Annotated in this window: 52 protein-coding genes, 6 tRNA genes and 2 pseudogenes (1 of these 60 running past the window's edge); 40 read left to right on the top strand and 20 right to left on the bottom strand. The window is 62.6% G+C overall.

Features of this window, described 5'->3' with window-relative positions; genetic code table 11:
- On the bottom strand, positions 1-1,564 hold the 5' portion of the coding sequence (locus ACO6VM_RS17350) for a hybrid sensor histidine kinase/response regulator (RefSeq protein ID WP_401057829.1). It extends 788 nt beyond the left edge of the window; 1,564 of the gene's 2,352 nt are visible here — the first part of the coding sequence; it begins with the start codon at positions 1,562-1,564; the stop codon falls past the left edge of the window.
- Between the two features lie 97 nt (positions 1,565-1,661).
- Between ACO6VM_RS17350 and ACO6VM_RS17345 the strand changes: the two genes are divergently transcribed.
- Both ACO6VM_RS17345 and ACO6VM_RS17340 read left to right on the top strand, forming a co-directional pair.
- Positions 1,662-2,549: an ATP-binding protein gene (locus tag ACO6VM_RS17345; RefSeq protein WP_401057831.1), complete on the top strand. Its 888-nt coding sequence runs from the start codon at positions 1,662-1,664 to the stop codon at positions 2,547-2,549.
- Positions 2,550-3,032, top strand: a complete 483-nt coding sequence (locus ACO6VM_RS17340) for a GAF domain-containing protein (protein ID WP_347149164.1) — start codon at positions 2,550-2,552, stop codon at positions 3,030-3,032.
- A gap of 79 nt (positions 3,033-3,111) precedes the next feature.
- Here the strand turns inward: ACO6VM_RS17340 and ACO6VM_RS17335 are convergent, their stop codons facing one another.
- Positions 3,112-3,879 carry a hypothetical protein gene (locus tag ACO6VM_RS17335; protein ID WP_125463203.1) on the bottom strand — a complete coding sequence of 256 codons (768 nt, stop codon included), beginning with the start codon at positions 3,877-3,879 and terminating at the stop codon, positions 3,112-3,114.
- A gap of 372 nt (positions 3,880-4,251) precedes the next feature.
- On the opposite strand from ACO6VM_RS17335, the gene ACO6VM_RS17330 reads away from it, so the two are divergent.
- The 5 genes from ACO6VM_RS17330 (at position 4,252) to ACO6VM_RS17310 (ending at position 4,811) form a co-directional block, all read left to right on the top strand.
- A tRNA-Glu gene (locus ACO6VM_RS17330) sits at positions 4,252-4,327 on the top strand.
- A 2-nt stretch (positions 4,328-4,329) separates the two neighbouring features.
- A tRNA-Gly gene (locus ACO6VM_RS17325) sits at positions 4,330-4,405 on the top strand.
- Positions 4,406-4,497: 92 nt separating this feature from the next.
- A tRNA-Glu gene (locus ACO6VM_RS17320) sits at positions 4,498-4,573 on the top strand.
- Between the two features lie 4 nt (positions 4,574-4,577).
- Positions 4,578-4,653, top strand: a tRNA-Gly gene (locus ACO6VM_RS17315).
- Positions 4,654-4,735: 82 nt separating this feature from the next.
- Positions 4,736-4,811, top strand: a tRNA-Gly gene (locus ACO6VM_RS17310).
- A 274-nt stretch (positions 4,812-5,085) separates the two neighbouring features.
- On the opposite strand, the gene ACO6VM_RS17305 is transcribed toward ACO6VM_RS17310, so the two are convergent.
- The 4 genes from ACO6VM_RS17305 to ACO6VM_RS17290 all read right to left on the bottom strand — a co-directional run bounded on the left by ACO6VM_RS17305 (position 5,086) and on the right by ACO6VM_RS17290 (position 8,721).
- Positions 5,086-5,496, bottom strand: a complete 411-nt coding sequence (locus ACO6VM_RS17305; RefSeq protein WP_125857878.1) for a PA2817 family protein — start codon at positions 5,494-5,496, stop codon at positions 5,086-5,088.
- 107 nt (positions 5,497-5,603) lie between these two features.
- Complete coding sequence (locus tag ACO6VM_RS17300) at positions 5,604-8,051, bottom strand: acyl-CoA dehydrogenase (protein ID WP_401057834.1); 2,448 nt, start codon at positions 8,049-8,051, stop codon at positions 5,604-5,606.
- A gap of 182 nt (positions 8,052-8,233) precedes the next feature.
- On the bottom strand, positions 8,234-8,485 hold the full coding sequence (locus ACO6VM_RS17295) for a DUF3077 domain-containing protein (RefSeq protein WP_322359307.1): 252 nt from the start codon (positions 8,483-8,485) through the stop codon (positions 8,234-8,236).
- The gene (locus ACO6VM_RS17290; protein ID WP_322359306.1) at positions 8,482-8,721 is read right to left on the bottom strand and encodes a hypothetical protein; all 240 of its coding nucleotides are present in this window, start codon (positions 8,719-8,721) and stop codon (positions 8,482-8,484) included. Before ACO6VM_RS17290 ends, ACO6VM_RS17295 begins: the two co-directional genes overlap by 4 nt.
- Positions 8,722-9,429: 708 nt before the next feature.
- Between ACO6VM_RS17290 and ACO6VM_RS17285 the strand changes: the two genes are divergently transcribed.
- The 3 genes from ACO6VM_RS17285 (at position 9,430) to ACO6VM_RS17275 (ending at position 11,897) form a co-directional block, all read left to right on the top strand.
- The gene (locus tag ACO6VM_RS17285) at positions 9,430-10,053 is read left to right on the top strand and encodes a glutathione S-transferase (protein WP_401057836.1); all 624 of its coding nucleotides are present in this window, start codon (positions 9,430-9,432) and stop codon (positions 10,051-10,053) included.
- A gap of 135 nt (positions 10,054-10,188) precedes the next feature.
- Positions 10,189-11,121, top strand: a complete 933-nt coding sequence (locus ACO6VM_RS17280; protein ID WP_125463213.1) for an ABC transporter ATP-binding protein — start codon at positions 10,189-10,191, stop codon at positions 11,119-11,121.
- A complete protein-coding gene (locus ACO6VM_RS17275; protein WP_125463214.1) occupies positions 11,118-11,897 on the top strand; it encodes an ABC transporter permease in 780 nt (259 codons plus the stop codon). The genes ACO6VM_RS17280 and ACO6VM_RS17275 overlap by 4 nt, the downstream gene beginning before the upstream one ends.
- Here ACO6VM_RS17275 and ACO6VM_RS17270 read toward each other — a convergent pair.
- The gene (locus tag ACO6VM_RS17270; RefSeq protein ID WP_157966878.1) at positions 11,781-12,407 is read right to left on the bottom strand and encodes a DUF2062 domain-containing protein; all 627 of its coding nucleotides are present in this window, start codon (positions 12,405-12,407) and stop codon (positions 11,781-11,783) included. The genes ACO6VM_RS17275 and ACO6VM_RS17270 overlap by 117 nt on opposite strands.
- 144 nt (positions 12,408-12,551) lie before the next feature.
- Here ACO6VM_RS17270 and ACO6VM_RS17265 point away from each other — a divergent pair, with 144 nt between their 5' ends.
- The 8 genes from ACO6VM_RS17265 to murB all read left to right on the top strand — a co-directional run bounded on the left by ACO6VM_RS17265 (position 12,552) and on the right by murB (position 19,725).
- Positions 12,552-14,771: a DNA internalization-related competence protein ComEC/Rec2 gene (locus ACO6VM_RS17265; protein ID WP_401057839.1), complete on the top strand. Its 2,220-nt coding sequence runs from the start codon at positions 12,552-12,554 to the stop codon at positions 14,769-14,771.
- Positions 14,772-15,187: 416 nt separating this feature from the next.
- On the top strand, positions 15,188-15,823 hold the full coding sequence (locus ACO6VM_RS17260; protein WP_390967753.1) for a MotA/TolQ/ExbB proton channel family protein: 636 nt from the start codon (positions 15,188-15,190) through the stop codon (positions 15,821-15,823).
- Positions 15,820-16,254, top strand: coding sequence for an ExbD/TolR family protein (locus ACO6VM_RS17255; protein WP_125463217.1), 435 nt, complete (start codon positions 15,820-15,822; stop codon positions 16,252-16,254). Before ACO6VM_RS17260 ends, ACO6VM_RS17255 begins: the two co-directional genes overlap by 4 nt.
- Positions 16,254-17,258, top strand: a complete 1,005-nt coding sequence (gene lpxK / locus ACO6VM_RS17250; RefSeq protein ID WP_401057842.1) for a tetraacyldisaccharide 4'-kinase — start codon at positions 16,254-16,256, stop codon at positions 17,256-17,258. Before ACO6VM_RS17255 ends, lpxK begins: the two co-directional genes overlap by 1 nt.
- 40 nt (positions 17,259-17,298) lie before the next feature.
- Positions 17,299-17,484, top strand: coding sequence for a Trm112 family protein (locus tag ACO6VM_RS17245; RefSeq protein ID WP_125463219.1), 186 nt, complete (start codon positions 17,299-17,301; stop codon positions 17,482-17,484).
- Positions 17,481-18,245, top strand: coding sequence for a 3-deoxy-manno-octulosonate cytidylyltransferase (gene kdsB / locus ACO6VM_RS17240; RefSeq protein ID WP_422403568.1), 765 nt, complete (start codon positions 17,481-17,483; stop codon positions 18,243-18,245). The genes ACO6VM_RS17245 and kdsB overlap by 4 nt, the downstream gene beginning before the upstream one ends.
- Positions 18,245-18,709, top strand: coding sequence for a low molecular weight protein-tyrosine-phosphatase (locus ACO6VM_RS17235; protein ID WP_401057846.1), 465 nt, complete (start codon positions 18,245-18,247; stop codon positions 18,707-18,709). Before kdsB ends, ACO6VM_RS17235 begins: the two co-directional genes overlap by 1 nt.
- A complete protein-coding gene (gene murB / locus ACO6VM_RS17230) occupies positions 18,706-19,725 on the top strand; it encodes a UDP-N-acetylmuramate dehydrogenase (RefSeq protein ID WP_401057848.1) in 1,020 nt (339 codons plus the stop codon). Before ACO6VM_RS17235 ends, murB begins: the two co-directional genes overlap by 4 nt.
- Before the next feature lie 151 nt (positions 19,726-19,876).
- On the opposite strand, the gene rne is transcribed toward murB, so the two are convergent.
- On the bottom strand, positions 19,877-23,107 hold the full coding sequence (rne, locus tag ACO6VM_RS17225) for a ribonuclease E (RefSeq protein ID WP_422403567.1): 3,231 nt from the start codon (positions 23,105-23,107) through the stop codon (positions 19,877-19,879).
- Positions 23,108-23,915: 808 nt separating this feature from the next.
- Here rne and rluC point away from each other — a divergent pair.
- The 3 genes from rluC to sppA are packed head-to-tail and all read left to right on the top strand — an operon-like array spanning position 23,916 to position 26,542.
- Positions 23,916-24,872 (top strand): 23S rRNA pseudouridine(955/2504/2580) synthase RluC, encoded by a 957-nt coding sequence (rluC, locus tag ACO6VM_RS17220; protein WP_390967757.1) that lies wholly within the window; start codon positions 23,916-23,918, stop codon positions 24,870-24,872.
- A 3-nt stretch (positions 24,873-24,875) separates the two neighbouring features.
- Positions 24,876-25,556, top strand: coding sequence for an HAD family hydrolase (locus ACO6VM_RS17215; protein WP_401057852.1), 681 nt, complete (start codon positions 24,876-24,878; stop codon positions 25,554-25,556).
- 2 nt (positions 25,557-25,558) lie between these two features.
- The gene (gene sppA / locus ACO6VM_RS17210) at positions 25,559-26,542 is read left to right on the top strand and encodes a signal peptide peptidase SppA (RefSeq protein WP_125857894.1); all 984 of its coding nucleotides are present in this window, start codon (positions 25,559-25,561) and stop codon (positions 26,540-26,542) included.
- A 93-nt stretch (positions 26,543-26,635) separates the two neighbouring features.
- Here sppA and ACO6VM_RS17205 read toward each other — a convergent pair whose 3' ends face one another.
- Complete coding sequence (locus tag ACO6VM_RS17205) at positions 26,636-27,214, bottom strand: Maf family protein (protein WP_401057854.1); 579 nt, start codon at positions 27,212-27,214, stop codon at positions 26,636-26,638.
- Between the two features lie 95 nt (positions 27,215-27,309).
- Between ACO6VM_RS17205 and ACO6VM_RS17200 the strand changes: the two genes are divergently transcribed.
- The 12 genes from ACO6VM_RS17200 (at position 27,310) to ACO6VM_RS17145 (ending at position 37,211) form a co-directional block, all read left to right on the top strand.
- Positions 27,310-27,837: a YceD family protein gene (locus ACO6VM_RS17200; RefSeq protein WP_401057856.1), complete on the top strand. Its 528-nt coding sequence runs from the start codon at positions 27,310-27,312 to the stop codon at positions 27,835-27,837.
- 13 nt (positions 27,838-27,850) lie between these two features.
- Entirely contained in the window at positions 27,851-28,033 is a 183-nt protein-coding gene (gene rpmF / locus ACO6VM_RS17195; RefSeq protein ID WP_008096416.1) for a 50S ribosomal protein L32, read from the top strand.
- A 3-nt stretch (positions 28,034-28,036) separates the two neighbouring features.
- On the top strand, positions 28,037-29,047 hold the full coding sequence (gene plsX / locus ACO6VM_RS17190) for a phosphate acyltransferase PlsX (protein ID WP_125463228.1): 1,011 nt from the start codon (positions 28,037-28,039) through the stop codon (positions 29,045-29,047).
- Positions 29,048-29,233: 186 nt separating this feature from the next.
- Positions 29,234-30,172, top strand: a complete 939-nt coding sequence (fabD, locus tag ACO6VM_RS17185; protein WP_401057858.1) for an ACP S-malonyltransferase — start codon at positions 29,234-29,236, stop codon at positions 30,170-30,172.
- A gap of 16 nt (positions 30,173-30,188) precedes the next feature.
- Positions 30,189-30,929, top strand: a complete 741-nt coding sequence (gene fabG, locus ACO6VM_RS17180; RefSeq protein ID WP_390967760.1) for a 3-oxoacyl-ACP reductase FabG — start codon at positions 30,189-30,191, stop codon at positions 30,927-30,929.
- A gap of 204 nt (positions 30,930-31,133) precedes the next feature.
- A complete protein-coding gene (gene acpP / locus ACO6VM_RS17175; RefSeq protein ID WP_010223225.1) occupies positions 31,134-31,370 on the top strand; it encodes an acyl carrier protein in 237 nt (78 codons plus the stop codon).
- 174 nt (positions 31,371-31,544) lie between these two features.
- Positions 31,545-32,789 (top strand): beta-ketoacyl-ACP synthase II, encoded by a 1,245-nt coding sequence (fabF, locus tag ACO6VM_RS17170; RefSeq protein ID WP_110995679.1) that lies wholly within the window; start codon positions 31,545-31,547, stop codon positions 32,787-32,789.
- A complete protein-coding gene (gene pabC, locus ACO6VM_RS17165; RefSeq protein ID WP_390967761.1) occupies positions 32,789-33,604 on the top strand; it encodes an aminodeoxychorismate lyase in 816 nt (271 codons plus the stop codon). The genes fabF and pabC overlap by 1 nt, the downstream gene beginning before the upstream one ends.
- Before the next feature lie 3 nt (positions 33,605-33,607).
- Positions 33,608-34,777: an endolytic transglycosylase MltG gene (mltG, locus tag ACO6VM_RS17160; RefSeq protein WP_401057861.1), complete on the top strand. Its 1,170-nt coding sequence runs from the start codon at positions 33,608-33,610 to the stop codon at positions 34,775-34,777.
- Between the two features lie 9 nt (positions 34,778-34,786).
- Positions 34,787-35,419 (top strand): dTMP kinase, encoded by a 633-nt coding sequence (tmk, locus tag ACO6VM_RS17155; RefSeq protein ID WP_125857902.1) that lies wholly within the window; start codon positions 34,787-34,789, stop codon positions 35,417-35,419.
- The gene (locus ACO6VM_RS17150; RefSeq protein WP_401057863.1) at positions 35,412-36,398 is read left to right on the top strand and encodes a DNA polymerase III subunit delta'; all 987 of its coding nucleotides are present in this window, start codon (positions 35,412-35,414) and stop codon (positions 36,396-36,398) included. Before tmk ends, ACO6VM_RS17150 begins: the two co-directional genes overlap by 8 nt.
- 30 nt (positions 36,399-36,428) lie before the next feature.
- Positions 36,429-37,211, top strand: coding sequence for a TatD family hydrolase (locus tag ACO6VM_RS17145; RefSeq protein WP_110995674.1), 783 nt, complete (start codon positions 36,429-36,431; stop codon positions 37,209-37,211).
- 238 nt (positions 37,212-37,449) lie between these two features.
- Here the strand turns inward: ACO6VM_RS17145 and ACO6VM_RS17140 are convergent, their stop codons facing one another.
- A complete protein-coding gene (locus tag ACO6VM_RS17140) occupies positions 37,450-38,583 on the bottom strand; it encodes an aminotransferase class V-fold PLP-dependent enzyme (RefSeq protein WP_401057865.1) in 1,134 nt (377 codons plus the stop codon).
- Between the two features lie 73 nt (positions 38,584-38,656).
- Here ACO6VM_RS17140 and ACO6VM_RS17135 point away from each other — a divergent pair, with 73 nt between their 5' ends.
- The 5 genes from ACO6VM_RS17135 (at position 38,657) to ACO6VM_RS17115 (ending at position 42,158) form a co-directional block, all read left to right on the top strand.
- On the top strand, positions 38,657-39,292 hold the full coding sequence (locus tag ACO6VM_RS17135; protein ID WP_110995672.1) for a TetR/AcrR family transcriptional regulator: 636 nt from the start codon (positions 38,657-38,659) through the stop codon (positions 39,290-39,292).
- Between the two features lie 129 nt (positions 39,293-39,421).
- Positions 39,422-40,390: a GTP 3',8-cyclase MoaA gene (locus ACO6VM_RS17130; RefSeq protein WP_401057867.1), complete on the top strand. Its 969-nt coding sequence runs from the start codon at positions 39,422-39,424 to the stop codon at positions 40,388-40,390.
- Between the two features lie 66 nt (positions 40,391-40,456).
- Complete coding sequence (locus ACO6VM_RS17125; protein WP_401057868.1) at positions 40,457-41,062, top strand: DUF4823 domain-containing protein; 606 nt, start codon at positions 40,457-40,459, stop codon at positions 41,060-41,062.
- 11 nt (positions 41,063-41,073) lie between these two features.
- Positions 41,074-41,634 carry a DUF1285 domain-containing protein gene (locus ACO6VM_RS17120; RefSeq protein WP_125857906.1) on the top strand — a complete coding sequence of 187 codons (561 nt, stop codon included), beginning with the start codon at positions 41,074-41,076 and terminating at the stop codon, positions 41,632-41,634.
- A 98-nt stretch (positions 41,635-41,732) separates the two neighbouring features.
- Positions 41,733-42,158 (top strand): cupin domain-containing protein, encoded by a 426-nt coding sequence (locus ACO6VM_RS17115; RefSeq protein WP_401057869.1) that lies wholly within the window; start codon positions 41,733-41,735, stop codon positions 42,156-42,158.
- A gap of 55 nt (positions 42,159-42,213) precedes the next feature.
- Here ACO6VM_RS17115 and ACO6VM_RS17110 read toward each other — a convergent pair.
- Positions 42,214-42,289, bottom strand: a tRNA-Asn gene (locus ACO6VM_RS17110).
- 61 nt (positions 42,290-42,350) lie between these two features.
- Entirely contained in the window at positions 42,351-43,547 is a 1,197-nt protein-coding gene (locus ACO6VM_RS17105; RefSeq protein ID WP_401057871.1) for an amino acid aminotransferase, read from the bottom strand.
- A gap of 289 nt (positions 43,548-43,836) precedes the next feature.
- Here ACO6VM_RS17105 and uvrB point away from each other — a divergent pair, with 289 nt between their 5' ends.
- Both uvrB and ACO6VM_RS17095 read left to right on the top strand, forming a co-directional pair.
- Positions 43,837-45,852 carry an excinuclease ABC subunit UvrB gene (uvrB, locus tag ACO6VM_RS17100; RefSeq protein ID WP_401057873.1) on the top strand — a complete coding sequence of 672 codons (2,016 nt, stop codon included), beginning with the start codon at positions 43,837-43,839 and terminating at the stop codon, positions 45,850-45,852.
- Between the two features lie 749 nt (positions 45,853-46,601).
- Complete coding sequence (locus ACO6VM_RS17095) at positions 46,602-46,871, top strand: DUF3077 domain-containing protein (protein ID WP_390968499.1); 270 nt, start codon at positions 46,602-46,604, stop codon at positions 46,869-46,871.
- Between the two features lie 92 nt (positions 46,872-46,963).
- Here ACO6VM_RS17095 and ACO6VM_RS17090 read toward each other — a convergent pair whose 3' ends face one another.
- The 8 genes and pseudogenes from ACO6VM_RS17090 to ACO6VM_RS17055 form a co-directional block, all read right to left on the bottom strand.
- The gene (locus ACO6VM_RS17090) at positions 46,964-47,473 is read right to left on the bottom strand and encodes a hypothetical protein (protein WP_401060313.1); all 510 of its coding nucleotides are present in this window, start codon (positions 47,471-47,473) and stop codon (positions 46,964-46,966) included.
- A gap of 251 nt (positions 47,474-47,724) precedes the next feature.
- Positions 47,725-48,096: an Imm50 family immunity protein gene (locus ACO6VM_RS17085; protein WP_390968495.1), complete on the bottom strand. Its 372-nt coding sequence runs from the start codon at positions 48,094-48,096 to the stop codon at positions 47,725-47,727.
- 125 nt (positions 48,097-48,221) lie between these two features.
- Positions 48,222-48,650: an SMI1/KNR4 family protein gene (locus ACO6VM_RS17080; RefSeq protein WP_401060315.1), complete on the bottom strand. Its 429-nt coding sequence runs from the start codon at positions 48,648-48,650 to the stop codon at positions 48,222-48,224.
- Positions 48,651-48,770: 120 nt separating this feature from the next.
- Positions 48,771-48,965, bottom strand: a pseudogene (locus tag ACO6VM_RS17075) (hypothetical protein); the annotation flags it as partial.
- Positions 48,966-49,173: 208 nt separating this feature from the next.
- On the bottom strand, positions 49,174-49,512 hold the full coding sequence (locus tag ACO6VM_RS17070) for an immunity protein Imm33 domain-containing protein (RefSeq protein WP_401060317.1): 339 nt from the start codon (positions 49,510-49,512) through the stop codon (positions 49,174-49,176).
- 410 nt (positions 49,513-49,922) lie between these two features.
- Positions 49,923-50,405, bottom strand: a complete 483-nt coding sequence (locus ACO6VM_RS17065) for a DUF4265 domain-containing protein (protein WP_110996516.1) — start codon at positions 50,403-50,405, stop codon at positions 49,923-49,925.
- Positions 50,395-55,080 carry an RHS repeat-associated core domain-containing protein gene (locus tag ACO6VM_RS17060; protein WP_401060319.1) on the bottom strand — a complete coding sequence of 1,562 codons (4,686 nt, stop codon included), beginning with the start codon at positions 55,078-55,080 and terminating at the stop codon, positions 50,395-50,397. Before ACO6VM_RS17060 ends, ACO6VM_RS17065 begins: the two co-directional genes overlap by 11 nt.
- Positions 55,077-55,541, bottom strand: a pseudogene (locus ACO6VM_RS17055) (type VI secretion system tip protein VgrG); the annotation flags it as partial. The gene ACO6VM_RS17060 and the pseudogene ACO6VM_RS17055, both read right to left, overlap by 4 nt.

Below are 55,541 nucleotides of genomic sequence, written 5' to 3'. Positions count from 1 at the left end.
CGGCGCTGAAGCGGCTGCCAAAGCCGGTTTCGGACTGGATGTGCAGGCGGCCCTGCATGGCCTTGCACAGGTTGTGGGTCAGCGTCAGGCCCAGGCCGGTGCCGCCATACTGGCGGGTGATGCCCGCGCCAGCCTGGGTGAAGGGCTGGAAGATGCGCGCCTGGGCCTCCTCGGGGATGCCTATCCCGGTGTCACTGACTTCCAGGCGCACGCCGCCGACGATGCTCGACAGGCGCAGGTCGACGCGCCCGAAGCGAGTGAACTTGAGCGCGTTGGACAGCAGGTTGCTGACGATCTGCCTGACCCGGGTGGGGTCGCCAAGCACGCTGCTGGGGAAGTTCGCGCTGATCAGGCAGGTCAGCTCGACGCTGGCCGCAGCGTTCTGCGACAGCAGGTTGGCGGTGTCTTCAAGCATTGCCCCCAGGTCGAAGGGGATACGTTCGAGCTCCAGCTGGCCGGCGTCGAACTTGGACAGGTCGAGAATGTCGTTGAGCAGTTCCACCAGCACCTTGCCCGAGTCGTGGGCGATTGACAGCTGCTGGCGTTGCTCGCCGGCCAGGGGGCTGTCCAGGGCCAGGGCGATCATGCCAAGCATGCCGTTGAGCGGTGTGCGGATCTCGTGGCTCATGTTGGCCAGGAAGGCAGCGCGCGCCTGGGCCATGCCCAGGGCCCGCTGACGCGCTTCGTCGAGCTCCTGGTTGGACTGGCTCAGGCGGTTGTTGCTGGCCTTGAGCTCGTTGGTGCGGGCCGAGACGATGTCTTCCAGTTCGTTGAGGTATTGCGTCAGGCGGTTCTCGGCGTTGCGCCGCTGCTGGATCTCGGTGGCCATGCTGACGAACTGCTGGTTGGCGACCTTGACCAGCACGCCGATCTCGTCGTTTTCATGGCCCTTGGGGCAGTCCACCCGGGTTTGCCGCGGCGTGCGCGCATCGCCACCGCTCAAGGCGCTGATCACCGTGACCAGCGGTTTGGTCAGCATCAGGTAGAACAGCGCCAGGAGGATGCCGGTGAGCACCAGGCTGCGGGCGAAACCGTTGAGCAGGGTAACCCCGGCGCGGTCGAGGAAGCGCCCGCCGAAGGCAAAGGTATCGACGTCCAGGTACAGGGTGCCCAGGTATTCGCCGGGCATGTGGGCCAGGTACAGGCGGTCCTGGAACTGGCGCTGCTCGCCGAACAGGAAGTCCGACAGCGGTCGGTAGCGGCTTTCCAGTCTGGGGCGCTCGGTGTCGGCCAGCACCGTGTCGTTGTTGTCGATCAGGCGGGCGCGCAGCAGCGCCGGAGATTTGAGCAGGCCGCCGGTGAGTTCCTGGGCCAGTTCGGTGTCGATGTTGTAGGCAATCCGTGAGGCGGTGTCGTGGCTGATCTTCAGCAGCGCCTGAATTTCACGGTTGATGGACGCGTCTTCGCTGGCATAATCGATGCCGATCTGGATGAGACTGAGCAATGTTCCCAGGATGAAGCCGACCAGGACTGTCAACCGGGCTTGCTTGTATGACAGGCGATTGGTGAACTTGATATCCATGGGTCCCAAGCCGGTGATGTGCTCCGTGCGCTGCGCAAGCATAGCCGATCAGCCCTGGCTGCTGGCGGGTCTGTCAAACATTCAGCCTTGCCCCGCGATAGCGGTCCGACGCTCTCATTGCCTGCTTTCAGGAGCCATCATGGACGCCCGCCTTACCGCTTTTCTCGACCGCGCCGAATCTGTTCTTGCGCGCCTCGAACCCTTGTTGCCCGCGCCACGCCCGGACATCGACTGGTCGCAAACCCTCGCCGCCCGCTGGCAGCGCGATGGCCGCAGCGGCTACCTGATGCCGCTTGAGGTCAGCCTCGACATTCGCCTGTCCGACCTGATCGGCGTCGACCAGCAGCGTGACCAACTGGGGCGCAACACCCACCAGTTCATCAACGGCATGCCGGCTAACCACGCCTTGCTGTGGGGCTCGCGCGGCACCGGCAAGTCGTCGCTGGTGCGTGCGCTGCTGGCCGAACACGCCGGCAATGGCCTGCGCCTGATCGAAATCGAGCGCGACCACCTGGCCGACCTGCCGCGTGTGGTGGAGCAACTGCAAAAGCTCGAACAGCGCTTCATCCTGTTCTGCGACGACCTCTCGTTCGAAGCGGGGGAGGGCGACTACCGGGTGCTCAAGAGCGTGCTCGACGGCTCGCTGGAGCAGGCCCCGGACAACGTGCTGCTGTACGCCACCTCCAACCGCCGCCATCTGGTGCCGGAAAAACAGAGCGACAACGAAAACTGGAAGATGGTCGACGGCGAACTGCACCCCAACGAAGCGGTGGAAGACAAGATTGCCTTGTCCGACCGTTTCGGCCTGTGGCTGTCGTTCTACCCCTTCAGCCAGGAACACTTCCTCAATGTGGTCGAACACTGGATCGGCAAGCTGGCGCGCCAGGCCGGGCTTGCCTGGCAGCGCACCGAAGCACTCGATATTCTCGCCGTGCGCTGGGCCACCGGCCGCGGCAACCGTAATGGCCGTTGTGCCTATCAGTTCGCCCGCTACTGGGTCGGGCTGCAATTGCTGGAGCAGAAATAAATGATCGACCTCAACGCCAGTGGCCAAGGCCTCGACGGCTACGCCCTGCTGGCCGCGCAAGTGCAGGCGCTGTTCGCCGACGAGCGTGACTTCATCGCCAATGCCGCGCAGTTTTCGGCCTTCCTGTACAACCAGGTGGACGACCTGAACTGGGCGGGGTTCTACCTCAACCGTAACGAAGAGTTGGTGCTCGGGCCGTTCCAGGGCCAGGTGGCGTGTGTGCGCATTCCGTTCGGCAAGGGCGTATGTGGTGCTGCGGCAGCCACCCGTCAGACCCAGCGGGTCGAGGATGTGCATGCCTTCCCCGGGCATATCGCCTGTGACAGCGCGTCGAACAGCGAGCTGGTGATCCCGTTGCTCAAGGACGGGCGGTTGATCGGGGTGCTTGACCTGGACAGCCCGAAGGTCGGGCGTTTCAGTGAGGCCGACCAGGCCGGGCTGGAGCGCTTGGCGGCGATTTTTCTAGAATTGACTGATTGCTGAAATGAAGAAAGGGGCCTGCGAAGGCCCCTTTCCATTTGTGCTGTTGCCATCGCGAGGCAAGCTCGCTCCCACGGCTGGATCAGTCGTAGATGACCCGCTTCTTCCAGGTCTCGTCCTCGTCGGTCTTGAGGCCTTCGGTCAGTGCGTTCTGGTCGTCCGCTGCCGGCTCCATCTGGTCCAGTACCTGGGCGTTCGCCCGGTTCAGCAGCTTCTCCATATAGGTGAGCTGTTCTTCGTACTGTTTAGGCTCGGGCTGCTTGCGCAGGTACTGCACGCCACGCTCGAAGGCCAACCGCGCCTGGCCCGGCTGGTTCTGCTGCAGCGCCTGCTGGCCCAGGTTGTTGAAGAACTCGATGTGCAGCAACACCAGGATGTGGCGGATCTCCTTGACCCAGTACTTGCCCTCGTTGGTGGCCAGGAAGCCTTCCTGGGTGGCGCGCACGATCTGATTGTGCAGCAGCTCCAGCAAGAAGCGCACGTCCTTGGCCTTGACCTCGGTGTGGATAGGCGAGGGCGGGTTGCTCACCGGGATCTTGTCGCCCTGGGCAATCAGGCCCTCAAGTTCAGCGATGCGTGCCTTGAGCTCGGCGCTGTGCTTGTCCAGGGCCAGCTGGCGCTGGTTGAGGTTGAGTTCCAGGCGGGTCAGAAGCAGCTTGAGCGCCGGAGTCATGAACTGGCCGGGGAAGGTTTCGGTGATTTCACCGCAGCGGCGCAGGCGGTCGGCCAGTTCTACCTTGAGCCGGACGCGTTCGAGCTTGTTGTTCTCGACCACGTTGTTGAGGTAGCCGATCACGATCAGCAATGCGATACCCGCAACGATAAGCAGGGTGATCAGAAGTGGTGTCACCGTAAACGCCTCATGAAGAAGTTTTGCATCTGTACGAGAGTGTAGTGAGTTCGCCGAAAAGCGAACAGTGCAGCCTGGCGGACAGCTTTGGGGCGTGCCGTTCGCTGTCGGCTTCATGTATTGGTATATGTCGGCCGCAGTCCGGATTTCTCCAGATGCTGGCGCATTGCCATGAGCTTGCCGGGCTGCCGTCAGAAAATCAACGCCAATCCCTGGACGCACCTGTCAGCACCTTATAGGAAAGCGGGAAGTCATTGATTTAAATAAATTTCTACAAAGGGGTTGACGGCTTTCCATGGCATCCATAGAATGCGCGCCACTTGCAGCGTAAAGCACACAGCGGAACGCGGCAGGGAGTGAAGATGTAGCTGTGTCCCCTTCGTCTAGTGGCCTAGGACACCGCCCTTTCACGGCGGTAACAGGGGTTCGAGTCCCCTAGGGGACGCCAATGCGGGAATAGCTCAGTTGGTAGAGCACGACCTTGCCAAGGTCGGGGTCGCGAGTTCGAGTCTCGTTTCCCGCTCCAGTTTCTCCGGCCCTGTTTAGGCAGGGCAGGAAAAGAAAATCCAGGCTGAATCGCGAGGTTCATGTTCTGGTGCGCTGAAAAGCGTCGGCTTAGTCCCCTTCGTCTAGTGGCCTAGGACACCGCCCTTTCACGGCGGTAACAGGGGTTCGAGTCCCCTAGGGGACGCCATATTGCGGGAATAGCTCAGTTGGTAGAGCACGACCTTGCCAAGGTCGGGGTCGCGAGTTCGAGTCTCGTTTCCCGCTCCAGTTTCAACGGCGTCGTCTTGTACGGTGCAGGTGGTGAAGGTCTTCATGGCGCTTCACGCCAAATGCGGTAAAGCTTCACTTTGCGGGAATAGCTCAGTTGGTAGAGCACGACCTTGCCAAGGTCGGGGTCGCGAGTTCGAGTCTCGTTTCCCGCTCCAAACATGAAAAACGCCACTCTTCGGAGTGGCGTTTTTTTTTGCCTGTATCAGGCCGCGCGATCCACCAGCACAGCCTCGATGCTCGAGATCATCAGCCAGCAAGCCTTGTTGTCGAACAAGACTTCCATCGACTCGGCGCGCGAGCCTGACAAGTCATTGTTGAAGCGGTTCGATCTGATGGCTTTGCAAGGACGGGTGTTCGAAGTTTCGACAGAAAAAATGCAGCCGTTTCAGGAAAGCACGCCCCACGCGGTAGGGTGGGGCGTTTTGCGAATCAGTGCGTGTTGCCCTGGCCGCTGTGGGTCAACAGTTGTTTTTCCTGGTGCCAGTCGAACGGTTCGTCGTTCTGTTCGGCTTCGTAGCGGCGTTCCTCCAGTTGCTGGTACAGCGCCAGCTCGTCGTCCGGCATGAAGTGCAGGCAGTCGCCGCCGAAGAACCACAGCAGGTCGCGGGGCACCAGGTGGGCGATCTGCGGATAGCGCTGGATCACCTGGCACAGCAGGTCCTGGCCCAGGTACTGGCTTTCGAGCGGGTCTTGCGGGAGCAGGGTCAGCAGTTCGTCGTAGCGTTCGAGGAACAGGGCGTGGCTCTCCTCGGGCACCTGCTCGGCCTCGCCCAGCGCGGCCAGGATGGTGCGCAGGTGATGCAGCAGTTGCAGGTGGTAGTCCAGCTGGGGGTTGGCCATGGGGTGGTCCTCGGTGGTTCTAAACAGGGGCGCAGTATACGCCAATCGCGGGGCAAGCCCGCTCCCACGCTACACACCGTGGGAGCGGCTGTGCGCCGCGATGATCCTCAGCGCACCTTGCCGGGTACCGGCAACAGTTGCTCCTTGTCGAACGCATCCACATCGATCACCACCCGCCTGGCCTGCTCGGCGGCCTGCAGGCGTTGCCCGTCGGCCGCCTGCAACACACCGGCCTGCACCGCCGCATCGATCGCCGACTGGCCCGGTTGCAGTTGCACCGTGCCTGCTTTGAGTGCTTTGTGCAGTACCGCCTGCAAGGGTGCCACCTCATCCAGCAGATCGCAGGCCCGTTGCAGCGCCGCCACCGGGTCACCCTCGGCCTGTGGTCGGAAGCAGCCGGCCAGCACGTGTTCCAGTGCTTCATCGCCTTTGCTGCGGCCGATCAGTGCGGCCACTTCGGCATCCAGTTCGTCACTGGGCCCGGTGTGGCGGCGGCCAAACGGGAACACCAGCAGGCGCAGGGCGCAGCCGATGAAAGGGTTGGGGAAGTTGTCCAGCAGCGCATCCAGGGCCTGCTCGGCCTTGCCCAGGCTTTCCTCCAGCGCCCAGCGCAGCAGAGGGCGCAGGTGCTCGGGCGAGCCCAGGTCGTGGTAGCGCTTGAGCGCGGCGCTGGCCAGGTACAGGTAACTGAGCACATCGCCCAGCCGCGCGCTGAGCCGTTCGCGGCGTTTGAGCGCGCCGCCGAGCAGCATCATCGACAGGTCGGCCAGCAGGGCGAAGGCTGCGGCCTGGCGGTTGAGGGCACGGAAATAGCCCTGGCTCAGGGCATCGCCCGGCACCTTCTCGAAATGCCCCAGGCCAAGGCCCAGCACCAGGGTGCTGGCAGCATTACCGGCGGCGAACAGGATGTGCTGCATTAGCAGGTCGTCGAACTCTTTCAGCGCGTGGTCCTGGTCTTCGCGCCCGACCAGGGCCATTTCCCTGAGCACGAACGGGTGGCAGCGGATCGCGCCCTGGCCGAAGATCATCAGGTTGCGCGAGAGGATATTGGCGCCCTCGACGGTGATGAAGATCGGCGCGCCCTGCCAGTTGCGCCCCAGGTAGTTGTTCGGGCCCATGATGATGCCCTTGCCGCCGTGCACGTCCATGGCGTGCTGGATACATTCGCGACCGCGCTCGGTCAGGTGGTACTTGAGGATCGCCGACAGCACCGAGGGCTTTTCGCCGAGATCCACCGCCTTGGCGGTGAGCAGGCGGGCGCTGTCCATCAGCCAGGCATTGCCGCCGATGCGCGCCAGGCACTCCTGGATGCCCTCGAAGGCGTTCAGCGGTACGTTGAACTGCTCGCGAACACGCGCGTACTGGCCAGTGACCAGGCTGGTGTACTTGGCCGCGCCGGTGCCGACTGCGGGCAGCGAGATGGAGCGGCCCACCGACAGGCAGTTCATCAGCATCATCCAACCCTTGCCGAGCATCTGCTGCCCACCGATGAGCTGCTCCAACGGCACGAATACATCCTTGCCACTGTTGGGGCCGTTCATGAAGGCGGCGCCCATCGGCAGGTGGCGCTTGCCGATTTCCACCCCTGGGGTGTCGGTGGGGATCAGGGCCAGGCTGATGCCCAGTTCTTCCTGATCACCGAGCAGGTGGTCCGGGTCGTAGGCCTTGAACGCCAAGCCCAGCAAGGTGGCTACCGGGCCCAGGGTGATGTAGCGCTTTTCCCAGTTCAGGCGCAGGCCAATGACTTCTTCGCCCTGCCATTGGCCTTTGCAGACGATGCCGGTGTCGGGCATGGCGCCGGCGTCGGAGCCGGCCAGCGGGCCGGTGAGGGCGAAGCAGGGGATCTCGTCGCCACGGGCCAGGCGCGGCAGGTAGTGGTTGCGTTGTTCATCGGTGCCGTAGTGCAGCAGCAGTTCGGCCGGGCCCAGGGAGTTGGGCACCATCACCGTGGAGGCCAGGTCGCCGCTGCGAGTGGCCAGTTTCATCGCCACCTGCGAGTGGGCATAGGCCGAGAAACCTTTGCCGCCGTACTCTTTCGGGATGATCAGGGCGAAGAAGCCATGCTGCTTGATGTGCGCCCAGGCTTCGGGCGGCAGGTCCAGGTCCTGGCCGATCTGCCAGTCGCTGACCATGGCGCATAGTTCTTCGGTGGGGCCGTCGATGAAGGCCTGTTCTTCATCGCTGAGTTTCGGGGCCGGGTAGTCGAGCAGGGTGTTCCAGTCCGGGCGGCCACTGAACAGGTGGCCGTCCCACCACACGGTGCCGGCGTCGATGGCTTCGCGTTCGGTTTGCGACATGGGCGGCAGGGTGCGCTGGAACCACTTGAACACGGGCGCGGTGAACAGCTTGCGGCGTATTTCGGGCAGGGCGATGAAGGCGACCTTTATGGCGATCACTGCCCAGATCAGCGTCAGCAGCCAGCCGGGGGCATGGCTGAACACGCCCATCAGCAAGGTGTAGGCGGCCATCGCCGCGAGGATCTGCAAAGGGGGCAAGCGACGGTGCGTGAGGTACGCAGCGCCCAATACCAATACCAGCAACCACAACAGCAACATGATCCTTCCTCCTTGAAACCAGGGGGCATTCAGCCGACCCACAGAGCTTAGACGGGCTAGGAGGACTGACACGGCGGGGCGCCAAGAGTTCGCTCAGCCATCGCGGGGCAAGCCCGCTCCCACGCATGTGAATTGCATTCCAATCGTGGGCGCGGGCTTGAACTCGCGATGAGGCCTTTGGATCAACCGGAGCGATTCATCCCCAGCTCCATGTCATCGATCAGCGCCTTGGCCATGGCGCTGAGGATGCGCGCCGAGCTGCCGGCGAGCATGTCGTTTTCCATTTCGGCTTCGCAGGTGAGGTGACGGATGCAGCCAAGCAGTACCGACAACTCGTCGAAGGCGTGCTGGAAGGGGATGCCGGGCTGGATGCGGAACAGCTCCAGGCAGGGGGTGGTGCCTGAGGTGCTGCCATGGTCGGTCGGAGCGGTCATGGCCGTGCTCCCGTTTCGTGGCGGATCAACGGGTAGAGCAGCTGGTTCAGGTAGACGCAGGTGTTCAGCAGGGTCTGGCGTTGTTCTTCGCGGTTGTTGTCGAAGTACAGGTCGAGGACTTCGCGCAGGCAGGCCATCAGACGGGTGGCTTCGGCGCGGGCGGCTTCGGGGGTGAGGTCGGGGGAGACAGTTAGGTAGGGGAAGAAGCGGGGTGGATCGGGGACGATTTTTTTCATGATAAAGAGTCCTATGCGGTCATTGAAAACCACCATCCAGATCCTTTCTCACGAGGTGAGGGTGGCGGCCGTGTACGAGGTGAGAAACCGGGACATAGGACAAACCCGGCCAGACCAAAGTCTGCCCGCACACGGCCACCATTAGGGAACCGCTGGTTGTCATATGTGGTCGGGTTCTCACACCCGGTCACCAAATGTGGCGACCGGGTGAAGTTATCCCTGTGGTGTTTCCCCGACAACGCAGCAACTTCCGGCAGGCGCGTAGGATAGTTCCCAAGCGCTGCTGGCTGAAGCATTTGGTTTCAGGTTCGGAAATGTCTTACGGGTTGGGAGGTATGTCCTTGGTGGTCCTGGCAGGCTACCGCGTGAGGGCGGCCAGGTGCCAGGCGACAGCTTTGCAGCGCCTATGAGATCGAGCGCCGCCCGCGCGGCGCATCGCGGGACAAGCCCCACATTTGTTTCGGGCCAGTCTCTCCTGTGCCATTACCTGGTCCGCCTTGTTGGTACGACGCGGTTTGGGCGTGGTCGCTAATGCTGCTTCACATGACTCAAGACATGCACCAAGGCGGGCACCGGTACTTTCACAGGAGTAATTGGCCCGAAATAAATGTGGGAGCGGGCTTGCCCCGCGATAGGGCCCTCACACCCCCACACAACGCCCAAGCCTGGAGTAGACTGTCCCCCTCCCGCATTCATAAGGACATCGCCATGCTGAAGATCTGGGGCCGCAAGAATTCGAGCAATGTGCGCAAGGCGCTGTGGATCGCCCACGAACTGGGCCTGAACTTTGAATCCATCGACGCTGGCGGCGCCTTCGGCGTGGTCAACGAACCGCACTACCGGGCCCTCAACCCCAACGGCCTGGTACCAATGCTCGAAGACGGCGACCTGGTGCTGTGGGAGTCCAACGCCATCGTCCGCTACTTGTGCGCCGAGTACGGCGAGGAGCAGGGCTGGTACCTCGATGACCCACGCCAGCGAGCCCTGGCGGACAAGTGGATGGACTGGACCACCTCGTCCTTCGCCACCCCGTTCCGCCCGCTGTTCTGGGGCCTGCTGCGCACCCCCGAAGATCAGCGCGACTGGGTGGCGATCAACGCCGCGCACAAGCAGTGCGCCCAGTTGCTGGCCATCGCCGACGAAACCCTGGCCAAACAGCCCTACCTGTCCGGTGAGCAGATCGGCATGGGCGACATCCCCCTGGGCAGCTTCATCTACGCCTGGTTCGAAATGCCCATCGAACGCCCGGCCATGTACCACCTCGAAGCCTGGTACGAGCGCCTGAAACAGCGCCCGGCCTACCAGGCGGCGGTGATGACCGCCCTGACGTGACGCCACTTCGATAGTCATTATCAATAGATGTGACTGTACTTGTGCGGCCGGCCCTTGCACCATGGCCGCACTCACTGCGCCAGTGACTTTGCCTGGCGTGTCCTGAACCATTCTTTATCCGGTACGTGACCCGCTATGAGTTCCGCCCTGTCCATCCGACAGCTGACCAAGACCTACGGCAACGGCTTCCAGGCCCTCAAGGGCATCGACCTGGACGTCGCCGAAGGCGACTTCTTCGCCTTGCTGGGCCCCAACGGCGCCGGCAAGTCCACCACCATCGGCATCCTCTCCACCCTGGTGAACAAGACCAGTGGCACGGTCAACGTGTTCGGCCACGACCTGGACCGCGAGCCGGCTGCGCTCAAGCGCTGCCTGGGCGTGGTGCCCCAGGAGTTCAACTTCAACCAGTTCGAGAAGACCTTCGACATCGTCGTCACGCAAGCGGGCTACTACGGCATCCCGCCGAAGCTGGCCAAGGAGCGTGCCGAGCAGTATCTGACCCAACTGGGGCTGTGGGACAAGCGTGACGTGCAGTCACGCTCGCTGTCCGGGGGCATGAAGCGCCGCCTGATGATTGCCCGGGCGCTGATCCACGAACCGCGCCTGCTGATCCTCGACGAGCCGACCGCGGGGGTGGACATCGAGCTGCGCCGTTCGATGTGGAGCTTCCTCACCGAGCTCAACCAGAAGGGCATCACCATCATCCTCACCACCCACTACCTCGAAGAGGCCGAGCAGCTGTGCCGCAACATCGGCATCATCGACCACGGCACCATCGTCGAGAACACCAGCATGCGCCAGCTGCTGGGCAAGCTGCATGTCGAGACCTTCGTGCTCGACCTCAAGCACGACCTGCCCGCTGCGCCTGAGCTGCAGGGCTACCCGTGCCGGCTGATCACCCCGCACACCCTGGAAGTGCAGGTGGAGAAGGAGATCGGCATCACCGCGCTGTTCGGCCAGCTGGCGCTGAAGAACATCGAGGTGCAGAGCCTGCGCAACAAGACCAACCGACTCGAGGAGTTGTTCGTGTCCCTGGTGGAAAAAAATCTGTCGAAGGTGGCCGTATGAGTGTGGAGCTGCGCACCAACTGGGTGGCCCTGAACACCATCGTCTACCGCGAAGTGCGGCGCTTCTTGCGCATCTGGCCGCAGACCCTGCTGCCGCCGGCGATCACCATGGTGTTGTACTTCGTGATCTTCGGTAACCTGATTGGCCGGCAGATCGGCGACATGGGTGGCTTCACCTACATGGAGTACATCGTGCCGGGGCTGATCATGATGTCGGTGATCACCAACTCGTACGGCAACGTGGTGTCGAGCTTCTTCGGCAGCAAGTTCCAGCGCTCCATCGAAGAGCTGATGGTGTCGCCGGTGTCGCCGCACATCATCCTGGTCGGCTACGTATTGGGCGGTGTGCTGCGTGGCTTGGCGGTGGGGGTGATCGTCACGATCCTGTCGCTGTTCTTCACCCACTTGCAGGTGCATCACCTGGGCGTGACCGTGGTGGTGGTGTTGCTGACCGCGACCATCTTCTCGCTGCTGGGCTTCGTCAACGCGGTGTTCGCGCGCAATTTCGATGATATCTCGATCATCCCGACCTTCGTGTTGACGCCGCTGACCTACCTGGGCGGGGTGTTCTACTCGATCACCCTGCTGCCGCCGTTCTGGCAGACCGTGTCGTTGGCCAACCCGGTGCTGCACATGGTCAACTCGTTCCGCTACGGCATCCTAGGGGTGTCGGACATCAGCATTGGCACCGCGATCACCTTCATGCTGGTGGCTACCGCGCTGCTCTACCTGCTGTGCATCCGCCTGCTGGTCAGCGGCCGCGGCATGCGGGCGTAGGCAGCGGCACTGGCGCCGGCGCCATTGCCGGCCCACCCACCAGCGCCAGTAGAACTGGGTGGTGAAGTAGGCGAGCACGCCAAGCACCACCCCGCACACCACCGAGCCCAGCAGGAAGGGTTGCCAGAGCGTTGCCAGCTGGTCGGTGACCCAGTCGACGGTGATCTCTTCGGGCAGCGTGCGCGGCGGTACCTGCATCAGCCAGGCGCCGGTCATGTAGGTGACGAAGAACACCGGTGGCATGGTCAGCGGGTTGGTCAGCCACACCAGGCTCACCGCGATGGGCAGGTTGCCGCGTACCGGGATCGCCAGGGCGGCGGCCAGCAGCATCTGCATGGGGATGGGGATCAACGCCGCGAACAGCCCGACGCCCATGGCCCGCGCCACCGAGTGACGGTTGAGGTGCCAGAGGTTGGGGTCGTGGAGCAGCTTGCCGAAAAAGCGTAACGACTTGTGCTCCCTGATGCTGGTCGGGTCCGGCATGTAGCGTTTGAACAGACGGCGCGGCATGTGGGCTCCCGGCGGGGTTGAAGGGCGTCAGTATGCCTTGATTGAATCGCAGCCTCGTTCAGAGTTTGTGACAATTGTTTAGCAAGATTTCCCTCTTGATCAGCTAAGCCTCAGGGGCGTTTTTCGCTTCTGGAGCTCTATCTCATGCGCACAGGGATGCTTGCGCTCGTGCTCGGGCTGTTGAGCCTGCGCTTTCTGCCTGCTCTGCCACCGGTCGGGTGGTTGCTTGCACTGCTATTGCTGGGGCTGGCCTGCCTGCGTACGCGGGGCTGGCCGCTTGGCTGTTACCTGTTGGGGCTGTGCTGGGCGTGCTGGTCGGCGCAGCAGGCACTGGATGATCGGCTGGCCGTGGCACTGGACGGGCGCACCTTGTGGCTGGAGGGGCGGGTGGTCGGCCTGCCGGCGCGCACCGAGCACGGTGTGCGCTTCGAGCTGGAGCAGGCCAGTTCGCGTCGGGCCGAGTTGTCGCAGCGGTTACAACTGAGCTGGTTCGATGGCCCGGAGTTGCGCGCCGGGGAGCGCTGGCGGCTGGCGGTCAACTTGCGGCGCCCGCATGGGTTGCTCAACCCCCATGGCCCGGACCGCGAGGCTACCTTGCTGGCGCGCCGGATCGGCGCGACCGGCACGGTCAAGGCGGGTGAGCGGCTGGGCGCTCCCGCCCACGACTGGCGCGACGGCATCCGCCAACGCTTGCTGGCGGTGGATGCCCATGGGCGTGAAGCGGCCCTGGCGGCGCTGGTGCTGGGCGATGGCGCGGGGCTGGCGCGCCAGGACTGGCAGGCGCTGCAAGCCACCGGCACGGTCCATCTGCTGGTGATCTCCGGGCAGCATATCGGGCTGCTGGCCGGGTTGGTCTATGGCGGGGTGGCCGGGCTGGCCCGCTTGGGCGTGTGGCCGCGACGCCTGCCTTGGTTGCCCTGGGCCTGCGGTCTGGCCATGGGGGCGGCGCTGCTGTATGGCTGGCTGGCGGGTTTTGGCGTGCCGGTACAGCGTGCCTGCCTGATGCTGGCGGTGGTGCTGCTGTGGCGCCTGCGCTTTCGCCAGTTGGGCGTGGGGCTGCCCTTGTTGCTGGCGCTGCTGGGGGTGTTGCTGGTCGAGCCGCTGGCCAGCCTGCTGCCGGGCTTCTGGCTATCGTTCGCCGCCGTGGCGGTGCTGGCGCTGTGTTTTTCCGCCCGGCTGGGCGCCTGGCGGCCTTGGCAGGCCTGGACGCGGGCGCAATGGGTGATCGCCGTGGGCCTGCTGCCGGTGCTGCTGGCGCTGGGCCTGCCGATCAGCCTTACGGCGCCGCTGGCCAACCTGCTGGCGGTGCCGTGGCTGAGCCTGGCTGTGCTGCCCTTGGCCTTGCTCGGTACCGCGCTGTTGCCGCTGCCCTGGTTGGGGGAGGGGCTGTTGTGGCTGGCGGGCGCTTCGCTGCACGGCCTGTTTGGCTGGCTTGCCCTGGTGGCAGGGCTTGTGCCGGCGTGGATCGCCGAGCCACTGCCGCTGTGGGCTGGGCTGCTGGTGGGACTTGGTGCGTTGCTGGTGCTGTTGCCTCGGGGCGTGCCCTTGCGTGTGCCGGGTGCGGTCCTGATGCTGGCCCTGTGGGCGCCACGTGAGCAGGTGCCGCATGGCCAGGTCGAAGTCTGGCAGCTGGACGTTGGCCAAGGGCTGGCGGTGTTGCTGCGCACTCGCCAGCACAGCCTGTTGTATGACGCCGGCCCCGCGATGGGGGCAAGCGACCTGGGCGAAAGCGTGGTGCTGCCGACCTTGCGCAAGCTCGGGGTGCGGCAGCTGGACCTGATGCTGATCAGCCATGCCCATGCCGACCATGCCGGGGGCGCCGTAGCCGTTCATCGTGGGCTGCCGGTGAAACGGGTGCTGGCCGGTGAAGCGACGGCGTTGGCGGCAGGCTTGCACGGCCAGCCCTGCAAGAGTGGCGAGCGCTGGCAGTGGGATGGTGTCGACTTTGAACTCTGGCATTGGCCGGCCGGGCCCAACAGCAACGAGCGGTCCTGTGTGCTGCGGGTCGAGGCCAATGGCGAGCGGCTGCTGCTGGCAGGCGACATGGAGGCCGGGGCCGAGCGGGCCTGGCTGGCTGCGACGGAGGATCCGCGTATCGACTGGCTGCAGTCGCCGCACCATGGCAGCCGCACGTCGTCCAGCGAGGCGCTCATCAGGGCCATGGCCCCGCGCGGGGTGTTGATATCGCGTGGGCGGCACAATGGGTTCGGGCATCCTCATCCGCAGGTGATCGAGCGCTATCGGCGGCAGGGTATGAGCATTCATGACACGGCCTTGGAGGGCGCACTGCGGTTGCTGTTAGGGGACCATGGTGGGGTGGAGGGCGCGCGGGGGCGGCGGCGGTTCTGGCGCGATCAGGAATGAATATTTGCTGGATGTTTGGAGTGCATGCCTTGGGTGTTGTGGTGGGGCACAAATCGAGCGCCGCCCGCGCGGCGCATCGCGGGGCAAGCCCGCTCCCACATCTGTTTCGGGCCAATGAGTCCTGTGAAAGTACCGCTGCCCGCCTTGGCGCATGTCTTGAGTCATGTGAAGCAGCGTTAGCGACCACGCCAGAACCGCGCCGTGCCAACAAGGCGGACCAGGTTATGGCACAGAAGAGACTGGCCCGAAACAAATGTGGGAGCGGGCTTGCCCCGCGATGCGCCGCGCGGGCGGCGCTCGATTTGCGCCACCCCGCAACTCCCAAGTCGAACCCTACGATTTCCCTGACCTCCGGCAGATGAGCCCCCCGCGTGCGTATGGTAGAGTGGCGGCCTTTTTCCGAGGGGATGCTTACTGTGTGGGAATTGGTCAAGTCCGGTGGCTGGATGATGGTGCCGATCATCCTGAGTTCCATCGTTGCCATGGCAATCGTCGTCGAGCGCCTGTGGACCCTGCGCGCCAGCCGTGTCACCCCGCCGCACCTGCTGGGCCAGGTGTGGATGTGGATCAAGGACAAGCAACTCACCAGTGACAAGCTCAAGGCCCTGCGCGCCGACTCGCCGCTGGGCGAGATCCTCGCCGCCGGCCTGGCCAACTCGCGCCATGGCCGCGAGATCATGAAAGAGTGCATCGAGGAAGCCGCTTCGCGGGTCATCCACGAGCTGGAACGCTATATCAGCACCCTCGGCACCATTGCCGCCATGGCCCCGTTGCTCGGCCTGCTGGGCACGGTGCTGGGCATGATCGACATCTTCAGCGCCTTCATGGGCTCGCAGATGACCGCCAACGCCGCAGTACTCGCCGGGGGTATTTCCAAGGCGCTGGTGACCACGGCCGCCGGCCTGATGGTCGGTATCCCGGCGGTGTTCTTCCACCGTTTCCTGCTGCGCCGCATCGATGAGCTGGTGGTGGGCATGGAGCAGGAAGCGATCAAACTGGTGGAGGTGTTGCAGGGCGACCGTGAAGTGGAAGTGGCCGGAGGCAAGGCGTGAAGTTCCGGCGCAACCGTCAGCGCGAGAACGTCGACATCAACCTGGCGTCGTTGATCGACGTGGTGTTCGTGCTGCTGCTGTTCTTCGTGGTCACCACCACCTTCACCCGTGAGACGCAACTGCGCGTCGAACTACCCGAGGCCGCCAGTGCCGAGCAGGCGCCGGCCGACCAGGGCAAACTGGTGGAAATCTCCATCAGCGCCGAGGGTGTGTATTCGGTGAACAATCACCTGCTGCCCAAGAGCGACCTGGACACCCTGACCGAGGCGATCGAGAAGGAATCCGGCGGTGACATCACCCTGCCGCTGGCGATCAGCGCCGACGGCAAGACCCCGCACCAGGCTGTGATCACCGCAATGGATGCGGCCGGCAAGCTCGGCTTCAGCAAGTTGCGCATGACCACCGTCGAGGCTGCGCAGGGTAAACCCTGATGGCCTTCGCCGATCGCCTGCTCGCCGCCTGGTACAACGGTCATCCAGCCCTGGCCCTGCTACGCCCGCTGGAGGCGCTGTACCGCCGGGTGGTGATGCGCAAGCGCGCGCGCTTCCTCAGTGGTGAGAGCGCCAGCTACCGGGCTCCGGTGCCAGTGATAGTAGTGGGCAACATTACCGTTGGCGGCACCGGCAAGACCCCGATGATCCTCTGGCTGATCGAGCACTGCCGAAAGCGTGGGCTCAAGGTGGGCGTGGTCAGCCGTGGTTATGGCGCCAAGCCGCCTGAATACCCCTGGCGCGTCGCCGCCGAGCAGAGCGCCGAACAGGCCGGCGACGAGCCGTTGCTGATCGTCCAGCGTACCGGCGTGCCGCTGATGATCGACCCCGACCGTTCCCGCGCCGTGCAGGCGCTGCTGGCCAGCGATGCGCCCGACCTGATCCTCTGCGATGACGGTATGCAGCACTATCGCCTGGCCCGTGACCTGGAGCTGGTGCTGATCGACGCCGCCCGTGGCCTGGGCAACCGCCGCTGCCTGCCCGCCGGGCCGCTGCGCGAGCCGGCCGAGCGCCTGCACGAGGCCGACGCGGTGTTGTTCAATGGCGCCGCGGCCGACCGTGACCAAGGCTTCGCGTTTCGCCTGCAACCCACCGCGCTGATCAACCTGCGCAGCGGCGAGCGCCGTGACCTTGACTTGTTTCCTGCGGGCCAGGCGCTGCATGCCGTGGCCGGCATCGGCAACCCGCAACGTTTCTTCAATACCCTGCAGGGGCTAAACTGGCAGCCGCTGCCGCACCCGTTCGCCGACCATGCGCCGTACAGCCGTGAGCTGCTGTCGTTCAGCCCGCCGCTGCCGCTGGTGATGACCGAGAAGGATGCGGTGAAGTGCCGGCCCTTCGCCGCCGACGACTGGTGGTACCTGGCGGTCGATGCGCTGCCTTCGGCGGCCTTTGCCGCCTGGTTCGACGCACAGCTGGACCGCCTGCTGCCCGGTCGCCCCTGAGCCTTTTTCATTTTCCGGCCACTGGCCTCAAGGAAACCCCATGGACACCAAACTGCTCGATATCCTGGCTTGCCCGATCACCAAGGGCCCGCTCAAGCTCAGCGCCGACAAGACCGAGCTGATCAGCAAGGGCGCGGGCCTGGCCTACCCGATCCGCGACGGCATCCCGGTGATGCTGGAAACCGAAGCGCGCACCCTGACCGATGAAGAGCGCCTGGACAAATGAGCCTGGATTTCACCGTGGTGATCCCCGCCCGGCTGCGCTCCACGCGCCTGCCGGGCAAGCCGCTGCTGGCGATTGCCGGCAAGCCGATGGTCCAGCATGTGTGGGAGCAGGCGCGCAAGAGTGGCGCCAAGCGCGTGGTCATCGCCACCGACGATGCCAGCATCGTCGAGGCCTGCCAGGCGTTCGGCGCCGAGGTGCTGCTGACCCGCGCCGACCATGAGTCGGGCACCGATCGCCTGGCCGAAGTTGCCGCCCAGCTCGGGCTGGCGGCCGATGCCATCGTGGTCAACGTGCAAGGTGACGAGCCGCTGATCCCGCCGGTGATCATCGACCAGGTGGCGGCCAACCTCGCCGCGCACCCCGAAGCTGGCATCGCGACGCTGGCCGAGCCGATCCACGAGCCGGAAACCCTGTTCAACCCCAACGCGGTCAAGGTTGCCAGCGACAAGAACGGCCTGGCGCTGACCTTCAGCCGTGCACCTTTGCCCTGGGCCCGCGATGCCTTTGCCAAGGCGCGTGACGTGCTGCCCGAGGGTGTGCCGTACCGTCGCCATATCGGCATGTATGCCTACCGCGTCGGTTTCCTCCAGGACTTCGTCGGCTGGGGCCCATGCTGGCTCGAGCAGACCGAGGCGTTGGAGCAGCTGCGCGCGCTGTGGCATGGCGTGCGTATTCACGTGGCCGATGCCATCGAAGCCCCGGCCGTGGGCGTCGACACCCCTGAAGACCTGGAGCGCGTGCGGCGCTTGCTGGAGGCCTGATGCGCGTTCTGTTCGTCTGCCTCGGCAATATCTGCCGTTCGCCCACTGCCGAAGGCGTATTGCGCCACCAGCTGGAGGCCGCAGGCCTGGCTGACCAGGTGCAGGTGGCGTCTGCCGGCACCGGTGACTGGCATGTGGGCAAGGCCCCCGACAGCCGTACCTGCAAGGCCGCGCTGGCGCGTGGCTACGACCTGTCGCGCCAGCGCGCTCAGCAGGTCAAGGCGGCGCATTTCGCTGAATACGACCTGATCCTGGCCATGGACAACAGCAACCTGGCCAACCTCAAGGCGCTGCGCCCGCACAACGCCAAGGGCGAGCTGGACCTGTTCCTGCGCCGCTACGGCGCGGCGCTGGATGAAGTGCCCGACCCCTATTACGGCGGTGCCGAAGGTTTCGAGCAGGTCCTGGACCTGATCGAGGCGGCCTGCCGCGAGCTGGTAGTGGAAATCAAGGGGCGGTTATGACGGTGGCGTGGCAGCAACAGGTATCGCTCAAGCCCTACAACACCTTCGGCATCGATGTGCGTGCGCGTTACTTCACCCAGGCCCATGACGATGACGAAGCCCGTCAGGCCCTGGCCGAGGCCGCCGAGCGGCAGGTGCCGGTGCTGGTGATCGGCGGTGGCAGCAACCTGCTGCTGACCCGCGACATCGACGCCTTGGTGCTGCACATGGCCAGCCGTGGCCGGCGCCTGCTCAGCGATGACGGCGAGCGGGTGGTGGTGGAGGCCGAGGCCGGTGAGCCCTGGCATCCCTTCGTGCAGTGGACCCTGGCTCAAGGCCTGAGCGGGCTGGAGAATCTCAGCCTGATCCCTGGCACCGTGGGGGCCGCGCCGATGCAGAACGTCGGTGCCTATGGGGTCGAGATCAAGGACGTGTTCGCCGGCCTGACCGCGCTCGACCGAGAGACCGGCGAGCTGCGCGATTTCACGCTGCAGGAGTGCGCGTTCGGCTACCGGGACAGCCTGTTCAAGCGCAACCCCGGGCGTTGGTTGATCCTGCGCGTACGTTTTGCCCTGGACCGGACGTTGCGGGCGCACCTGGATTACGGCCCGGTGCGTCAGCGTTTGACCGAGCAGGGCGTCGGGCAGCCGACTGCCCAGGCCATCAGTGATGCGATCTGCAGCATTCGCCAGGAGAAGCTGCCGGACCCGGCCGAGCTGGGCAATGCCGGGAGCTTCTTCAAGAACCCGGTGGTGACGGTGGAGCTGGCAGACAAGATTCGTAGCGCTTACCCGACCGTGGTGGCTTATCCGCAGGCCGGTGGCCAGGTGAAACTGGCGGCGGGTTGGTTGATCGAGCAGGCGGGGTGGAAGGGCCACCGTGATGGCGACGCCGGCGTACACCGCTTGCAGTCGTTGGTATTGGTGAACTATGGCCAGGCGAGCGGGGCGCAGATGTATGCGCTGGCGCAGAGGATCCAGGCGGATATCCTTGAACGGTTCGGCGTGGAGTTGGAGATGGAGCCGAACCTGTACTGACGCAATCGCGGGGCAAGCCCGCTCCCACGGGCGGCGGTGCGCCGCTGCGACTTGCCCCGCGATCACCGGCGAAGCCGGTGCCAAGTTTTCCCGGCAATGAAAAAGCCCCGCCAGTTCGCACTGGCGGGGCTTTTTCATTCAGCGACCGGAATCAACCGTGATGAGGCTTGTGCTCGTCTTCGGTGGTTTCCAGGGCTGGAGCGGCCTGGGCGGCAGCCAGGGCAGCAGCGGCTGCTTCGGCTTCGCGCTTGCGGCGGCGTACTTCACGCGGGTCGTTCGGCGCGCGGCCGTTCGCCAGCATGACAGGGGCCGGCTCGACAACAGCTTCGACTTCGGCAGGTGCCTGCTCGGCAACCACTGGAGCCGGTTCGGCAGCTGGTGCTTCGACCACTTCAGCTTGTGCTTCAACAGCCTGGGCCTCGACGGCCGGAGCCGCTTCGAAGGCAACCGGAGCCTGAACTTCAGCCGCTTCGGCGACCGGCGCTGGTTCGATCTCGGCGGCTGCCACTGCTGGAGCCTCCACGACCGGTTCAGCTTCGATCACGACAGCCACCTGCTCGGCAACCGCTTCTTCGATCACTGGCTGTGGTGCCAACTCAACAGCAGGCTCGAAGCTCGGCTCGGCGGCAACTACGGGCTCGCTGACCGGCTGCTCGACCACTGGAGCGATCGCGATGGCCTCGGCTTGCTCGGCAACCTGGACCACTTCGCTGTTTTCAGCCTGGGCTTCGGCGACAACGGCGCTGGCGCGTTCGGCCTGCTCGTTGGCCTGGGCTTCGGCGTCGGCGCTGATGTTGCTGGTGGCGACGGCGGCGGTGACAGCGATGCCGGCGGCCAGTTCGGCACCCAGGGCGGTGGCCTGGTGCTGTTGTGGCTGCTGCTCTTCGCCGGCTTCGTCGTCGCCGCCTTCGATCAGCTCGCCATCGGCATTGCGCTGACGTTCACGGCGGTTGCTGCGACGGCGCTGGCCGCGGGAGCGACGGCGCGGACGCTCGCCATCGGCGCCTTCCTGCTCGTCCTGCAGCAGCTCTTCGTTCGGCAGTTGCTCCTCGTTCAGCTCGGCAGCCTGTTCGGCAACCTGCTCGTCAGGGCGCGGCTGGCGCTCTTCACGCGGCGGACGTGGTTGGCGCTCTTCGCGTGGTGCACGTTCTTCACGTGGTGCGCGTTCTTCACGCGGTGCACGCTCTTCACGTGGTGCGCGTTCTTCACGCGGAGCACGCTCTTCACGTGGTGCACGTTCTTCGCGTGGAGCGCGCTCTTCACGGGCTACGCGTTCTTCACGCGGTGCACGCTCTTCACGCGGCTGGCGCTCATCGCGGGCAGCCGGTGCGGCGTCCAGCGGGTCGCGCAGTTCGCGTACACGTTCTTCACGGTTGCCACGGCGGTCATCACGCGGCTGGCGTGGTGCGCGTTCTTCACGCGGCGCACGCTCTTCACGTGGGGCGCGCTCCTCGCGAGGGGCACGCTCTTCGCGTGGCTGGCGCTCTTCACGCGGGGCACGCTCGGCGCGTTCCTCACGCGGCTTGCGCTCCTCGTCGCGACGGCCATTGCGGTTGCGGCTCTGCTGGCGACCGTTGCGGCGCTCCTCGTTGCGCGGCGTGCGCTCGGCGGCCGGCTTCTCGGTGGTGGCGACCGGGGCGGCGACAGGCTCTTCCTTGCCGGCAAACAGGCTGACCAGCGACTTCACCAGGCCTTTGAACAGGCTTGGCTCTGGCACGCTAGGGGCGGCTGCGGCTACCGGTGCTGCGGCAGGCTGTGCTTCTTCTGTGCTCGGTACGGGAGCGTTGGCGCGGGCCGGAGCAGTCTTGACCGCGGCTTCCTGGCGAACCAGGGTGCGGGTGGCGGTCGGCTGCGGCGCTTCTTCGGTTTCGGTGGCTGCGATCTCGTAGCTGGACTGGTTGTTCAGCACTTCCGGGTTGTCGTCGCGCAGGCGCTGGACTTCGAAGTGCGGCGTTTCCAGGTGATCGTTCGGCAGGATGATGATGCGCGCGCGAGTGCGCAGTTCGATCTTGGTGATCGAGTTGCGTTTCTCGTTGAGCAGGAAGGCAGCGACCGGGATCGGGACCTGGGCACGTACCTCGGCGGTACGGTCTTTCAGCGCTTCTTCTTCGATCAGGCGCAGGATGGCCAGCGACAGCGACTCGACGTCACGGATGATGCCGGTGCCGGAGCAGCGTGGGCAGACGATGCCGCTGCTTTCACCCAGCGATGGGCGCAGACGCTGACGGGACATTTCCAGCAGGCCGAAACGCGAGATGCGGCCAACCTGCACGCGGGCGCGGTCGGCCTCCAGGCATTCACGCACGCGCTCTTCGACGGCGCGCTGGTTCTTGGCCGGGGTCATGTCGATGAAGTCGATGACGATCAGGCCGCCGATGTCACGCAGGCGCAGCTGGCGGGCGATTTCTTCGGCCGCTTCCAGGTTGGTCTGCAGGGCGGTTTCTTCGATGTCGCTGCCTTTGGTGGCGCGCGCCGAGTTGATGTCGATGGACACCAGGGCTTCGGTCGGGTCGATGACGATCGAGCCGCCGGACGGCAGGTCGACAACGCGCTGGAAGGCGGTTTCGATCTGGCTTTCGATCTGGAAGCGGTTGAACAGCGGGACGCTGTCTTCGTACAGCTTGACCTTGCTGGCGTACTGCGGCATCACCTGGCGGATAAAGGTCAGGGCTTCTTCCTGGGCGTCGATGCTGTCGATCAGCACTTCGCCGATGTCCTGGCGCAGGTAGTCGCGGATCGCGCGGATGATGACGTTGCTTTCCTGGTAGATCAGGAACGGCGCGGTGCGGTCCAGCGAGGCTTCCTTGATGGCGGTCCACAGCTGCAGCAGGTAGTCGAGGTCCCACTGCATTTCTTCGCTGCTGCGGCCAAGGCCGGCGGTGCGCACGATCAGGCCCATGTCGCCTGGAACGGTCAGGCCGTTGAGGGCTTCACGCAGTTCGTTGCGCTCTTCGCCTTCGATGCGGCGGGAGATGCCGCCGGCACGCGGGTTGTTTGGCATCAGCACCAGGTAACGGCCAGCCAGGCTGATGAAGGTGGTCAGGGCGGCGCCTTTGTTGCCGCGCTCTTCCTTCTCGACCTGGACGATGACTTCCTGGCCTTCGCTCAGTACTTCCTTGATGTTGACCCGGCCTTCGGGGGTCTTCTTGAAGTATTCGCGGGAAATTTCCTTGAGTGGCAGGAAGCCGTGACGTTCGGAACCGAAGTCTACGAAGGCGGCTTCGAGGCTTGGCTCGATGCGGGTGATCTTGCCTTTGTAGATGTTGGCCTTTTTCTGCTCGCGCGCGCCGGACTCGATGTCCAGGTCGTAGAGGCGTTGGCCGTCTACCAGGGCTACACGCAACTCTTCGGGTTGAGTTGCGTTAATCAGCATTCTTTTCATGTTGTACCGTCGGTTTCCGGGCTGCCGGAAACGGCGTTCGGCACACACGACGTATCGGGGTCGGTGCCAAGGTGCGCAAAGGGTGGCGGGCCACCCCCGTGTCGAGCAACGTTCGGCACCAGCCGGTTGCCCAGCCTGCCGTTGTCGCGACGACGCGTCCTGTTCGCTGTGGTGTCAACGAGCCCCTTAGGTGTTCGAATCGACGTTCATCGATAGCCGAATCAGCCAGACAGGCCTCGTGCACTCATGACAGGAGGAGGAATCAACCGTCAGCCGTGGACGCCGCTAGAGCGTCTGTTCAGGACCTTATCCGCTCATCGCCCGTTCAGTGGGGCGGTGGCCGGACGCGGTGCTACACGGTCCGAGGGCTGTGCATCTCCACCCTGCACGTATCCCTGATAATTCGGGTGCTGCCGCGCGCTGAATCCGCAACGGGTTGCATTTTTCGTCAGCGCGGGTACCGCGCTGGCGCCATTTATGTCCAAGGCAGGTATTTCCGAAGCATTCGCCGGGCGTTACGTGGAAGCGACTGGCGGGCAGAGGTGCGGCGAAAAAGGTTCGGTAAGCAGGTGGAACACCGCGCTTGTCGTTTTTCTTCGGTCTTCTCTACACAGCGCTGGTGGCGATTCCAGGCATTTGTTTAAACTGGCGAAAACCCCGTAGGACGGCCTCGCGTCCTGGAGAATTGCGAAGGTCAGGAACCGGCGTAGAGCCTGGTATCACTGGCCTGCCGCTTTTGGCGGCGTTCGCGACTATAGCAGTTATGATTAAGTGCTTCAATTCCATAAAAAATTGTTATGATCCCGCCATGACGACCAATACCCCTCCGACTTCCGGCGTACAGCTGATCGAAGTCGCGCCGGAGCTTGCCGGCCAACGCATCGACAATTTCCTCATCACGGCCCTCAAGGGCGTGCCCAAAACCTTGGTCTACCGCATCCTGCGCAAGGGTGAGGTGCGGGTCAACAAAGGGCGGATCAAACCGGAATACAAGCTGCAGGCTGGCGATATCGTCCGCGTGCCGCCTGTGCGCCTGCCTGAACGCGACGAGCCAGCGCCTGTGGCCCAGGGGCTGCTGCAGCGCCTGGAAGCCGCCATCGTCTATGAAGACAAGGCGCTGATCGTGATGAACAAGCCATCCGGCATTGCCGTGCATGGCGGCAGTGGTTTGAGTTTCGGGGTGATCGAGGCGCTGCGTCAGTTGCGCCCTGATGCCAAGGAACTGGAGCTGGTGCATCGCCTGGATCGCGACACTTCCGGCCTGCTGATGATCGCCAAGAAGCGCAGCATGCTGCGCCACCTGCATGCCGCCCTGCGCGGCGATGGCGTGGACAAGCGCTACATGGCGCTGGTGCGCGGCCATTGGCCGACCGCGAAGAAGCAGGTCAACGCGCCGTTGCTCAAGAGCAACCTGCGCTCGGGCGAGCGCATGGTCGAGGTGAATGACGAAGGCAAGGAGGCGTTGACGATGTTCCGCGTGCTGCGCCGTTTCGGCGAGTTCGCCACCATCGTCGAGGCCCGGCCGATTACCGGCCGCACCCACCAGATTCGTGTGCACGCCCTGCATGCCGGGCACATGATCGCCGGTGACAGCAAATACGGTGATGAAGATTTCAGCCGCGAGATTCGCGAGCTGGGCGGCAAGCGCCTGTTCCTGCATGCCTATCAGCTCACGGTGCCGCTGCCTGACGGCGGCGAGCTCAAGCTCGAGGCGCCGGTGGATGAAGTGTGGGCCAAGACCGTGGAGCGCCTGAGCGCGACCTGACCTATGAACAAGCGTTACGAGTTGCTGATCTTCGACTGGGACGGCACCTTGGCCGACTCCATCGGGCGTATCGTCGAGGCCATGAATGTGGCGGCCGGCCGTGCCGGTGAGGCGCCAAGCAGCGATGAGGCCATCAAAGGCATCATCGGCCTGGCATTGGATGAGGCGATCGCCACGCTGTACCCGCACCTGGATACCGTGCAGGTGCAAGCTTTCCGTCAGCATTACGCCGATGTCTACACGGCGCTGGATCAGCAGCCTTCGCCGCTGTTCGAGGGGGTGGTCGAATCCCTCGAGGCTTTCCGTGCCGAGGGCTATCGCCTGGCGGTGGCCACCGGCAAGGCGCGTCGCGGGCTGGATCGGGTGCTCAAGGCCAATGGCTGGGAAGGCTACTTCGATATCACTCGCGGCGCCGACGAGACCCGTGGCAAGCCGCACCCGTTGATGCTCGAAGAAATCCTCGCCCATTGCCGGGTCGAACCCGGGCGGGCGCTGATGGTCGGCGATTCGGCATTCGACCTGCAGATGGCCAGCAATGCAGGCATGCACTCGGTGGCGGTCGGCTATGGCGCGATGCCGCTGCAGGCCTTGGCCGAGTTCGGGCCGCAAGTGTGCATCGAGCATTTCTCTCAATTGCGCGAATGGCTGGCGAGTGGCGCGCAACTCAATTTCCAGGGTAGGTGAGCATGGCTGACGAGTGGAAAGCACCCGAGTCTGAAGACAACGAAGAGCGCAAGAGCTGGAAGCTGCTGGAAAAGACGCTGCTGGCAGGCGTCCAGGAGCAGCGTCGGGCGCGGCGTTGGGGCATCTTTTTCAAGTTGCTGACCTTCGTCTACCTGTTCGGCATGCTGGTCCTGTTCACGCCGCTGATGGACGTGGACAAGGCTGCGTCACGCAGTGCCAGCCACACGGCGCTGGTCGAAGTGCGCGGGGTGATCGCCGATCAGGAGCCGGCTGGCGCCGACAATATCGTCAAGAGCTTGCGTGAAGCATTCAAGGACTCGAAAACCAAGGGTGTGGTGCTGCGTATCAACAGTCCGGGCGGCAGCCCGGTGCAGTCGGGCTATATCTATGACGAAATTCGCCGCCTGCGCGCCGAATACCCAGCCATCAAGCTGTATGCGGTGATTACCGATCTGGGTGCCTCCGGCGCTTATTACATCGCCAGTGCCGCCGATGAGATCTATGCCGACAAGGCCAGTCTGGTCGGCTCTATTGGCGTGACGGCCGCCGGTTATGGCTTCGTCGGCACCATGGACAAGCTGGGCGTCGAGCGTCGCACCTACACCGCGGGTGAGCACAAGGCCTTCCTCGACCCGTTCTCGCCGCAGAAGCCGGAAGAGACCGCGTTCTGGCAGGGGGTGCTGGATACCACGCATCGCCAGTTCATCGCCATGGTCAAGCAGGGAAGGGGCGAGCGCCTGAAGGACAAGGATCATCCTGAGTTGTTCAGTGGTTTGATCTGGTCTGGCGAGCAGGCCAAGGAGCTGGGCCTGGTGGATGGCCTGGGCAGTGCCAGCTATGTGGCTCGCGAGATCATCGGTGAGAAGGAGCTGGTGGATTTCACCGTGCAGGAGTCGCCGTTCGATCGTTTCTCCAAGCGTATCGGTGCCAGTGTGGCCGAGCGGCTGGCCATGTACATGGGCTTCCAGGGGCCTTCGTTGCGTTGATCTGAAATCGGCGTGACATTCATCGCGGGGCAAGCCCGCTCCCACAGGTCGCATATCGATCTCGTGGGAGCGGGCTTGCTCCGCGATGCGTTCTCAAGGCACCTGCACGCCTTCCTTGTGCAGCATGTCCACCAAGCGAATCAGCGGCAGCCCGATCAGGCTCGTGGCATCGCAGCCATGGGTGCTCTGGAACAGGCTCACCCCCAGCCCCTCCGCTTTGAAGCTGCCTGCGCAATCCAGCGGCTGCTCGGCCTGCACGTAACGCTCCACACGCTCCCGATCCAGTTCGCGCATGGTCACCGTGAATGGCACGCAATCGACCTGGCACTGGCCGCTGGCGCTGTTGAGCAGTGCCAGGCCGGTGAGGAAGGTGACCTGCTGGCCGCTCGCTTCCAGCAGTTGCTCGCAGGCGCGCTCGAAGGTGTGAGGTTTGCCGAGGATCTGCTCGCCGAGCACCGCTACCTGGTCAGAGCCGATGATCAGGTGCCCCGGATAGCGGCCTGCGAGCGCTTCGGCTTTTTGCCGGGCCAGGCGGCGAACCAGTTCGACGGCGGGCTCATCGGCCAGCCGCTGCTCGTCTAGATCGGGGCTTGCCCAGCTGAAGGGCAGGCGCAGGCGGGCGAGCAGTTCACGCCGGTAGGGGGAGCTCGAAGCCAGTAACAGAGGAAGCATGATAGACTCCTGGTCAATTGCCTCGAATTCTAACATGCGAGATGTGCCGAATTTCCTTTGACAGGGAGGGGGTGCATCCCTAGAATGCTGCGCCTATGTTGAATGACCCGATTCCACCTCACGTTGACCCGCGCAAATTAGCCGATCGAGGCGTAACCCTTAGTGGTTCGCTGCAACTCGCTGATTTGGAAAGACTCTGCGACCCGCTTTCCGACACTGTCGGTATGGTGCAGGCGAAGTTCGATTTTGAACGAGACGAACAGAAAGTTGTGGTTATCCACAGCGAGCTGGATGTCGAAGTCAAAATGGTTTGCCAGCGTTGTCTTGAGCTGGTCACCCTTCCAATCCACAGCGAATCTACTTACGCCGTGGTGAAGGAGGGTGCGAATACCCAGTCGTTGCCGAAAGGCTATGACGTGCTGGAACTGGGCGAAGATCCTTTGGATCTGCAGGCCCTGGTCGAGGAAGAGCTGCTGCTTGCCCTGCCGATCGTGCCTGCTCATCATCCGGAAGAATGCCAGCAGCCGGCGGGCGCAGATGAGCCCGAACCGAGCAAGGACGAGGTATCGCGGTCCAACCCGTTCAGTGTATTGGCGCAGTTAAAGCGTGACCCAAACGTTTAGGAGTTAATCAATTATGGCTGTTCAGCAGAACAAAAAATCCCGCTCTGCCCGTGACATGCGCCGTTCGCACGACGCCCTGTCGGAAAACGCCCTGTCGGTAGAGAAGAGCACCGGTGAAGTACACCTGCGTCACCACGTTTCGCCAGAAGGCGTATACCGTGGTCGCAAAGTGATCGACAAGGGCGCTGACGAGTAATCCTTGTCCGCTCAGATCATCGCGATCGACGCAATGGGCGGGGACTTCGGTCCCCGCAGCATTGTCCAGGCTAGCCTAGCCTGCCTTTCGGCTACTCCCTCGCTGCACCTGACCCTCGTCGGTCAACCCTCCCTTCTTGAAGAGCTTGTCAGCGGCCAATCGGCTGCGGATCGCGCGCGCCTGCAAATTGTTGCGGCCAGTGAAGTGGTGGGCATGGACGAGCGGCCGTCGCAGGCGTTGCGCGGCAAGCCCGACTCGTCGATGCGCATCGCCCTCGAACTGGTGCGAGACGGCAAGGCCCAGGCCTGCGTCAGTGCCGGCAATACCGGCGCGCTCATGGCGTTGTCGCGTTTCGTGCTCAAGACCTTGCCCGGTATCGATCGCCCGGCGATGGTGGCGGCGATCCCGACCCAGGCAGGCTACTGCCAGTTGCTCGACCTGGGCGCCAATGTCGACTGCAGTGCCGAAAACCTCTACCAGTTTGCGGTGATGGGTTCGGTGGCTGCCCAGGCGCTTGGGGTTCATCGCCCGCGGGTGGCGCTGCTCAATATCGGCACCGAAGACATCAAGGGCAATCAGCAGGTCAAGCTGGCCGCCAGCTTGTTGCAGAACGCACGTGGCCTGAACTACATCGGTTTTGTCGAGGGTGACGGGCTGTACCGCGGCGAGGCGGACGTAGTGGTGTGCGACGGTTTTGTCGGCAACATCCTGCTCAAGTCCAGCGAAGGCCTGGCGACCATGATCGCCGCGCGCATCGAAGCGTTGTTCCGTGGCGGTGTGCTGGCGCGGGCTGCCGGGGCCATGGCCATGCCACTGCTCAAGCGCCTGCAGGCCGACCTGGCGCCGGCGCGACACAATGGCGCAAGCTTCCTCGGGCTCCAGGGTATCGTCATCAAGAGCCATGGTTCGGCAGGCGTGCAGGGTTTCCAGAGCGCCATCCAGCGTGCGCTGATCGAGATCCAGGAAAACCTGCCGCAGCGCCTGCACGGGCGCCTCGAAGACCTGTTGCCCTGAATGTCGTGGGGCGGGCTTGCCCTGCGATGAGGCGGGTGCTGGAAAAACAAAGACTTTGGGCATATCGCCCATGAAGTGCTTAAATGTGACCGCTTGGTCCGCCGTTCCATCCAAGCTTTCAGATTTCGCGCTCGGCCTGTGGCCCGGCGCACCCTATCCGACGACAAGATCATAAGGGCTTGTTCAATGTCTGCATCCCTCGCATTCGTCTTTCCCGGTCAAGGTTCCCAGTCGCTGGGCATGCTCGCCGAGCTCGGCGCTGAAAAGCCGGTAATCGTCGAAACCTTCAAGGAAGCTTCCGAGGCTCTGGGCTACGACCTGTGGAAACTGGTCCAGGAAGGTCCGGAAGAACAACTCAATCAAACCGACAAGACGCAGCCGGCCATCCTGACCGCCTCCATCGCCCTGTGGCGCCTGTGGCTGGATGAGGGTGGTGCACACCCGGCATTCGTTTCGGGTCACAGCCTGGGTGAGTACAGTGCCCTGGTCGCTGCCGGCAGCCTGTCGCTCAAGGACGCCGTTCGCCTGGTCGAGCGCCGTGGCCAGCTGATGCAGGAAGCCGTGCCGGCCGGCCATGGTGCCATGGCTGCCATCCTGGGCCTGGACGATGCTGTTGTGGTCGAGCTCTGCGCCAAGGCCGCTGAAGATGAAGTGGTCAGTGCGGTGAACTTCAACTCGCCTGGCCAGGTGGTGATTGCCGGTAACAAGGCTGCGGTCGATCGCGCCATGGCACTGTGCAAAGAGGCCGGCGCCAAGCGTGCCCTGCCGCTGGCGGTCAGCGTGCCGTCGCACTGTGCGCTGATGAAGCCCGCTGCCGAGCGCTTCGCCGAATTCGTCAACGCCATCGAGTGGAAGGCCCCGCAGATTCCGGTGGTGCAGAACGTCACCGCCGCCATCGCCGCCGACCTCGATGCGCTCAAGCAGGATCTGCTGGCACAGCTGTACCAGCCTGTGCGCTGGGTCGAATGCGTGCAGGCCCTGGCCGAGCGCGGCGCGGTGAACCTGGTCGAGTGCGGCCCGGGCAAGGTGCTGGCTGGCCTGAACAAGCGTTGCGCCGACGGCGTGACCACTTACAACCTCAATACCCCTGACGCCGTCGCCGCCACCCGTGCGGCGCTGGCCTGAATCTGGAGACGCTTGCATGAGCCTGCAAGGTAAAGTTGCACTGGTTACCGGCGCCAGCCGTGGCATTGGCCAGGCCATCGCCCTTGAGCTTGGCCGCCAGGGCGCCATCGTCATCGGCACCGCCACTTCGGCCTCCGGTGCCGAGCGCATCGCCGCCACGCTCAAAGAGCACGGCGTCGCCGGTACCGGCATGGAATTGAACGTGACCAGCGCAGAGTCCGTGAATGCGGTGCTGAGCGCCATCGGTGAGCAGTTCGGCGCCCCAACCATCCTGGTCAACAACGCTGGCATCACCCGCGACAACCTCATGCTGCGCATGAAGGATGACGAGTGGTTCGATGTAATCGACACCAACCTCAACAGCCTCTACCGTCTGTCCAAGGGCGTGCTGCGCGGCATGACCAAGGCCCGCTGGGGTCGTATCATCAGCATCGGCTCGGTCGTCGGTGCCATGGGTAACGCAGGGCAGGCCAACTACGCGGCCGCCAAGGCTGGCCTGGAAGGCTTCAGCCGCGCGCTGGCCCGTGAAGTGGGTTCGCGTGGCATCACCGTCAACTCGGTCACCCCGGGCTTCATCGACACCGACATGACTCGTGAGCTGCCGGAAGCGCAGCGCGAAGCCCTGCAGAAAGAAATTCCGCTGGGCCGCCTGGGCCAGGCCGACGAAATCGCCAAAGTGGTTTCGTTCCTGGCCTCCGATGGCGCCGCCTATGTCACTGGCGCCACCGTGCCGGTGAACGGCGGGATGTACATGTAAAAACCGCAATGCGATGTGACGGATTGCTTCAAAAAAGAGTCATACTCCGAGCTTAAAATCCGTTATAAAGCTGCAACCAGATTCCGGGCAGGGGGTTGGGCGACTTAGCTGAAGACGTGTTCCGCTTGAAAAGCAGGCGTCTTTCTATAAACTTGGTCACCGGCCAGCTGCCTGACATATGTCCATTAGGAGTGAAAACTAGGTATGAGCACCATCGAAGAACGCGTCAAGAAAATCGTCGCCGAGCAACTGGGCGTCAAGGAAGAAGAAGTCAAAAACGAATCTTCCTTCGTTGAAGACCTGGGTGCCGACTCGCTTGACACCGTTGAGCTGGTGATGGCTCTGGAAGAGGAATTCGAGACCGAAATCCCTGACGAAGAAGCCGAGAAGATCACTACCGTTCAAGCTGCCATCGACTACGTCAACAGCCACCAGGCCTAAGACGCTGTAGTCGACGCTTCTTGTCGGGGAAAACCGCACTGCCTTCGCCGGCGTGCGGTTTTTTCTTTGCGAGGCACCAGCGTCGTGTTGCGAGCCTTTAGAGCTTGTTGCCATTTCATTCCATTGCCTTGAATGCAATGGCAAGAAACTCTGTTATTGGAAAAGGAGAGTACTGTGTCGCGTAGACGCGTCGTGGTCACTGGTATGGGTATGCTGTCGCCACTGGGTACTGATGTACCGAGCACCTGGCAGGGCATTCTGGCTGGCCGCAGTGGCATTGGTCCGATCGAACACACGGATCTGTCTGCCTACTCCACCCGTTTTGGCGGCTCGGTGAAGGGCTTCGAGGTCGAGCAGTACCTGTCGGCCAAGGAAGCTCGCAAACTCGACCTGTTCATTCAATACGGCCTGGCAGCCGGTTTCCAGGCGGTACGCAATGCCGGTTTGGAAGTCACCGACGCCAACCGTGAGCGCATTGGCGTGGCCATGGGCTCGGGGATCGGCGGCCTGACCAACATCGAAGAAACCAGCCGGACCCTGCACGAGCAGGGCCCGCGCCGCATTTCGCCGTTCTTCGTGCCGGGCTCGATCATCAACATGATCTCGGGCTTCCTGTCGATCCACCTGGGCCTGCAGGGGCCGAACTACGCGATCGCCACCGCCTGCACCACGGGTACCCATTGCATCGGCATGGCCGCGCGCAATATCGCCTACGGTGAAGCGGACGTGATGATTGCCGGCGGTGCCGAAATGGCCGCCTGTGGCCTGGGCATGGGTGGCTTCGGGGCCTCGCGCGCGCTGTCGACCCGCAACGATGAACCGACCCGCGCCAGCCGTCCGTGGGACAAGGGCCGTGATGGTTTCGTGCTGTCCGACGGTGCCGGTGCCCTGGTGCTCGAAGAGCTGGAGCACGCCAAGGCGCGTGGCGCGACCATTTATGCCGAGCTGGTCGGTTTTGGCATGAGCGGCGACGCCTACCACATGACCTCGCCACCCGACTCGGGTGAAGGTGCTGCGCGCTGCATGGCCAACGCCCTGCGCGATGCCGGTATCGAGCCGCAAGCGGTCAGCTACATCAATGCCCACGGCACTTCGACCCCAGCTGGCGATATCGCCGAAGTGGCGGCGATCAAGCGCGTGTTCGGCGAGCATGCCTACAAGCTGGCAGTCAGCTCGACCAAGTCGATGACCGGCCACCTGCTGGGTGCCGCTGGCGCGGTGGAAGCGATCTTCAGCGTGCTGGCGATCAACAGCCAGATGGCGCCGCCGACCATCAACCTGGACGAGCCGGACGAAGGTTGCGACCTGGACTTCGTACCGCACCAGGCGCGCAGCATGCCTATCGACGTGGTGCTGTCCAACTCGTTCGGCTTCGGCGGGACCAACGGTTCGCTGGTGTTCCGCCGGTTCGCCGACTGATGCACTGCTGGATCGATGGCCAGGACGCGACTGCGGTCAATTTGCAGAATCGCGGCCTGGCCTACGGTGATGGTCTGTTCGAGACCATTGCCGTGCGTGGCGGCAAGCCCAGCCTGCTAACCCGGCATCTCGACCGCCTGGCACTGGGTTGCCAGCGCCTGGCGATCGACGTTGATCTGGTGCTGGTTCGCAATGAGCTGTTGCAATTCGCTCAGTTGCTGGGGGAGGGCGTCGCCAAGCTGATCCTGACCCGCGGCGACAGCCAGCGCGGTTATGCCCCGGCGCCCGGCGCCCAGGCGCGGCGTATTCTTCAGGGCAGCCCCTTGCCCGTCTATCCTGCACAACACGCCGAGCTGGGGGTGCGCCTGTTCCCCTGTCAGACACGGCTGGCGGAACAACCGCTGCTGGCCGGACTCAAACACCTCAACCGCCTGGAGCAGGTGCTGGCCCGTGCCGAATGGCAGGACAGTGCGTATGCCGAAGGCTTGATGCGCGACAGCCAAGGGCGAGTGATCGAAGGGGTGTACAGCAACCTGTTTCTGGTGCGTGGCGAGGTGCTGCTGACCGCCGACCTGAGCCGTTGTGGCGTGGCTGGCGTGATGCGTGGCGCATTGCTCGAGCAGGCGTCGTTGTCGGGTCTTGCCGTCGAGGTGCGTGACCTGACACTGGAGGACCTGCAGCAGGCCGACGAAGTGTTTGTCTGCAACAGTGTCTACGGTATCTGGCCCGTACGTGAATTCGCTGCACTGAACTGGCCGGCAGGCCCGCTCACCCTTAAACTGCAGGCCGTTGCCCGTACGTTACTGGATACCTGATTCGTGAGACGCAAATTCCTGCTGCTGCTGGAAATGGGTTTGATCCTCGCCGGCCTGGCATTGGGCTGGGCTGCCTGGAAGGTCAACTCGGTTCTGGAGCAGCCCCTGCAAGTGGCGCAGGAGCGCCTGCTCGATGTGCCCGGCGGCACCACGCCCAATCGCATGTTCTACCGCATGGAAGGCGAGGGGCTGCTCGACGATGCGCTCTGGCTGCGCCTTTACTGGCGCTTCAACATGGCCGGCACCCCGCTGCATACCGGTGAATACCGCCTGACCCCCGGCATGACCGTGGGGCAGTTGTTCGATGCCTGGCAGCGCGGCGATGTGGTGCAGTACAACCTCACCCTGGTCGAGGGCTGGACCTTCCGCCAGGTGCGTGCCGCAGTGGCCAGGCACGACAAGATCAAGCACACCCTCGACGACCTGAGCGACGCGCAGGTGATGGACAAGCTCGGTCACACCGGCGTGTTCCCCGAGGGCCGTTTCTTCCCTGATACCTACCGCTTCGTGCGCGGTATGAGCGACGTCGAACTGTTGCAGCAGGCCTACATGCGCCTGGACGAAGTGCTGGCCAAGGAGTGGGCCGAGCGCAGCACCGGCTTGCCGTATCGCGACCCTTACCAGGCGTTGATCATGGCCTCGCTGGTGGAGAAGGAGACAGGCATTCCGCAGGAGCGTAACCAGATCGCCGGTGTGTTCGTGCGCCGGCTGCGCCTGGGGATGATGCTGCAGACCGACCCGACCGTGATCTACGGCATGGGCGAGCGCTACAACGGCAAGATCACCCGGGCCGACCTGCGTGAACCGACGCCCTACAACACCTACACCATCAGTGGCCTGCCGCCGACGCCGATCGCCATGGTCGGCCGCGAGGCGATCCATGCCGCGCTCAACCCCAGCGATGGCAGCAGCCTGTATTTCGTCGCCCGTGGCGATGGCAGCCATGTGTTCTCCGATGACCTGGACGACCACAACAGCGCTGTGCGTGAGTTCCAGCTCAAGCGGCGGGCAGACTATCGCTCCAGCCCGGCACCTGCGGCGCAGCCGGGAGCAGGCGAGCAGCCGGCGCCCGACCAGGAGGCCCCTGCCGAGGCAGCTCCGCCTGAGAGTGACGCTGGCGCGCCTACCGATGAATCCGTGCCGGCCGAGGCGCCGGTACCCGAAAAACAGTAAGGAACACCCGTGAGCGGTTTGTTTATCACCCTGGAAGGCCCCGAAGGCGCGGGCAAGAGCACCAACCGCGACTACCTGGCGGCGCGCCTGCGTGAGCAGGGTGTCGATGTGGTGATGACCCGCGAGCCCGGTGGCACGCCACTGGCCGAGCGCATCCGCGAGCTGCTGTTGGCCCCCAGCGACGAGCCCATGGCGGCCGATACCGAGTTGCTGCTGATGTTCGCTGCCCGTGCCCAGCACCTGGCAGAAGTGATCCGCCCGGCCCTGGCGCGTGGCGCCGTGGTGCTCTGCGATCGCTTCACCGATGCTACTTACGCCTATCAGGGTGGCGGCCGTGGCTTGTCGGTGGAGCGCATCGCCATCCTCGAATCCTTCGTCCAGGGCGAACTGCGCCCGGACCTGACCCTGGTCTTCGACCTGCCCGTCGAGGTCGGCCTGGCCCGTGCTGCGGCCCGTGGCCGGCTGGACCGCTTCGAGCAGGAGGGCCAGGCCTTCTTCGAGGCGGTGCGCCAGGCCTACCTGCAACGCGCCGCCCAGCAGCCGCAACGCTACAGCCTGCTGGATGCCGCTCAGCCGCTGGATGCGGTGCAACGGGCGATCGATGCGCTGCTGCCGGGCCTTGTGGAGCGTTGCCGTGGCTGAAGCCTACCCCTGGCAACAGGCGCTCTGGCAGCAACTGGCCGGGCGCAGTCAGCATGCCCACGCCTACCTGCTGCATGGGCCCCAGGGGATCGGCAAGCGTGCCCTGGCCGAGCGGCTCATGGCGCGGCTGCTGTGCCAGGCGCCCCAGGGGCTGGATGCCTGCGGGCAGTGCAAGGCGTGCCTGCTGCTCAAGGCCGGCAGCCATCCGGACAACTTCGTGCTGGAGCCAGAAGAAGCCGACAAGCCGATCAAGGTCGACCAGGTTCGCGAACTGGTGTCGTTCATCGTGCAGACGGCCCAGCAGGGCGGGCGCAAGGTGGTGCTGATCGAGCCGGTGGAGGCGATGAACATCAACGCCTCCAATGCCTTGCTCAAGAGCCTTGAGGAGCCTTCCGGCGATACCGTGCTGCTGTTGGTCAGCCACCAGCCCAGCCGCTTGCTGCCCACCATCAAGAGCCGTTGCCAGCAGGTCACCTGCCCGCAGCCGAGCCTGGCCCAGAGCCGTGCGTGGCTGGCTGATGCCCTTGCCGACAGCGCCGAAGACGAGCGCGAGGAGCTGCTGACACTGGCCGCCGGCTCGCCGCTGATGGCCGTCAGCCTGCAGGCGAAGGGCGTGCGCGAGCAGCGCGCGCTGGTCACCGAGGGTGTGAAGAAGCTGCTCAAGCAGCAGCAGTCGCCCAGCCAACTGGCCGAAGCCTGGAACAACGTGCCGTTACTGTTGTTGTTCGACTGGTTCTGCGACTGGTCGCACCTGATCCTGCGCTATCAGCTGACCCAGGACGAGGACGGGCTAGGCCTGGCCGACATGCGCAAGGTGCTGCAGTACCTGGCGCAGAAGAGCCGTCAGGCCAAGGTGCTGGAGGTCCAGGCGTGGATCCTCGAGCAGCGCCAGAAAGTGCTGGGCAAGGCCAACCTCAACCGTGTGCTGCTGCTCGAAGCCTTGCTCGCCCATTGGGTGCAGCTGCCGGGCATGCGCTGATCTCCATCGTTCATTCATGTGTGTGTTCCCATGCTCGTAGATTCCCATTGCCACCTCGACCGTCTTGACCTCAGCGCCCATCAGGGTTCCCTCGATGCTGCCCTGCAGGCCGCGCGTGAGCGCGGCGTCGGGCATTTCCTGTGCATCGGCGTCAGCGCCGAGAACGCCGGCGCGGTCAAGGCGCTCAGCGAGCAGTACGCCGACGTCGATTGCTCGGTGGGGGTGCATCCGCTGGACCTGGCACCGGGTGAAACCCCGGCCCTGGAGTGGCTGCTGCGCGAGCTGGCCCATCCGCATGTGGTGGCCATCGGCGAGACCGGCCTGGATTACCACTACGAGCCCGAAGCCGCCGAGCTGCAGCAGGCCTCCTTCCGCCTGCACCTGGAAGCCTCGCGGCAGACCGGCAAGCCGGTGATCGTGCATACCCGTGCGGCCCGCGAAGACACCCTGGCCCTGCTGCGTGAAGCCAACCTGCCCCAGGCCGGGGTGCTGCACTGCTTCACCGAAGATTGGCCGATGGCCAAGGCTGCGCTGGACCTGGGTTATTACATTTCGTTGTCCGGCATCGTGACTTTCCGCAACGCCGATGCCTTGCGCGAGGTGGCCCGGCAGGTGCCGGTCGATCGGCTGCTGGTGGAGACCGACTCGCCGTACCTGGCGCCGATCCCGCACCGCGGCAAGCCGAACCTGCCGCAGTACGTGCGGGAAGTGGCCGAATATGTCGCCTCGCTGCGCGGGGCCAGCTATGAGCAGCTGGCCGAGCAGACCACCGCCAACTTCAAGCGCCTGTTCCCGCTGGCACGGGTGGCCTGATCCGCAGTTCGTCGCTGGCGCCCGGGCAAAAAAAACCCGGGTTCTGGGGGGGGAATCCGGGTTAAGACCATTAGGAGTAAAACAAAGGTACGCGGTCCCTGGGCACCTTTATCGGCGCGCCACTTGGGGGGGATGCGCCGCGCCAACACTTCAAGTATTGGCCAGGATTGGCGCCCTGCCAGCGCTTGCTGATCGTTTTTTAAACAGATTTGGAATACGTCGGCGGTCCCTTGGGCGATCAATGCATGGCGATTTGCCTGACCAGCCGCAGTGCTTCGTCGATCAGGTGCTCATCGGTATAGAAGTGTGGGGAAAAACGCACGCCGGGCCCGCGCAGGGCGCAGATGACCTGCTGCTTGCTTAGCGCTCGATAAATCTCGGCATTGGCGCGGCCAGCCACAGTGAAATTGACGATGCCTGCGCGGCGCCTTGGGTCTGCCGGGCTGTGCAGCTGCACACCCGGGATCGCCGCCAGCCCCTGGTGCAGTTGCTCGACGCGATGCCCGAGTTGCTCAGCAACCACATGCATGCCGACATCTTCCAGCAATGACAGGCTGGCCTCCAGCGCACAGGCGCCGAGCATGTTCGGGCTGCCCGGCTCGAAACGTCGTGCACTGCGTGCCGGTTGCCAGCTGCGGCGCTCGAAATCGCCCAGCTGTTCGAGCATGTGCCAGCCGTAGGCGTGCAGTTTCAGCTGCCTGCGCAGGGCGCTGCGGCAGTAGAACACCCCCAGGCCCTCGGGGCCGAGCATCCACTTGTGGCCGTCGGCCATGGCGAAATCGCACTGGTAGTGCTGCACGTCGAAGGGCAGGGCGCCAATCTGCTGGATGGCATCGACGCAGAACAGCACGCCCCGTTCGCGACAGCCCTGGCCCAGGCGGGCAAGGTCCAGGCGCAGGCCGCTGGCGAACTGCACGGCACTGACCGCCAGCAGCCGGGCGCGTGGGCCGCAGGCCTTAAGCAGTGCGGCCTCTGGGTCATCCCCGGCCAGGCTGGTCTCGATCACGTCGACGCCTTGATCGGCCAGTGCCTGCCAGACCACGCGATTGGAAGGGAACTCTTCGTCGCTGATGATCACCTGGTCGCCGCGTTGCCAGTCGAGGCCGAAGGCCACCAATGACAAGGCTTGCGAGGTATTGCCCAGCAAGGCGATGTCGCCTGTGGACGGCGCGTTGAGCAGGCGCGCCAGGCGTTCGCGCAGGCGCCGCTCGGTGGCCAGCCAGGCCGGGTAGTCGCTGGCGCCGCGCTGCAGGTTGTCACGGGCGAAGCGCGCCACGGCATCAGTGGCCCGGCGCGGCCACGGAGCGATGGCCGCGTGGTTCAGGTAGCACAGGCCCGGAGCCTGCTCGAACTCATCAAGAAACACAGACATGCTTGGAAGATCCGTGCAATTTACCGCCAGTTAGGCATAATAATCCGCTTCGATTGTCATCCTAGTCCTACCTATGCACAAAGAACCTCGTAAGGTCCGTGAATTTCGCCGCCGCGAGCAGGAAATCCTCGATACGGCGCTCAAGCTGTTTCTCGAACAGGGTGAAGACAGCGTCACCGTCGAGATGATCGCCGACGCCGTCGGCATCGGCAAAGGCACGATCTACAAGCACTTCAAGTCCAAGGCGGAGATCTACCTGCGCCTGATGCTCGACTATGAGCGTGACCTGAACGAGCTGCTGCATTCCGCTGACGTCGACCGTGACAAAGAGGCGCTGTCGCGCGCCTACTTCGAGTTCCGCATGCGCGACCCGCAGCGCTACCGGCTGTTCGACCGCCTGGAAGAAAAGGTGGTCAAGGGCAACCAGGTGCCGGAAATGGTCGAGCAGTTGCACAGCATCCGTGCCTCCAACTTCGACCGCCTGACGCAACTGATCAAGGGCCGCATCAGCGAAGGCAAGCTCGAGGACGTGCCGCCGTACTTCCACTATTGCGCGGCGTGGGCGCTGGTCCACGGTGCGGTGGCGCTGTATCACTCGCCATTCTGGAGCAACGTGCTGGAAGATCAGGAAGGCTTCTTCCAGTTCCTCATGGACATCGGCGTGCGCATGGGCAACAAGCGCAAGCGCGACCCAGAAACCGCGAACTGAAGCGGCTCGGGCGGTGCTTGCCGGCTTTTGGTGAGCATCGTGTGATTCAGCCTTCGACAGGAAGACTTGCAAAAACCTGATTTATGAGTCAGGTTTTGCCGGTCCGATTCTTCCATGCCGGAGTCACCCATGATCGTCGATCGTCAAGGCAGGCGCTTTCGCAACCTGCGCGTCAGCCTGACTGCTGCCTGCAACTACGCCTGCACCTACTGCGTGCCCGATGGCAAGCGCCTGGTGGCGGCGCAGGACGAGCTGGGGGCCGAGGCGCTGGGACGTGGCGTGGCCTATCTGGTCGAGGCCGCAGGTGTCGAGCGCTTGCGCATCACTGGCGGCGAGCCGCTGATCAGCCCGCGGCTCGAGGGCTTCCTGACGGCGGTGGCCGGGCTCGGGCTGGAGGACATCAGCCTCACCACCAATGGCCAACTGCTTGCCCGCAAACTGCCGTTGCTGCGTGCTGCCGGCATCCGCAGGCTGAATGTCTCGCTCGATACCCTCGACCCCCTGGCGTTTCGCCGCATCGCCCGTGGTGGCGATCTGGCCAGCGTGCTCGACGGCATGGCCCAGGCCAGCGCTGCCGGCATGGCGATCAAGGTCAACATGGTGCCCATGCGTGGGCAAAACCTCGATCAGGTACTGCCGCTGCTCGACTACTGTCTGCAGAGGGGTTACGAACTGCGCTTCATCGAGCTGATGCGCATGGGCCACCTGGCCCGAGACAGCAATGCCTTCGGGCAGCAGTTCGTGGGGCTGGAGCAATTGCTTGCGCTGATCGGCGAAGCCCATGAGTTCGAGCAGGCGCAGCGCCCGGTGGATGCTACCGCGCTGCGTTATCGCATACCCGGCAAAGGGCACTTCGGGGTAATCGCCAACGAGAGCGTACCGTTTTGCCGCGCCTGCTCGCGACTGCGCTTGTCATCCACCGGCTGGTTGCATGGTTGCCTCTCTTCAGGCAACCGTCACTTTGTCGGCGACCTGCTGGACAAGCCGCGCCACCAGGCGCTGCCGGCGTTGCAGCGGTTGCTGGTGAAGGCGCTGGCGGACAAGCAGGACCTGGCGTTCTCCGGCGATGTGATGGTGATGAAGGTGATCGGCGGCTGACTCTGGCGCAAAAGCTGCATCTGGCGGCTATTCGCCGGTTTTTCGTCACCGGCCTCTGGAGGAAAGATGCGTAGCCTGGTCTTGCTGCTGGCGCTGATGGCGTTGGGCGGCTGCATGAAAGTCAGCGACATGGGGGAAGAGGTCCGTGACCAGATGAGCGACGTGGGCCTGCTGGACCACAGCAACACCACCCGTACCCTGTCCATCCGCCTGCAGCCTGATTCGTTCATCTTCATTGGCCAGGGCGCGTTCATCCCGCCGGGCAAAGGGCCGCAGCCGCTGCAGAACGTGGTGGCAGAGGAAGCGTTCAAGAGCTTCATCGAGTACTTCCCGCTGGTGCGCCGAGCCCAAGGCCCGCTGGGCCTGGAGGATGCGATTGCCGAAGCGCGTTCAGTCGGTGCCGATTACGTGCTCTATACCCGGTTCGCGCGTACCGACGACCGTATCGGCAACAGCGACAACTGGTATGACGAACAGGCGCTCGATCGCCTGGGGCTGGACAGCGGCGTCGTACAGATGATGCTGATCGAGACCAGCACCCGCTACCTGATCGACACCGCGCGCATCAAGAGCCGTGGCGGTTTGTTGACGTTCTATGACAACAGCCCGCAGGATTTGCTTGCCGCGCCTATGCGCGAGTACGCTCGTAGCCTCCTGGGCATGAGCAAGTAAGCGAGCGTGATATGACCGACACCGGCAAAGCCAACGATCTCCTGGCGCAGATCCCTGCACACAAGGGGCTGCCACCGGTGCATCTGTGGAACCCGGATTTCTGCGGCGACATCGACATGCGCATCGCCCGTGACGGCACCTGGTACTACCTGGGTACGCCGATCGGGCGCAAACCGATGGTCCGGCTGTTTTCCACCATCATCCGCCGCGATGGCGACGACTACTTCCTGGTCACGCCGGTGGAAAAAGTCGGTATTCGCGTTGATGACGCGCCCTTCGTTGCGGTGCTGCTGGATGTGCAGGGGAGTGGCGAGCAGCAGGTGCTGCGCTTCACCAGCAACGTCGACGATCAGGTCGAGGCTGGCCCAGCCAACCCACTGCGGGTAGTGATCGACCCTATCACCCAGGAGCCTGCGCCCTATGTGCTCATGCGTGGCAACCTCGAGGCGCTGATTCACCGCAACGTGTTCTACCAGTTGGTGGAGTTGGCGGTGCCGCAGACCATCGAGGGTGAGCAGTGGCTCGGGGTTTGGAGCCATGGCCAGTTCTACCCGATCGGGCGCGACGCCTGAGCGAAGATCGGCCTCCCGCTTTTTCCGCGGATTGGCCGTTTCCCCTGTATCGGGCGGGGCATAACCTGAGGGCCACAGCCAATCAGGAGATCCCCTTCATGAGCATTCCCCGTCTTTCCCTCAGTGTGTTTGTCGCCCTCGGCGTTTTGGGCGCCAACGCGCCTGCCTGGGCGCATGGCGACGCGCAGCATCCCGACCAGGTGAAGATTCTCCAGGAGCAGTTGCCCAGCAATGCCCCGGGCAAGAAAGCGGTGATGCTCACCGTCAGCTACGCACCGGGCCAGGCATCGCCCGCCCATCAGCACCCAGGCGCGGTCATGGCTTATGTATTGGAAGGTGCGGTCGTCTCGAAGCTCAACGACGAGCCGCAGAAAACCTACAAGGCCGGCGAGTTCTGGTACGAAGCGCCCGGCACCGTGCACAGCGTATCGAGCAACGCCAGCAAGACCGCGCCGGCCAAGCTGCTGGTGTGGAGCCTGGTGGATGAGGGCAAGCCGGTGACCGAGCCGCTGGCCAAACCCTGAAACACAGGCAATAAAAAACCTCCAGTGCTTGCGCAACTGGAGGTTTTTCGCTGTTTGGCTCCGCGACCTGGACTCGAACCAGGGACCCAATGATTAACAGTCATTTGCTCTACCGACTGAGCTATCGCGGAATCTCGGCGTATCTTACCGGCTGCCAGGGGGAAGTCAAGCTTCCCCTTGGCAATCAAGGGGTTACAGCACTTCTACGATGGCCTTGGTGACCACGTGGATGTTGCTCTGGTTCAGGGCTGCGACAGCGATGCGGCCGGTGTCCAGGGCATAGATGCCGAACTCGTTCTTCAGGCGTGCCACTTGCTCCACGGTCAGGCCGGAGTAGGAGAACATGCCAGCCTGGCGACCAACGAAGCTGAAGTCGCGCTTGGCACCGTACTCGGCCAGCAACTCGACCATCTGCTTGCGCATGCCATGGATGCGGGTGCGCATCTCGGCCAGTTCGGCTTCCCACATCTGGCACAGCTCAGGGCTGTTCAGCACGGTGGCGACGATGGTCGCGCCGTGGGTCGGCGGGTTGGAGTAGGTGGTGCGGATCACGCGTTTGACCTGCGACAGCACGCGAGTGCTTTCGTCTTTCGAGGCGGTGACGATCGACAGCGCGCCGACGCGCTCGCCGTACAGCGAGAACGACTTGGAGAACGAGCTGGACACGAAGAACTCCAGGCCCGACTCGGCGAACAGGCGCACGGCGAAGGCGTCTTCGGCGATGCCGTCACCAAAGCCCTGGTAGGCCATGTCGAGGAACGGCACATGGCCTTTGGCCTTGACCACTTCCAGCACGTTCTTCCAGTCGTCCAGCGACAGGTCGACGCCGGTCGGGTTGTGGCAGCAGGCGTGCAGCACGATGATCGAGCCGGAGGGCAGGTTGTTCAGGTCTTCGAGCATGCCGGCACGGTTGACGTCGTGGCTGGCGGCGTCGTAGTAACGGTAGTTCTGTACCGGGAAGCCTGCGGTTTCGAACAGTGCGCGGTGGTTTTCCCAGCTCGGGTCGCTGATGGCAACCACGGCGCCCGGCGCCAGGCGCTTGAGGAAGTCGGCACCGATCTTGAGCGCGCCGGTACCGCCGACAGCTTGCACGGTCACTACACGGCCGTCGGCCAGCAGTGGCGATTGGGCGCCGAAAATCAGCTTTTGCACGGCCTGGTCGTACTGCGCGATGCCATCGATCGGCAGGTAGCCGCGGGAGGCGTGCTGGGCGGCACGCTGGGTCTCGGCTTCGATCACTGCGCGCAGCAGTGGAATGCGGCCTTCCTCATTGCAGTAGACGCCTACGCCCAGGTTGACCTTGTCGGTACGTGGGTCGGCGTTGAATGCTTCGTTGAGGCCCAGGATGGGGTCGCGGGGTGCCAGCTCGACAGCGGAAAACAGGCTCATTGTTACCTTGGCTCGGATAGGAGAGTGATAGGGGTTGCCACGCTCCAGCCGAATGCACTGAAGCGGTGCACAAACGGGGAGTCAGTATAGTGATACCGCCCGGTCACTGCGACAGTCTGGCGCAGCTTTTCCGGCTGTTTGCGCAAATATTTTTCGACCATTGGTCGAATTGCCTGGTCCATTGCCGTGGGGGCTGCCGGGCCAGGCTTGAAAGCCGCGCCCGGAGGGCGCATTTGCGTATAGACTACTGGCTAAATTTACAGTTGCCGCGACATTCACGAGGTCCGTCATGTCCGAGTTCCAGCTCGTCACCCGATTCCAGCCGGCCGGCGACCAGCCCGAGGCCATCCGCCAGATGGTCGAAGGCATCGAAGCCGGGCTTTCGCACCAGACGCTGCTGGGCGTGACCGGCTCGGGCAAGACCTTCAGCATCGCCAACGTCATCCAGCAGGTGCAGCGCCCGACCTTGGTGCTGGCGCCGAACAAGACCCTCGCAGCGCAGCTTTACGGCGAGTTCAAGGCGTTCTTCCCGAACAACGCGGTCGAGTACTTCGTCTCCTACTACGACTACTACCAGCCCGAAGCCTACGTGCCGTCGTCGGACACCTTCATCGAGAAGGACGCCTCGATCAACGACCATATCGAGCAGATGCGCCTGTCGGCGACCAAGGCGCTGCTGGAGCGGCGCGACGCGATCATCGTCACCACCGTGTCGTGCATCTATGGCTTGGGCAGCCCCGAGGCGTACCTGAAGATGGTCCTGCACGTCGACCGTGGCGACCAGCTCGACCAGCGTGCGTTGCTGCGCCGTCTGACCGAGCTGCAGTACACCCGCAACGAGATGGACTTCGCCCGCGCCACCTTCCGCGTGCGCGGCGATGTGATCGACGTGTTCCCGGCCGAATCGGACCTGGAGGCCATCCGCATCGAACTGTTCGATGACGAGGTGGAGAACATCGCCGCCTTCGACCCGCTGACCGGCGAGGTGATTCGCAAGCTGCCGCGTTTCACCTTCTACCCCAAGTCGCACTACGTCACGCCGCGCGAAACGCTGCTCGAAGCGGTGGAGGGCATCAAGGAAGAGCTCAAGGAGCGCCTGGAGTACCTGCACAAGCACAACAAGCTGGTCGAGGCCCAGCGCCTGGAGCAGCGCACCCGCTTCGACCTGGAGATGATCCTCGAACTGGGCTACTGCAACGGCATCGAAAACTACTCGCGCTACCTTTCCGGGCGCCCGGCCGGCGCGCCGCCACCCACGCTGTACGACTACCTGCCGGCGGATGCACTGCTGGTGATCGACGAATCCCACGTTTCCGTGCCTCAGGTCGGCGCCATGTACAAAGGCGACCGCTCGCGCAAGGAAACGCTGGTGGAGTACGGCTTCCGCATGCCATCGGCATTGGACAACCGCCCCATGCGCTTCGACGAGTGGGAGTCGGTCAGCCCGCAGACCATCTTCGTGTCCGCAACGCCCGGCCCTTACGAAGCCGAGCACGCCGGGCGCGTGGTCGAGCAGGTGGTGCGCCCCACCGGCCTGGTCGACCCGCAGGTCGAAGTGCGCCCCGCGCTTACCCAGGTCGACGACCTGCTGTCGGAAATCGGCAAGCGCGTAGCCCTGGGCGAGCGGGTGCTGGCCACCACCCTGACCAAGCGCATGGCCGAAGACCTCACCGACTACCTGGCCGATCACGATGTGCGGGTGCGCTACCTGCACTCGGACATCGACACCGTCGAGCGGGTGGAGATCATCCGCGACCTGCGCCTGGGCACCTTCGATGTATTGGTGGGCATCAACCTGCTGCGCGAAGGCCTGGACATGCCGGAAGTGTCGCTGGTGGCCATCCTCGATGCCGACAAGGAAGGCTTCCTGCGTTCCGAGCGCTCGCTGATCCAGACCATTGGCCGTGCGGCGCGCAACCTCAACGGCAAGGCAATCCTTTACGCCGACAACATCACCGGCTCCATGCAGCGCGCCATCGACGAGACCGAGCGGCGCCGGGACAAGCAGGTGGCGTTCAACGCCGCCAACGGCATCGTGCCCAAGGGTGTGGTCAAGGACATCACCGACATTATGGAAGGTGCCACCGTGCCCGGTGCGCGCAGCAAGAAGCGCAAGGGCATGGCCAAGGCGGCGGAGGAGGCCGGGCGTTACGAAGTCGAGTTGCAGACCCCGGCCGAGATCACCAAGCGCATCAAGCAGTTGGAAGAGAAGATGTTCCAGTTCGCCCGCGACCTGGAGTTCGAGGCCGCCGCGCAATTGCGCGACGAGATCGGCAAGCTGCGCGAGCGCCTGATCGCCAGTTGAAGGCCAGGGTTTGTATGAAAAGGCGCCGAGCGGCGATCAGGCAAGGCGAAAACAGGCGAGGAACGGTCGGAGTCGCGCTCGACTTTACGGGTTGTAAATGAGCATTCCGAGCCTGTTTTCAACGCAGCATGATCGTCGCGCAGGCACTTTTCGTACAAAGCCTAGTGTCGGCACGCTCTCTGTAGGATCGGCCTTGTGTCGCGAAAGGGCTGCGTAGCGCTGGATGACGACAAGTAGACCGGCCAAACGGCCGGTTACTACAACATGCTGACCACACGCCTCACAAATCTGGCCGCGAGGTTGATGCGAGAAATACGCGAACAAACATCGCCCTTAAAGCTGAGTTCGAAAGGTGAGTTCGTCGGACGCTTACCGTAAAGGAACGACGCTAATTGGTCATCGGACACCTCTCTATGGCGAGCATTCTCGCCTAAATGGGTGTCAAGTTTTATTCGACCACTACAAGCATTCCTGGCTGGTAAGCGCTGTGTAAAAGGGTAGCGGTTCCACGCAACTAGGCTCTGTACGAAAAGTTTTGTGGGAGCGGGCTTGCCCCGCGATGGAGTGCGAAGCGCTTCTGTGCCCGATATCAAATACGCCGTGAATTCGGGCTTTGCTGCCGCGTTGCGGCAGATCGCGGGGCAAGCCCGCTCCCACGCCCCCAGCCCGCAGCGTTATGCCTGCGTGGGAGCGGGCTTGACCCGCGATAGGGCCCGCCCAGGCACCGATCATTTCAGGGAGAGTGAGCAATGAACACAGACGACACCACGCCCCGCACCACTGCGGGCAAAACCAAGTTCTACCAAGGCGAAGGCATGACCGCCCCGCTGTTCTGTATCGAACCCGGCATCCCCTGCCAGGATGCCCGTGACCAGGCATCTGAGCTGATGGGCTGCGTGCGCGACCTGACCATAGCCGGGATCATGGAAGAGAAACCCCAACTGCTTTGGGCGTCGTACTACCTGAGCGCGCTGGCCAAGGCGTTGATGGATGATGCTGAGTTGGGGATGAAGCACTGAGTATGCGTTGCCTGGGAGCGGTTCGCTGGCTCCCAGGCGATCGCATTGAGCGCTAAAGGCGCCGAGCATATCTTCACCAGCCACGGCAATTCCTAAGGGCTACCCTGAAGCTGTTGAATCTGCGCCATCACGTTCCGATTGTGCCGTTCCCTCCCGGCAATAACCTTAAGGCCCGCATCGATCCCCCGCCGACCCTCACCGGTCGCAGCCTCGGATTGGTGCGCGAAGAAGTTCATGGCCTGCTGTGTCGTGTACTGACGCGCGACCAAGTCGCACACTCGCCAGCAAAACTCTCCGTTCTGGTATTGGGGGTAGGTGTCGCACAGCACACGATAGATCTGCTGCTTCTGCGTGTCGTCATAGCGGTGGAACTCCCACCCCACCTCCTCCAGCAGGCGGCTCATGCCTGGCTTGTCGCACAAGGTGCTCGAAGCGAATACAGCAACGATAAAGTCGACGGCAGCCTGCGGTGTATCCGTCTCACAGGACGCATTTCCGAACGCCAGGGATAATAGGTACAGCGTTTTTCTGACCTTCGGTCCTTTTGCGGCCTGCATGGCCTCAAGGAGCTCACTGAAAGTATGTATTTCAGATTCCGTCATGAACACTCTCACTCAAGGGGTATGGAGCAGAAAAGACAGAAAAGGGGACAGATTTATTTTCCATACTCTAATTTTAAGCAACCCTAATTCCTATGCTCGATGCATATTATGGAGTCGCAATCAGATCATGAAAATAAATCTCTCCCCTTTAGCCGCCACTTTACTACTCCTCAACAGTAGCAACTACAGTCACGACCGAGACCTTACACAACGCCGGTTATTTATTAGCCTAAACTCCGGCCTTCGCAAACTCAAGCCCACCTTACATCATCTCGAGGAGTAATATCCTCAATGCTAACAAATTCAGACTCACAGAAAATCGCCCCTCCTTCAGAAACAATATTTATGGAAGCCACCCCAGCCGAACTTCTAATGTCTGGACAACAACTAAAGCCAATCCTGATCAAATTCGCCTCGAATTTTTTGATCCCAAAAAAACGCAACGAAACGGTCATTGAATTATAGCCCTTCCCGTCCCATTTCTCAGGATGCTTTTCAGGGATGCCTTTAATACAAAACAGAAACCTCACCGCATACTCTTCATGAACATACACCCCCATTAGCTCGGCGCTCGTCATATCCAAAAATCCGCCAAACATATTGACAACTTTTTCCTTATTCAAGGCATGCTCAATCCACATATAAACTCCCCTTCAGTTTACCCCTCACCCTTCTTCATAGCCCCAGCATACATTCAGCCAGTAGACATGAATAAGTCACACCCAGATTGACTTTCCACTCAAATAATTTAGCCAGGTCGTTTAGACGAACCAATAAAATCATTGAAACTATCGGCCACCTTTACAAACCCTCCCACCTCATGACTCCACATCCCAACTACAGGTTCGCCACTGGAACCCAAGACTTCATAATTGAAACAGTAAAAATCACCAGTACCAAATTCCGCAAAAGGCAGTAACCTTGAAAAATCCTTTCCATCTTCGGAAAAAATTTCTAGCCACTCCGACCACGACCCGCTATAGATTCTAACTATAGACCCCCAAGTCTTGCGCGGATCTCTACTATCAAAAACTGGGAAGATGACAAGTGCACCAAGCGATCTTCCATTATTCAATAGAAGCCACTCTGTAAACGACTCAGGAAACTGCCTTTTCAGTTTCTGCTCAGCATCCTTAATGGCAGCAATCGTTGTTCCAATGATGCGAGTCTTAGACATTAAAAGCTCCTATTGAGGTGCACCACACTATGGTCGGAAAAATGTGCCTGATCCTTCACAATAAAACCGACGTGGTCAGTGGCGTGTTCCAAGCGTCGCTAGGCTCATCGCTTCCAGCAGCCGCTGTGAGTCAATATTGGTGAGTTGGCTGGCAGCGTCGTAGCGGTACTGACACTTGAGCAGCGTGGACTGGCCGTCATGGCTGCCCAGCAGTTGTTCCTGCAAACGCCCGACCGGATCCCAGGCCTGGGTCTGCATCAGCATGTTGTCCTGGTGGCGCACCACCTCATGCTGGTTAAGGGTCATAGCGAGCAATATAATCAACTACTCCGCCGACGCCATCATCCTCGTCAAGCCTGACAGCAGGATGAGTTTGGACAAAGCCATACAGGTGGCTCAAGACTTCAGCGAGACCTGCATGGCTTCAAGAACACTAGTGCTCCGCAGAGTAAGATCGAGCCAACTTCACTGCGAAACGACGCGCTCAAGACCATCTGAAAGCCCCACAAACTTACGCCGCAAATTAGTCAAACCACACATCTTCATAGCCATTTCTGTCGATGATGAAATTAGCGCCTTCTGGAAGATATAAATATTTAACAACCTCCGGCAAATCTTCTATTAAATGATGGGTGTGAAGCGCTTGGTAAAAGCCATCCGCATCCGAATGATTTCCGCAATAGAAGAACCAACTCACTCCACCCTCTTTCGCATCTCGAATACGTGCACCGTAGATCGGAGACTCACTTAGAGTATTAAACGCTACAGCCACTCGCTCTTCAGGTACGTGCGGTGGAACACCGTACCGCTTACATACTTCCTCTTGCTCACGACTAGGATTGCCCCTGAGTTCATTCTCCATTATTTAGCTGCTCATTTTTCTTCATAACTTTAGAAAATACAGAAGCCTGCCCACCTTGCTGCCTTGAGCATATTTGACAGTGCAACTGCGCTGCCGAAAGATAATTTTGTACAGCAGCATCATTAGTTACCGTCCAATAGTACTCTACTGGCTCCACCTGTTATCGGCCTTGGGCCTGCCCCGGAAGTGTGCTTTCGAATGGTTTGCGGACGGAGCCCTAGGACGCTGTAGCTGTAGTCGATCTTGAGTTTGTCGTCCCTTTAGCTAACCAACCGGCCGTAATGCGCAGGCTCTTGGTGACATGGCGATTACAGCTGAACAAAGCAGTTGCCATACGAAATTTTTCGCACAAGAAACTCTTAACAGCCGTCAAACTAGTCGCGCCTGCCCCCCCCCACAAAGCAATGAGCCTAACTATCTAGCCACCAGTCCAATAACGTATCATCATCAAGATCATTGAAATTCTTATATATATTCGAATAGTACCACTCTATGCCTGTCTCCTCCTTGAACTTATTAAACACCTCCCTAATTTTATCCCGCCCACTTCTCGCTGGAACACTAAACGCCAAATTTCCTCGATATACGCCATCAAGCGTACCACCCAGCGAATTATTCACTTCAGCCTCAAGCCTTGAAATCGTGTCCGCATCAATATGCTCCGCATACAAATTAATGCAGAAATTACCCCCTCTTTTTATCACTACAGCAGGGGAGTCTGGATCTTCAATACTAATCAGATCCCCCTTTGCAAGATTAAGGGCGAGCCCTGGAGATGACAAGAGCTCATAGATATGCTCGCCTTTTCGAAGAGCAGGAAGCTCTTCATAGACTGGGCCTTTTCTTTTCGAAACAAACACCTTAATAACACAAAAATCTTCTCTACCTTCCATAAGGCGCTCCGCAGCTTCCTCTCTCAACACAAGACATTCCTTCTTTCACATAACCACTATTCCCAGCACTCAGATTACAAGACGCCCCCTCCAGCGCGGTATTACATGGTGCCAAATTCCCCCCCTTCGACGTGGGGACATTCGTATGACCAAGGTGCATATCGGACGGATTTGTAGAGCTATGGCCACATCTCCAGCAGGTATAGACGCCATTATTGTTATCATCCGCGTCCCCAATGAGTCCATCGCGAACCTTATCCTGACCTCGCCGGTGGCCACCATCCTCCTTGCTTTGCGCCATCACTTGAGGGCTTACTCCCTGCCCATCAGTTTTTGCAAATGCTGATGGAGGCTTCTTCGCCAAACCAAGTGGGTCAACCCATTCAATAGGGTTAGCCGCATACGCAAAGAGGTTCAATCCCCCGGAGTAACGAATAGGGTCCAGCCCGATGAATCGTCCCGTTTTAGGGTCGTAGTACCGATTTCGGTTGTAGTGTAACCCGGTCTCATGATCGTGATACTGACCCTGGAAGCGTATCTGGTTAGTCAGCCCATGCTGCTTAGCCCAGTCCGAACGCTCCTCGCGGACTTCACCCCACGCCTTGTATTGCCCCGCCCAAGCGACATTGCCCTGCTCATCGGTCAGCTCCATCGGCGTGCCAAGGTGGTCACATTGATACCAGGCAATCGCGTCGAAGGGCTGTGGTTTCACCTCGGTGTGCCACAAGGGATCTTGATCGAAGTCATACTCCCGCTGGCTCCAGTCCGGTTGCTTGTGCAGGCGGATCGGACTCTTGCGCAACGCTTGGGCGACCGGCACGAAGCTGCCCGGTTCATATAAGTAGTGCACGGTACGCCCGGTATCGCCCTCATCACGTGGTGGCGAGCTTTCCCAGGCCAGAGTGTCGCCATCCCATCCGAACAAGGTGAAGCCGCAACCCAGCTCGCGTTGGCGTTTGGCTCGCTCCAATTGGTTCCAGCCGGTACCGGCCTCAGGCCGGTCCCAGAAATGCGCCACCGAGTATTTGTGCAGACGGCGCCCCAATGCGTCGTAGCAGTATTCGACCTTGAGCTTGTCATCGTTGTAGCTGGCTAGCCGGTCGAACAGGTCCCAGGTGAAGTGGGCATGTGCGCCGTTATTCAGGCGGTGCACCAAGTTGCCACGTTCGTCGTAGCGGTAATGGGTACCGGCATACTCGCGCAGCAGGTTGTCCATCAGCTTGTTGCGACGCGGATCCGCTTCCAGCGGGCGATTAAGCTCCTGCGTTTTCTGATCCAGCAGGTTACCCGCCGGATCGAATGCGAAAGTCTCCACGCCGAGGCGGCTGGTGGCCTGCAACAGACGGCCAACCGGGTCATACTGGTATTCCAGCGGGCCACGTCGGCTGTCGTGAATGTTGGTCAATTGGCCTGCAGCGTCGTAACGGTATTGCCGCTTGAGCAAAGTACTCTGACCGTCATGACTGCCCAATAGCTGTTCTTGCAAACGCCCAGCCGGGTCCCACGCCTGGGTCTGCATCAGCTTGTTGCCCTGGTGGCGTACCACTTCGCGGTGCAAATCGTCACGTTCATAGGCCAGCATTTCATGCTGGTCGAGCGTCATCCCCAGCAAATGACCGCTGCCATAAGTCAGCAAGCTGACCTTGTGACCGTCTGGACGAATAGTCGACACCCGTTGGTTAAGGGCGTCGTACTCGTGCTGCCACACCGCGACCATCGGTGTGTCAGTGGCCAGGTAGTACTGGTGCTCACGAGTCAGGTTGCCTGCTTCGTCGTGGAACCACTGCAACCTACTGGAGGCGTTGACCGCTTGGATCAGTTGGCCGTTGCGATCGTAGACAAAGCTCTCAGTCTGACTCTGGTCACGCAGGTGAGCAGTACGCTCAGATAGACGTCCTCTACGATCGAACCGAAGCTCGATGCGGCGCTGGCCGACTTGAGTGCTCGCCAGGCGGCCGCTATACGGGTCGTACTGGTATCGGGTGACTAAGCCATCGAAACCGGTTTCTTGCAGCATTCGCCCAACAGGGTCATAGAGGAAACTGGCCTTGCTCTCGTTCTCGTTCTCCAGCCCAGTCAAGCGACCGACTTTGTCCCAAAGGTAGCGCAGAGTGTGCTCGTTGGCGTCAACGCGCTCGACAAGCTGGCCGGCAGCGCCATATTTCCAGGTGGTACAGCGGTCGAGGGCGTCGACATGAGCCAGCAAACGGCCCTCAGCATCACGCTCGAAGCGTTCCTCGGTCTTGTCCGGGTGGGTGATCCTAGCCAGTTGCCCGGCCTTGTACTCGTAGGCGGTCTTGTTACCGGCGGCATCGGCGAACTCGATCAACTGACCGAGCGTGTTGTAGCTCCAAAGGCTGGTCTTGCTGGAGCAGTCGGTGTATTCGAGCAGTTGGCCAGCGTCGTTATAGGCCAGTTTCTTCTCGTTGCCGATGGAGTCCTTGATCGCCTTGACCAACCCGGTCGGGGTGTAGGCGAACTCGGTTTTATTGCCCAGCGGATCCGTGGCTTCGACCAGATTGCCGCGCTCGTCGTAATCGCGCAGCCACAGCCCGCCCTCGGCATCACGGATCTTGATCAGCTGGTCTTGATCGTCGTAGGCGTAATGCACCACGCTGTGGTCGGCACGAATGTGCTTGAGGCGATTGCTGCGCGAATCGTAAACGTAACGGTCCTGACTACCGTCCGGATGCACGTGACGAATGACGTTCTTGCACGCATCACGGAACAGCCATTCGGAGTTACCGTCCGGGTGCTTGATGCGGTAGGTGTAACCTTGCTGATCGTAGTAGTGCCAAGTCTCCTGGCCATGAGCGTCAGTAACGTAAGTCAGGCGGATGTTCGGGTCCCATGCGAGGCGGGTTTCGAAACTGCCATCGTCGGCCCATTCGTGAATGGCCTTGGCGTGCGGACCACTGCCATCCCACTCGAGATTGATACCGCGATCAGTGCGGTCGGTGTAACGGGTGATCAGGTGGTTCTGGTACATGTAGCGCCAGGCAGCTCCATGCTGGTCCTGGGCTGCTGTCAGGTCACCTTGGTCGTCATAGTGGTAGGCGCATAGTTGACGCAATGGTTTGCCGTCAACCACTTGCCACAGCCCCTGTAAGTGCCCGCGCTCATCGTGCAGCGTGCCGAGTTGCAGGTGGACCTTGCTCGGGTCGTCATCTTCATAAGTATTGATGTCCGAGAGCACCGGGCAGTCGTGATGGCGGTGCTCGTAGTGCAACATCGCCCCCGCGCCACTGCGCAGTTGAATGTGCGTCAAATAGAAGCGATCACCATGACGGGCATAGGTCTCGCGCCGCTCGAGGCCGCGCAGCAAAACCAGTTGCTGCTCACCAGTTCGCACCAGGGTGAAGTTTTCCACTGCGTCATGGTGTGGTTTGCCCTGTTTGGGCAACGGGTAATCGTGGCTGCGACCATCGTAGTCGTGGAACTCTATGTACTTGTCGAGCACGTCGATGCAGGTAGTGAACTCGGTGATCCAACGGGCACCGAGGATGCCGTCGTCCAGCTTGTCTAGGCGTGAGTTGTATGTGCGCGTCCAAGTGACCGGAAACGGGCCGGGCAGCCTGAAGTCGGTATGGTGCACTGACTCGCTGCCCAAGGCGAAGTTGATGCGATTACAGGTGCTGGTACAGACCTCGTTCTTCTCGTCTTTAGCCGCCTGCTCGGCCGGCCCCTGAATCCTGATCGACTCGTTTCGCCCTTCAGAAGACTGATGCCGGGCCTCAGCAGTCGAATTCTGCTTGACCACGGTAGGCATAGCCTTGGGATTGCGGTGGTGCCACTTCGTACTGCTGTCATGCAGCATCACCAGCAGGCTCTTGATCGAGTCCTTGTTGTCCGCGTTGGCCAGGCTCATCAGCTTGCCGCTCATCTGCGGCGCGAGCTTTCGGAACTGCTGGGTGCTCTTGAGCACGTCGTTCTGCACCGACGTGGGCACGGCGTTGCTCAGCAGCGTGTTGGCTGCCCCCTTGCCCATTGCCGAGTAGGCATTGCTCAGCGCGCCGAATGCGTTCTCGAAGGCCACCGACGGGTCGGACTTCCAGGTCTCGCTGACCTTCTGCGCCATCTGCGTGGCCTTGTCCAGGTCGCCCTTGCTGTCGAGCTTGCCGAGGACGATGGCGTCGATGGCATCGGCGGTGTTGAGGATCAGCCTCTCGCCGGTCTTGGCGGCATCGCCGAGGATGCTGTCGAGCTGGCCCTGGGCGTCGACCAGGAAGGTGTCCAGTTCACCGAGCAGGTCTGCGTTGAGGTGGCCGACGATGATCTCGACCAGCGCGTCGCCGAGGATCTCCTTGCCCTCCTGGCGGGCCAGGGTCAGCATCGGCCGCAGCCCTTTGCGCGCGGCGGCCATGGTCGGCGGGGCGGGGATCACGCCGATCAGGTTGATGCCCAGGCTCACCCAATCCCACGGGTCGGGTTCCTTGGCACTGGCCAGGCTGACGATATCGCCCACCGCATCCACCAGGGCGATGATGTTGCCGATCACCGGCAACACCTCGGCGGTGTCCTTGAGCCGTTCGAGGTTGACGTACCCGCCGCTGATCTCGCGCAGCCAGGCGTCGAACACGGCGGCGCCGCGGCTGACGTCGGTCATGCCGATCTGGTCGAGGGGGACGACCGCCGCCTGGGCTGGACGTGGTTTTTCAGAGGTATCGGCGGTCATGACATCAGTTCACTTGGCAGAAGATCGGTGACGGTGTTCAGGCTCGGGGCCTTGAAAGCGGGGAGCTTGGGCATCGCCGGCAGCTTGGGCAGGCTTGGCAGGCTGGCCATGGCGCCGGAGGCGGCCGGCAGCGCCGAGCTGGCGGTGCTGGCCAGCTGCGGCAGGCCGGCGACGCCGCCTTTCAATGCGCCCTGTACCTGTTGCGCGGTCTGCAGGGCGCCCTGCCCGGTCTTGAGCAGGCTCATACCGGTCTTGGCCGCGTCCATGCCGCTGCCGGCCAGTTGCTTGGCCTTGTCGAACAGGCCGCCCTCGCCCTTGGGCAGCGGCAGCTTCTCGACCAGCGACTCCAGCTGGCTCGTCAGGCTGTTGGGGTCTGGGGCCTGCACCGGCCACTCGACCTCGCCGATGTAGCTGCTCGGCGCCCAGGGCGGCGAGGGATCGCGGCCGAAGTTGACCCAGGC

Origin of the sequence: Pseudomonas sp. GZD-209 (assembly GCF_049310485.1) — a bacterium.
Classification (GTDB): Bacteria; Pseudomonadota; Gammaproteobacteria; order Pseudomonadales; family Pseudomonadaceae; genus Aquipseudomonas; species Aquipseudomonas sichuanensis.
This window is presented reverse-complemented; position numbering and strand designations above follow the sequence as displayed.

Bases quoted from the DNA above. Each gene is read 5' to 3' on its own strand.
- ACO6VM_RS17345 (WP_401057831.1), top strand. From the start codon at position 1,662: ATGGACGCCCGCCTTACCGCTTTTCTCGACCGCGCCGAATCTGTTCTT.
- ACO6VM_RS17340 (WP_347149164.1), top strand. From the start codon at position 2,550: ATGATCGACCTCAACGCCAGTGGCCAAGGCCTCGACGGCTACGCCCTG.
- ACO6VM_RS17305 (WP_125857878.1), bottom strand. From the start codon at position 5,496: ATGGCCAACCCCCAGCTGGACTACCACCTGCAACTGCTGCATCACCTG.
- ACO6VM_RS17300 (WP_401057834.1), bottom strand. From the start codon at position 8,051: ATGTTGCTGTTGTGGTTGCTGGTATTGGTATTGGGCGCTGCGTACCTC.
- ACO6VM_RS17295 (WP_322359307.1), bottom strand. From the start codon at position 8,485: ATGACCGCTCCGACCGACCATGGCAGCACCTCAGGCACCACCCCCTGC.
- ACO6VM_RS17290 (WP_322359306.1), bottom strand. From the start codon at position 8,721: ATGAAAAAAATCGTCCCCGATCCACCCCGCTTCTTCCCCTACCTAACT.
- ACO6VM_RS17285 (WP_401057836.1), top strand. From the start codon at position 9,430: ATGCTGAAGATCTGGGGCCGCAAGAATTCGAGCAATGTGCGCAAGGCG.
- ACO6VM_RS17280 (WP_125463213.1), top strand. From the start codon at position 10,189: ATGAGTTCCGCCCTGTCCATCCGACAGCTGACCAAGACCTACGGCAAC.
- ACO6VM_RS17275 (WP_125463214.1), top strand. From the start codon at position 11,118: ATGAGTGTGGAGCTGCGCACCAACTGGGTGGCCCTGAACACCATCGTC.
- ACO6VM_RS17270 (WP_157966878.1), bottom strand. From the start codon at position 12,407: ATGCCGCGCCGTCTGTTCAAACGCTACATGCCGGACCCGACCAGCATC.
- ACO6VM_RS17265 (WP_401057839.1), top strand. From the start codon at position 12,552: ATGCGCACAGGGATGCTTGCGCTCGTGCTCGGGCTGTTGAGCCTGCGC.
- lpxK (WP_401057842.1), top strand. From the start codon at position 16,254: ATGGCCTTCGCCGATCGCCTGCTCGCCGCCTGGTACAACGGTCATCCA.
- ACO6VM_RS17245 (WP_125463219.1), top strand. From the start codon at position 17,299: ATGGACACCAAACTGCTCGATATCCTGGCTTGCCCGATCACCAAGGGC.
- kdsB (WP_422403568.1), top strand. From the start codon at position 17,481: ATGAGCCTGGATTTCACCGTGGTGATCCCCGCCCGGCTGCGCTCCACG.
- ACO6VM_RS17235 (WP_401057846.1), top strand. From the start codon at position 18,245: ATGCGCGTTCTGTTCGTCTGCCTCGGCAATATCTGCCGTTCGCCCACT.
- murB (WP_401057848.1), top strand. From the start codon at position 18,706: ATGACGGTGGCGTGGCAGCAACAGGTATCGCTCAAGCCCTACAACACC.
- rne (WP_422403567.1), bottom strand. From the start codon at position 23,107: ATGAAAAGAATGCTGATTAACGCAACTCAACCCGAAGAGTTGCGTGTA.
- rluC (WP_390967757.1), top strand. From the start codon at position 23,916: ATGACGACCAATACCCCTCCGACTTCCGGCGTACAGCTGATCGAAGTC.
- ACO6VM_RS17215 (WP_401057852.1), top strand. From the start codon at position 24,876: ATGAACAAGCGTTACGAGTTGCTGATCTTCGACTGGGACGGCACCTTG.
- sppA (WP_125857894.1), top strand. From the start codon at position 25,559: ATGGCTGACGAGTGGAAAGCACCCGAGTCTGAAGACAACGAAGAGCGC.
- ACO6VM_RS17205 (WP_401057854.1), bottom strand. From the start codon at position 27,214: ATGCTTCCTCTGTTACTGGCTTCGAGCTCCCCCTACCGGCGTGAACTG.
- ACO6VM_RS17200 (WP_401057856.1), top strand. From the start codon at position 27,310: ATGTTGAATGACCCGATTCCACCTCACGTTGACCCGCGCAAATTAGCC.
- rpmF (WP_008096416.1), top strand. From the start codon at position 27,851: ATGGCTGTTCAGCAGAACAAAAAATCCCGCTCTGCCCGTGACATGCGC.
- fabD (WP_401057858.1), top strand. From the start codon at position 29,234: ATGTCTGCATCCCTCGCATTCGTCTTTCCCGGTCAAGGTTCCCAGTCG.
- fabG (WP_390967760.1), top strand. From the start codon at position 30,189: ATGAGCCTGCAAGGTAAAGTTGCACTGGTTACCGGCGCCAGCCGTGGC.
- acpP (WP_010223225.1), top strand. From the start codon at position 31,134: ATGAGCACCATCGAAGAACGCGTCAAGAAAATCGTCGCCGAGCAACTG.
- pabC (WP_390967761.1), top strand. From the start codon at position 32,789: ATGCACTGCTGGATCGATGGCCAGGACGCGACTGCGGTCAATTTGCAG.
- ACO6VM_RS17145 (WP_110995674.1), top strand. From the start codon at position 36,429: ATGCTCGTAGATTCCCATTGCCACCTCGACCGTCTTGACCTCAGCGCC.
- ACO6VM_RS17140 (WP_401057865.1), bottom strand. From the start codon at position 38,583: ATGTCTGTGTTTCTTGATGAGTTCGAGCAGGCTCCGGGCCTGTGCTAC.
- ACO6VM_RS17135 (WP_110995672.1), top strand. From the start codon at position 38,657: ATGCACAAAGAACCTCGTAAGGTCCGTGAATTTCGCCGCCGCGAGCAG.
- ACO6VM_RS17130 (WP_401057867.1), top strand. From the start codon at position 39,422: ATGATCGTCGATCGTCAAGGCAGGCGCTTTCGCAACCTGCGCGTCAGC.
- ACO6VM_RS17125 (WP_401057868.1), top strand. From the start codon at position 40,457: ATGCGTAGCCTGGTCTTGCTGCTGGCGCTGATGGCGTTGGGCGGCTGC.
- ACO6VM_RS17120 (WP_125857906.1), top strand. From the start codon at position 41,074: ATGACCGACACCGGCAAAGCCAACGATCTCCTGGCGCAGATCCCTGCA.
- ACO6VM_RS17115 (WP_401057869.1), top strand. From the start codon at position 41,733: ATGAGCATTCCCCGTCTTTCCCTCAGTGTGTTTGTCGCCCTCGGCGTT.
- ACO6VM_RS17105 (WP_401057871.1), bottom strand. From the start codon at position 43,547: ATGAGCCTGTTTTCCGCTGTCGAGCTGGCACCCCGCGACCCCATCCTG.
- uvrB (WP_401057873.1), top strand. From the start codon at position 43,837: ATGTCCGAGTTCCAGCTCGTCACCCGATTCCAGCCGGCCGGCGACCAG.
- ACO6VM_RS17095 (WP_390968499.1), top strand. From the start codon at position 46,602: ATGAACACAGACGACACCACGCCCCGCACCACTGCGGGCAAAACCAAG.
- ACO6VM_RS17090 (WP_401060313.1), bottom strand. From the start codon at position 47,473: ATGACGGAATCTGAAATACATACTTTCAGTGAGCTCCTTGAGGCCATG.
- ACO6VM_RS17080 (WP_401060315.1), bottom strand. From the start codon at position 48,650: ATGTCTAAGACTCGCATCATTGGAACAACGATTGCTGCCATTAAGGAT.
- ACO6VM_RS17070 (WP_401060317.1), bottom strand. From the start codon at position 49,512: ATGGAGAATGAACTCAGGGGCAATCCTAGTCGTGAGCAAGAGGAAGTA.
- ACO6VM_RS17065 (WP_110996516.1), bottom strand. From the start codon at position 50,405: ATGGAAGGTAGAGAAGATTTTTGTGTTATTAAGGTGTTTGTTTCGAAA.
- ACO6VM_RS17060 (WP_401060319.1), bottom strand. From the start codon at position 55,080: ATGACCGCCGATACCTCTGAAAAACCACGTCCAGCCCAGGCGGCGGTC.